Origin of the sequence: Paenibacillus sediminis (assembly GCF_017873765.1) — a bacterium.
GTDB classification, from domain to species: domain Bacteria; phylum Bacillota; class Bacilli; order Paenibacillales; family Paenibacillaceae; genus Paenibacillus_AG; species Paenibacillus_AG sediminis.
Genome location: NZ_JAGGKP010000001.1, coordinates 1,038,090 through 1,095,760, shown reverse-complemented (window position 1 = coordinate 1,095,760; position 57,671 = coordinate 1,038,090). Strand labels below are relative to the sequence as shown.

Genomic DNA, 57,671 nt, shown 5'->3' with positions numbered 1-57,671 from the left:
TCAAGGTACCCGAGCCTCAGCAAAAAGCTTCACTGCTTGCCCAGCTAAAGAAATGCGAAGCAGATTTAGAAATGTTCTCCCTTTCAACGAGTGATGAACAAGGGAAAAAGATGTACGAGCAGTGTTCTAAACAGTTGGATCAAGTCATTAAGGACATCAAGCCCATACTTACTACTTAGGAGATGATGCAGATGGCTAGCAAAAAGAAAAAAAAACTGACTCCAGTTATGCAGGAGTATCAAGAACTTGCTAAAAAAATTGAACCGAAGCGACCTATTCTGCAAAACTGTATCCGTGCATTTATTGCTGGCGGGATCATTTGTGAAATCGGAGAAATTATTCAGCAAATGTTCATGAAATGGGGCGGAATGGATCAGAAGGAAGCCGCAAGCCCAACAGTAGCTGTCCTAATTCTGCTGTCTGTCATCTTAACGAGTTTTGGTGTGTATGATAAAATCGCGCAGTGGGCAGGAGCTGGTTCAGCGGTACCGGTCACCGGTTTTGCCAACTCGATGGCCTCTGCGGCTATTGAGCATCGTAGTGAAGGACTTGTCCTAGGTGTAGGAGCGAACATGTTCAAATTAGCGGGTTCTGTCATTGTTTTCGGAACGGTGGCAGCGTTTATCATCGCTTTGCTGCGATTGATATTCGACCCAAGTTCGGCTGGAGGTGCGTCTTAATATGCTTAAGGGACATCAAAGCTGGGTGTTTGAGAATAAACCAACCATTATCTCGACAGCAACTGTAGTGGGTCCATTTGAAGGTCAAGGACCGCTTGCGAATGACTTTGACATTATTCATGGTGATCTGTACTTCGGACAAGATAGCTGGGAGAAGGCCGAAAGAACGATAATCGAAGAAGCAGCTAAGCTTGCGATTGAGCATGCGAACCTGACGAAGGAGCAGGTACAATTTCATTTCGGCGGCGATTTAATGAATCAGATCATTAGCAGCAGCTTTGCTGCTCGAACGTTATCAATCCCCTATTTTGGCCTCTTCGGTGCTTGCTCTACATCAATGGAGAGTCTGGCGCTGGCTTCATATGTCGTTAATTCTGGCGGGGCTAAATATGTTCTCTCAGGTACAGGAAGCCATAATGCGAGCACTGAAAAGCAATTTCGTTATCCCACAGAATACGGATCTCAGAAACCGCCAACAGCCCAATTCACTGTAACGGGATCAGGCGCGGTAGTATTAGCCCCAAAAGGGGAAGGCCCTGTTGTAACATCGGCAACGATCGGAAGAGTCGTGGACATGGGCATTACCGATCCATTTAACATGGGTGCGGCAATGGCTCCCGCAGCAGTAGATACGATTGAAGCTCATTTGCGTGATCTAGAAATTGAGCCAGGTCATTACGATCTGATTGTTACAGGTGATTTGTCTAAAGTGGGGTACGAAATCGCGAAAAATTTATTTGCAAAGCATAATATTCCCATTCAGCAAACCCAGTATAAAGATTGCGGAATGATGATCTATGATTACAACAAGCAGAATGTACAAGCTGGAGCAAGCGGGTGCGGCTGTTCGGCAGTCGTCACTTACGGGCACTTGCTGAAGCGGGTACAGAAGGGTGAACTGAATCGTATTCTTGTTGTGGCGACCGGCGCGTTATTGTCGCCTCTGTCTTATCAGCAAGGGGAAAGTGTACCGTGCATCGCACATGCGGTATCAATTGAGAGTAATGTATAATTATCGTCACTATAATAAAAAAATCGTCACAATAATAAAAAACCCTTTGACCACGTTGTTATACGAGGTAAAGGGTTTTATATGTTTAATAAGATTACAGCATATGAAATCGTTTCAACTGATCCCATAGAAGCTCCTTCTGTAGTATCTCCTTTTGTTTTGGGCCTATAAGGTCAAAGTGAGGAAAGGGGCGGCGACGATGAATATATTTCGGGTCTAAACCATTTTGAGCGCACCATTCTGTTAATCGTTCCAGGTTAGCGCAGCCTACCTTGGTAACTGTCTTGATCCCCGGAAATCGCGGTTCTAACCAATAGTGTGTTATAAATGCGATTTCTCCTCTGGAAACAGCCTCTTTCCACTTTGTTAGTTCTTCTCTATTGATTCCGAATGCCATGCTACAATTCATCCTTTTTTGGCTACACAAATATGTTCGTAACGAACATTATAAGAAAAGATTCCACATATGTCTATGAATTCAGAATTCCTGAATTATAATGTATGCTATAATAGCCTCGAGAAATCGAGAGGTGAATTACAGTGGCTAAGAAAAAGAAGACAATTCCAGCGCCAAACCATGCGAATCAGGATAAACCTGCAACTTTAAAAGATCTTCTAAATGCCGAAGTTCTAAATAAGCTGAAGGCACAGGCTGACCAACTTAAAGAAATCGAAGAAAAACAAAAAGAAGTTGCTAGAAAGCAAGCTGAGGAAGAGCGTAAGGCGGAACAGAAACAACGCGAAAACGATTTTGAATATCTGCTGAACAACAGCAGTCTTGATTGGGAAAAATACAAATAATTGAATATGCAGGCTGCCGTGAGGCAGTCTTTTTTGTTGTTGAATATGAAATTTTGATACCTAAAATAATGATATCGACTTACAAATACTTAAATAGTATTGCACAATCGCTTGAATAAACTTATAATCACTTAAGAAGTCATACATTTTATGATTCATTATCAACTACGAAGGCAGGTGAATTCATCGATGTATCAAGAAGAACGAATACAGGCTATTTTGGAATATTTGAAAGAGCATCAGCGTGTAAGTATTCAAGATATTTGCCGTCTATTTGAAGTATCTCGAGATACTGCTCGTCGTGATTTATTAAAAATGGATGAGCTCGGAGTGATTATACGAACGCACGGTGGTGCAGTATTACCGACTCAAACCAAGGAAGTTAAAGAGTATAAAGATCGTCTAACCAAAGAGTCAGGCGAGAAGCAGGAGATTGGACGATTTGCTGCTACACTTGTCAAAAATGGAGATTTTATTGCAATGGATGCTTCAACAACGGTTCAATATGCGGCTGAGAACATCTCTGCTCAGGATATTGTTGTTGTAACCAACTCGATTGATAATGCTGACACTCTTTCCAAGAAAGAAAAGGTAACGATTCATTTGCTCGGAGGAATATTGGATCCAAAGCACCGTTTCTTATACGGATCTGCAACATTATCGAAATTGGCTGATTACCATGTAGACAAATTGTTTCTAGGCGCATGTGGAATTACTTCGAGTGGCTTGTCTTTTCCTCATGAAGAAGATGGAGCTGTTAAGCGTGAGATGATTCGTAGAGCAGGTCAAGTCATTGTGCTTGCAGACCATACGAAATTTGAACATCAGATGTTTTACAAAATTGCTGATTTAGAAGAGGTGGACTTACTCATTACGGATAAGCGTCCAAGTGACAAAATGATGAATGAGCTGTCGGATCATGGTGTACAACTATTCATTGTATCGGAGGAGAATAACGATGATTAAACTGATTGTTAGCGATCTTGATGGAACGTTATTAAACCGTGACCACCAAATTCAAACTGAAGATCAAGAAGCAATTAAGAAAGCCCGAGCTAACGATTATCATATATGCTTTGCATCAGGAAGGATGTTCACTGAGTTAAGTCAAGTGATGCAGCATTTCGACGAACAATTTTTTGCTGTAAGCCAAAATGGAGCTACGGTACATACGAATACGAAGAAATTAATAGCCTCAAATCATATGAATACTGAAACGGCTCTGGAGTTGTTTCGAGCAACGAGAATAGATGACCTTGTTAATTTTATTTATTGTACAGATGATTCATTTTACTTTACCGAAAGAACGAAGGAAACGATCGCTTATGAAGCGCGTGTGTTCGGTACAGGAGTAGAGAAACATGATCTTGAATCCGCATTAGCGAGTAATGAATTACAACCAAGCAAGTTTTCTTTTTTTGGGGAACTGGATAAACTGCGATCTTTACAAGCAGATTTGAGTGCACAATTTAAAGGCAAACTTGAATTATATATTTCAGATAAGGATTGCCTTGACGTCATGCCGGTTCATGTCTCTAAAGGAGAAGGTTTATCAGTGTTAATTCATCATTTAGGTCTACAGAGAGACGAAGTCGCTTGTATTGGGGATTCATTTAATGACTTGTCTATGTTCGCTTTAACTCCTTATAGCTTTGCGATGAAGAACAGCCAAGAAGAGGTACAGAAGCATGCACGTCATGTCGTTCAGTCCGTGGCGGATGCTGTAGAATGGGTATTTGAGTATAACCAATCGTTAACAGGCAGTTATTAAACCGCGTACATCGCGGTTTTTTTTTATGTTCATAATTCGGCCAAAACACACAATAGTATACTTTTCGTAACTACGCCACTTTAAAGTGCGTACTTCCTTTTTTGAAAGTCTGGACCTAGTATTATGTATGTCTCAAACAACAAAGTGTGTAAGTAGATGGACTGTCGCTAAAAACTTCCCATAGAGAAAGTTAAATAATTAGGTGGCAGGATCATCATAATACGAAGACACATGCAATCATAAAATACATTTACATGAGGAGAGATAAACACATGGAACTGCAATTAGCATTAGATTTGGTAAACATTCCGCAAGCCATCGAATTATTGAAAGAGGTTGAACCGTATATCGATATCGTCGAAATTGGTACACCTGTCGTTATTAACGAAGGTCTTAGAGCGGTGAAAGAAGTGAAGCAAGCATACCCTAACCTAAAAGTACTTGCTGACCTTAAAATTATGGATGCTGCAGGCTATGAAGTCATGAAAGCTTCCGAAGCAGGAGCTGACATCATCACCATTCTTGGTGTAGCGGAAGACGAGTCCATTAAAGGGGCTGTAGCGGAAGCGAAGAAACAAAACAAAAAAATCTTGGTCGACATGATCAGTGTTAAAGATATTGAAGGACGTGCTAAAGAACTTGATGCGATGGGTGTAGATTACATTTGCGTGCATACAGGTTACGATCTTCAAGCTGTAGGTCAAAACTCATTTGAAGACCTTAAAAAAATTAAACGTGTTGTGAAAAATGCAAAAACTGCTGTAGCAGGCGGTATTAAACTCAGCACATTGCCTGAAGTGATTCAAGCTAAGCCGGATCTAGTTATCGTAGGCGGTGGTATTACTGGCGCAGAAGATATGAAAGCGACAGCTGCAGAAATGCAAAAATTGATTAAACAAGGATAATGATCACGATGCAGACGACACAATATGCAAATGAAATTGTTAAAGAACTAAATCGCTCGATTGCGGCCATCCCAGAAGCAGAAACTGACAAATTGGTGAATTCTATTCTTGAATCCAAGAAAATTTTTGTAGCTGGAGCGGGAAGATCTGGTCTTATGGCCAAAGCATTTGTCATGCGTATGATGCAAATGGGACTGGACGCTTACGTTGTTGGTGAAACCGTAACTCCTAACTTCGAAAAAGAAGACATCTTGATCATCGGATCAGGTTCAGGGGAAACAAAAAGCTTGCTTATTATGGCAGAAAAAGCTAAGAATATTCAAGGGACTGTTGCGGCTGTTACGATCTTTCCAGAATCCAGCATTGGTAAATTATCGGATATCACCGTTAAATTGCCGGGTTCTCCTAAAGATAAATCAAATAGTGATTTCACCATTCAACCAATGGGGGCATTATTTGAGCAGACACTCTTAGTATTCTTTGATGCCGTCATCTTAAAAATGATGGAAAAGAAAGGTATGAGCTCTACAACAATGTTTGGTAGACATGCCAATTTAGAGTAGATTCTCTTGTTTTAAATAGTCCTCGCGAAGGGTGAGGACTATTTATTTTATGTCGAATAAAAAAAATTTTTGTCGAATAAAAAATGCGGTTTTTCCTTGAAAATAAGGCGTTTTAATGACATTTCTGAGCAAGAATATCATTTTAAGAAATGAAACAACTTTTAAGTCAGTACTTACTATAATGCGAATTTGTATATATAATATAGTTTGGGACAAAAAATAGACCCTAGAGAGATAAGCAATAAAAGGAGGAGAGAACCTTGGAATCATTGACTTTTGTTTTATTTGGTTCAACCGGTGATTTAGCAAAGAGAAAAATATTCCCGGCACTGTACAACTTATATCTAGAACAAAAATTACCGCGGACTTTATCGATTATCGGTTTGGGACGAAATAAATTTTCTGACGACGAATTTCAACAATATGTCGAAAATTCGCTGAACACTTTCTCAAGACGCAAACCAGAAGATCATGCCAGCGTGGCGGAATTCATCAGTTATTTCCGATATTATGGTTTGGATGCAGCGGATAAAGAAGGTTATAAGGAATTGCTTAAGCTCGTTGAATCTCGTGAGAAAGAGCTGAACATTCCTCAAAACCGTTTGTTCTATTTGTCCGTTGCCCCTGAATTCTTTGATGTGATTGCTTTAAATATCAAAGAAAGCGGCCTCGGTAATACTAAGGGTTGGAAACGTCTCATTATTGAAAAACCATTCGGACATGATTTGAAATCAGCTCGTGAACTGAATGAAAAATTGAGCAAATCGTTCGAGGAAGATGAAATTTTCCGCATTGACCACTATCTAGGTAAACCAATGGTACAAAATCTTGAAACATTGGTTGCAGCTAATCCGTTCCTCAAAGCTCTTTGGAACAACCAGTACATTGCAAACATTCAAATTACAGCAAGTGAAACGGTTGGGGTAGAGGAAAGAGCCGGATACTACGATGGTACTGGTGCAATCCGCGATATGTTCCAAAACCATATGTTGCAAATGCTTCTTATGACAGCTATGCATTTGCCAACTCCAATTACACCGCAAAATATTCGCAACCAAAAAAGCAGCCTTATGAAATCGATTCGCCGTATTGCAAAAGAAGATGTGGCTAAACACGTAGTTCGTGCTCAATATACGGCTGGCAAGATGAATGGCAAACCTGTTGTAGGATACCGTGAAGAGCCAGGCGTTGATCCTTCTTCAATGACGGATACGTTCATTGCTGCCCGTCTGTGGATTGAGGACTTTTTCTGGAGAGAAGTTCCGTTCTACATTCGTACAGGCAAAAGAATGGCTGAGAAATGCACTAAAATTGTTGTTGAATTTAAAGATCCGTTGCAGGATTTGCAAGGCAGCAAGGCTGCACCTAACCTGCTAACGATTCAAATAAATCCGAACGAAAAAATTACGTTGCAATTGAACGGTAAAAATCTGCTGAAAAATGGTGAAATGGAATCCATTAATATGGACTTCTCACCTGCAAGCGACAATATTCCAGAAGCATATGAATTGCTCATCCACGATGCTATTAGAGGCGACGCTTCGTTCTTCGCGCATTGGGAAGAAGTTGAGCAAGCTTGGGAATTAGTACAACCAATTCTAGATGCATTCGAAGAAAATCTTGTACCGCTTGAAACATATCCAGCTGGTTCATATGGCCCTGAAGCATCTGACCGTCTGCTTGCTGAACAAGGCTTCAAATGGTGGCAAGATGAAGAAAAAGCTGACCAAAAAGAACTATCTGTAACTCATTAATCAGCTTTTGAAACAAATACTTAATTAATCAATCAGGATTGTAAATACAGGAGGTAATCATCGTGAAATTAGGATTAGTCGGATTAGGAAAAATGGGATTGAACTTGGGTCAAAATTTGATCGATAACAAACATGAAGTTGTAGCATTTGACCTTAACACTGCTGCAGTAAAACAAATGGAATCTTACGGCGCTCAAGGCGTGGCAAGCTTGGAACAACTCGTTAAAGCTTTGCCTACTCCAAGAATCGTTTGGATCATGGTTCCTCACGGTGTAGTTGATAACGTATTGACAGAAATTACTCCGTTCTTGTCTAAAGGAGATATCGTTATTGAAGCAGGTAACTCCCACTACAAAGAATCCATTCGTCGTTATAACGAATTGAAAGAATCTGGTGTACACTTCATGGATGCTGGTACATCCGGCGGTATGGAAGGCGCTCGTAACGGTGCATGCTACATGGTTGGTGGAGACCCTGAAGCTTGGGCAATCGTTGAACCAATTTTCCGTGACACAGCTGTAGAAAATGGATATCTGTATGCAGGTAAAGCCGGCAGCGGTCACTACCTGAAAATGGTTCACAACGGTATCGAATACGGTATGATGGCAGCAATCGGTGAAGGTTTCGAAGTACTTGAGAAAAGTGATTTCGACTTCGACTATGAAAAAGTTGCTCGCGTATGGAACAACGGTTCTGTAGTTCGTTCTTGGCTCATGGAACTTACTGAACGTGCATTCTCCAAAGATGCTAAACTTGATGCAATCAAAGGTGTTATGCAATCTTCTGGTGAAGGTAAATGGACAGTTGAAGAAGCACTCGATCTTCAAACTGCAACTCCAGTTATCGCTATGTCCTTGTTGATGCGTTACCGTTCCCTTGAGGACGATACGTTCACAGGTAAAGTCGTAGCCGCTCTTCGTAACGAATTTGGCGGACACGCTGTAGAAAAGAAATAAGTCATTCCTAAACGCTGATTAACAAAAATAAAGGGCTGTCCTTCGTTCTCTAGAAGGACAGCCCTTTTCATATCTGTCACATAAAGTTTACAAAAGAACTATATAGATACTTACGGTAAGTACATGCTTATTGTATACTATTAAGTATTATCGGAAGGAGGATGATACAAATGGCTTATGAAGTAAAACATCGAATTAACCTTAAAGAGATAAATTGCGAGAAAGAATTAACACTTGCAGTCATCGGCGGCAAATGGAAATTGATCATATTATGGCATCTAGGATTGGAAGGAACGAAGCGGTTCAGTGAACTGAAAAAATTGATTCCGCATATTACGCAAAAGATGTTGACCAATCAACTGCGTGAATTGGAAGAGGATAAATTAATCCATCGCAAAGTGTATCCAGAAGTTCCGCCGCGGGTAGAATACTCATTGACAGAACACGGTGAAAGTCTAATGCCTGTCCTGAAAATGATGTATAACTGGGGCAAAAATTACGGAGAACAAGTCGTCTGGAAAGACGAAGCACATGAATTCATGTGTGACGAAGTTACTGTTTAGATACTAGGTTACTTGAAAGTGTGTACTTGCTAAAATAAGTCCACACACTTCATAATGGCGTTATAAACAAAGTTACCTGGGAGGCCATATGAAAATAAGAGTATCTGCTGTACAATATCATCTTCATACGATAAGTTCCTTTGATGAGTTTGCTAAACAAGTGGAACATTATATAAAAACTGCTGAAGAATTTGGAGCAGAATTTGTGTTGTTTCCTGAGTTCTTCACGACACAGCTCTTGTCAATCGGGGATAGCCAAGGAAATCCTTTATCGATAAATGATCTGCCGGACTTTACTGAGCAGTACCGTAAATTGTTCTCCTCGCTTGCGAAAAAGACTACAATGCATATCATTGGCGGAACACACGTGACACGTAAAGGCGGGAAATTATACAACACAGCACATCTATTCTATCCGGATGGCAGAATTGCTGAGCAATCTAAGCTTCACATCACACCAACAGAGGTTCATGAATGGAATATGTCGGCTGGTGACGGTCTTCAAGTATTTGAAACCGAAAAAGGCACGATTGCTATGCTAACTTGCTACGATATTGAATTCCCGGAAATTGTACGGATGGCGAAAGCGAAAGGTGCAGATGTGATTTTCTGTCCGTCATGTACAGACGATCGTCATGGTTTCCACCGCGTTCGTTACACAAGCCATGCGAGAGCGGTGGAAAACCAAGTTTACGTCGTAACTACGGGTACGGTAGGCACATTACCGACTGTAGACTTTATGCGAGCTAATTTCGGTCAGGCAGCAGTGATTACGCCGAATGATATTCCATTTCCTCCACGAGGCATTCTGGTAGAAGGAGAGATCAACGATGACATGATCGTCACTGCTGATCTTGATTTAGATCTTCTGTACCAAGTTCGTGAACGTGGATCCGTTACTACATGGAGAGACCGTCGGACAGATTTGTATCCTGATTGGAAGTAAATTGATTTTGAGGCCTCTTCAGAGGGGGGTATCCATGTATTATAAACAATTTTTTGTATTTAATGAGGACCGAACGGTTCCGGTTGTCATTCGGAATTATAAGGAGAAGGATTTTGAATCATTGATTCGTGTTCAGCAGGAGAGCTTCCCTCCTCCGTTTCCGTCTGAATTATGGTGGAACACTGAACAATTAACGAACCATGTGACATTTTTCCCGGAAGGGGCGTTATGTGTTGAAGTGAACGGAGAAGTGGCCGGTTCAATGACCGGCCTGATTGTTGATTTCGATCCAGACCATGCTGACCATACGTGGGAAGAAATAACGGATAACGGTTATATCCGTAATCACAATCCTAACGGCAATACACTGTATGTCGTAGACATAAGTGTAAGGCCTTCCTATCGCAAGCTAGGCTTAGGTAAATGGCTGATGTTCTCTATGTACGATGTTGTCGTTCACTTAGGCTTAGAACGTCTGCTAGGCGGGGGAAGAATGCCAGGTTATCATCTTAAAGCTGACGAAATGACAGCAGAGCAATATATCGAAGCAGTCATCAAAGGCGAGCTTAAGGACCCTGTCATCACGTTCCTGCTTCGGTGCGGCCGCACACCTGTCAAAGTCGTAGCAAATTATTTAGAGGATGAACAATCGCGTAATTACGGAACATTGATGGAATGGAGAAATCCATTTCGATCATCTAAACATGAATAAGGAGAAGGATAAATGACGAAGATGGAATATCGCCGCATTACGAACATTGCGGACCCTTTATTTGCGAAAATGCATCGATTGATGCAGGAAATATTTCCACCCGAAGAAGTGCTGGAATTTGACCTTTGGAAAGAGCCATTAGAAGATCCAGGCATTCGTGTATTTGTTGCCGTTCACGAAGGTAACGTAGTAGGGGCGACGGAATACCGCTATTATGAAGATTTCAATGTAGCTATGACTGATTTTACGATCATTGGGAAGCCGGGTCTTGGCATTGGTCGCTTCTTGTATCTCAACAGACATCATGATCTGCTTGAACTTGCTAAGGCGAATGGTAAGGAGCTATTCGGAATGTTTGCCGAAATTTACGATCCATACCGCACCAAAGATCACGAATTCGGCGGTGTAAAACCGATGGATCCGTATGTTCGAAGAGAGGTATTATCTCATCTTGGTTATAAACGACTCGATTTCACCTATGTTCATCCTTCTTGGAATAATGATGGAGTGGCGGTAGAAGGACTTGACCTATGTTTTATGCCAACGGACGACAACGTCAGCGAGCTGCCAGCCGAATTAATCGTTAAGTTTCTTCGTCGCTATTATTCGGTTCTATCTAACAAGCCGGCAGCTTGGATTCAAATGGTAGAACAATTAGAAGCGAAAAGTACAGTAGCCTTACTTCCTATTTAATCATACGGTAATAGACAAATCCCTTGGAAGCCAAGGGATTTTTGATTTAGCATAGCAGCTTGTCTAGTTAGTGGATACATATCAATTATTTGTGCTGGCTATTGGAATAAGTTACACTGAGATTTAGGAGGGGAATTCATATGAACAATTCGATCCGCAGCCAGATAGGACCACCGCGATTTGGCATTGCCGTTCATGCGCTGGTCTGGCTAGCATAAAGTGACTGTCTCCTTTCGAGTGCAACAATTGCAGGTCAGGTGAATTCTCACGCCATTTTTGTACATATTCGAATTAAAGGCTCAGTCGCTCAAATGGCTGCACCGATTATACTTCTAATCTTGTCATTAGCGGTTGTACTTATTCAAAGCTCTGTTTCCTAACTGATTATGTTGGCAATAAATGAAAAAGGCTGAGATTTCGTCAAATGATGATCTCGGCCTTTTCATTATTTTACGAATATAGACTTAAGATGACCGTAGCCTTCCTCTTCAAGTTGAGCTACTGGAATAAAACGAAGGGCAGCGGAGTTAATGCAATAGCGTAAGCCCGTTGGTTCGGGACCGTCTTCAAACACATGACCAAGATGAGAATCAGCTTCTTTACTGCGAATTTCCATCCGTATCATGTTATAACTCGTATCTACAACACCTGTAACTTGACTTATATCAATGGGTTTTGTGAAGGATGGCCAGCCGCAGTCTGAATCGAATTTATCCAGAGAGCTAAATAGCGGCTCACCCGATACGATATCGACATAAATGCCTGATTCTTTATGATTCCAAAATTCATTGCGAAATGGGGGTTCAGTGCCGTTATTTTGCGTAACTTCATATTGTAGAGGTGTCAGACGTTTCTTCAAGTCTTCGTTTTCGTTGTTCATTTCAGTCTCCTTATGATGTAATCTATAAATAGTTACGGTTGGATTATGATGTAATCTCGGTTAGTAGCCGATCTGAAGAATTATACGTTTAGAATTCTGGCATGTCAATGTTCAGGAGGGGGGAAAAGTGATGTTGAATTTAAAGCCACCATACTACGCTGTTATTTTTTCTTCACAAAGAACTGAAGGGGATCACGGATATGAGGAGATGGCTGACGAAATGGTGAAGCTGGCATCCGAGCAAGCAGGCTTTCTAGGTGTAGAAAGCTCACGGGATGAAAATGGTTTTGGAATAACGATTTCTTATTGTATTATGGTATGTCAATTATTGTTGATCCACTTAAACATACGTTCAATAGCTAATTTATGAATGTCAGGCGGCATATGATGACCGTAACCCTCATATCGATGGAATTCAGTATTTGTGCCAAGTTTTTTGAGCTTGTTGTACATATTTAATCCGTGGCTGAAATCCACCTGGATATCTTGAGTGCCATGCATGATAAGAACAGGGGATTGAATACGCTCCGCCATATAAATGGGAGAACGAGCTTCATAAGCTTCGGGCTTCTTAGCAGGTGAACCGCCAATGACACGCTTTAGCATCCGGCGAAGATCAATCCGCTCTTCATAGGTTTTCGCTAAATCGGATACGCCGCCCCAAAAAATCGTCTTGCATACATTTCTCATCTGTACTGCTGTATGTGCGGCATTAATTGAACCGCGAGAAAACCCCATCACAGAAATTCGATCCGAATCCACAAAGGGAAGACTCTCTAAAAAGCGATATGCAGAAAATACATCTTCTTGATCTTGCCCCCCGAACTCGTCTCGTCCTTCTCCGCCTTCATTGCCGCGGTAGGAGGGAGCGAAGATGATGTGCCCGTGATTCGAAAATTGTTCGAGCCAATCGGTCTTAACACTCCCAACTCTGCCAATGCCGCCTCGACAGTAAATAAGGACAGGCCATTTGCGCTGCCGAATATCTTGCTCTTCTGGATGGATGTTACGGGATATTTGTCGGATCGGAAGATCTGATGAGCCATAAAATTGGCTAAGTGAAGATTGCAGCTCTGATATGGGAAGTCCGAAACCATAGGGCAAAGATAAATAGCCTTTAACCTTAAGTCCGTCCGATAAATATGTTATGTGATACATCATTTTATTTATTCATCTGCCTCTAGTTGTTTTGAATGGTTAGCTATAATAAACGCTCATAACCATTATGGTAACAGTTAATGAGATATTTTTAAAGTGAGTGTTGTTGCGTCTCAGAGAGTGAGAAAAGTTCTGGAGCTAATATCACAGAGTATTCCCAAAGGGCTAAGACTCATGCAGCCATTAATGAAGGACATTCTGCCGTTTCCAATATCAAAATCAATAGTAGGGATCGTCACTTTTATGCCTGAAGAGATCGGATCTTTTAAATTTTTATTAACAGAAAGCAGTTTCTTCTTCGTTGTATTGAATTAGTACAGTATATTCGTACCGTGCAAGTTGTGTTTTAAGTTATTTTAGGCTGACTAGACTAGTGCACAATCTCAAGAAGTATTTAGTTCATAATGTGAAAGGAATGTATAACGACGAAATGAATTTTTTGGCTTGAGGGAAGGTTGGGTTTACAGTGAATATACTAATCATTGCTCCTGAACAGATCCCGGTCCCGCCTACGGCTGGTGGATCAGTTGAGAATTGCATTTTTCAAATATCTACAAAGCTTGCTAAGAGACACAATATAACGATACTCAGCCGTCAGCATCATAAATATTCAACTGCTACACATACAGGTAACCTGAACATTATTCGAGTCCCTAAAGGTAAGCCTTTAGTTTATTTATCTTCAGCTCTTGATCGAGTTAAAAAAGAACATTATGACATGATCCAAATCGATAATCGTCCGAAATATGTACCTATGGTTCGCAAACGATTCCCAGATACACCCATTTCTGTATTTCTTCATTCATTAACATTCGTTACGCCCCCAATGACTTCTCAGAAAAAAGCAGAATTAGACCTTTCAAAAGCTGATCTGATCGTAGGGAACAGCCGCTCACTGGAACAGAATCTAATGACTATGTTTCCTCGTTATAAGCACAAATTAGACCATGTACATCTTGGTGTAAATATAATTCAGTTTAAACCTCCATCAATGAGACAAAAAAAACAGATTCGTCAAAAATACAATGTTCCTAACCATTTCACCGTTGTTTTTGCTGGCCGCTTGATCCCTAGAAAAGGTATACCCGTTCTGATTAAAGCAATGAAAGAAGTACGAAAATCAATACCAACAGCAAATTTGGTCATTGCAGGTGGTGCTAAGAACAGTGATTATAAAAAAAACTTAAAAAGTTTAGCATCATTATACAAAGTGCCTGTAAGGTTTCTTGGTAATATAAGAACAAAAAACATGCATGAGGTTTATTCCTTAGGTGACTGTTTTGTGTGCCCTTCCCAGAAGCATGAAGCCTTTGGGCTTGTCATTGTCGAAGCTCTCGCTTCAGGCTTACCCGTCATTGCCTCTCATATTGGCGGTATTCCGGAAATTATACGACACGGAGAGAATGGACTGCTCGTAAGGAGTTATTCAAATTTTCGTGCATTCTCTTCACAAATTGTACGAATTGCTAAAGACAAAGGACTTTCTCGAAAACTCTCACAGCAAGGAAGAGAAGATGTCGTTACCAGATTCAATTGGGGGGTAACAGCTGATCGATTAGAAGGGATTTATGGAAGACAGGTTCATAATACAGTTGAACACGAAGCGGTTAGGGGATAAGAGAATGAAGAAAATACTCATTGTTGCCGACAAATGGCTGAAAACAAAAACATTACTTAAACACAAACATATTAGAGAATATGTTCCGAAGACGAGAAGGATGAGTAAGGAAGAACTTCTCTCTATGCTGGAACAATTTGCGATGGTTTACTTAAAACCAACTATAGGTACTCAGGGGAAAGGGGTTATGAGGGTAGAACAACTGTCTGCTAGTAATAATACAAAGTTCCGATATCAGTCAGGGATACAAACCAAATCTCTAAGAAATTACAATTCTTTATATCAGACTATTAACAAGCATAAATTAAAACCCAGTTATTTAGTTCAACAAGGTATAGAATTGTTAACGTATAAGAACCGGCGATTTGATGTTAGAGTTATGGTTCAGAAGAATCCCAAAAAGGTGTGGGAGTCAACAGGTATTATAGGACGTTTAGCACACCCTAAGAAAATCGTAACGAATTATCACAGTGGTGGCACGCCGTTGCCACTCGAAACGCTATTACAGCCTTATTTAATAGCTGATCAAATAACAGAATATCTTAAAATCTTGAATCATCTAGGAGTCGAGATTGCTTTGTCGTTAGAGAAAAAATATCCAGGCATCAATTCGATCGGTGTAGATATTGGAATTGATAAGAACTTCAAACCATGGATACTGGAAGTAAATACACGACCAGATGTCTACATTTTCAAGGAACTGAAAGATAAAAGAACTTTCCGGAAAATATATCGGTATGCTAAGCAACTTGGCAGAATTACTTCATAGGTGAATCACACAACTAAAGCGCTGAATACGGGCAGCTTTATTGTTTTAGTTTTATTATTGTAATAAATACTGTGATATTGTCGTAGCTGTACTAATCATATTCGGATCAGATGACATGGCGGTCAGTATTTGAGCGCGAAGATTAGGATCCATTTTCTTTAACATACTTAGTGTTTTGGTAGAATTAAGATTCATTAATCGATCGATCAGTTTAGCTGCCTGGACTGGCGGCATTTTCGAGTATGTATTTAGAAGCTCATCAATGGACTGATTTTTCAATTTATTTTTTACAATCACATTCACTTTTTGTTGCAATTGTGCTACTTCGTTGTCTGTGACCGTAGAACGAGGCTTAAGTAACAAGGATAGATCAGCTGCTTTAGCAGGGTCCATTTTACTCCAAATATTCGAGCGTTCATCACTTGACATTTCTGTCATTGCGTAAACCACTTCATCAATCGATAGATTATCTAGTATAGAAGCGGCCTTACTTGGAGACATACTTGCGTAAGCATTGGCAATGTCCTTTGCTTCTTTAATATGCTTATTGCCTGGTGGTGCTTGGATCTGTTGTCCAGACTGGTGTTGTGATAAATCCTGAGTGTTTTGCTGTACTGTATTATTTTGGACTTGTTGATTATTTAGATTATTATTATTCTGGGCTTTAATTTTCTGATCTGTAACTTTCTGATTTAAAGGTTTTTGATTTGAAGTTTTTTTGGGAATCTGATCTCCGGCAACATGAGCTGATGGTAGAACACGATTCACAAATGGAATCTGTAGAGCACTTTTTAAAAGTGATTTGTTGTTGCTCAGCAATATGACGATGATCGTTGCGAGAACTAAAATAATAAGAATGAAATTAATAAATATTGCTATCCCTGATTTTTGTTCATTTGTTGAACTTGTGCTTTTAGGTTGAACCATGATGACCTCCACATGATCTTAATTATTTATAAAATTGCTATTTCCATATGCGAAGTGGTTGAGCATTCTTACTTTTTCCTAAGAAATTTAATCCGTATATTTCTTCAATTGTACGCAGTATCGTGAAATGATTCGTCTTTGTATTGTAGACTCCATTTTTCAAATTAGCGCCTACTATAACGGTTGGTATTTTGTTGTTGCTGCTCATATCATCTTCATCCCACGTTAAGATGAATAGACTGTTATGCCCAGTGGCCCAATGGACGTAAGAAGACATATGTTTTTTTAGCCAGTCATCAGCAGTTTTGATGCTTCCATCATGCATGTCATGGTCCAAATTAGGAATGACGAAGGAAACTGTAGGCAATTGATTATAATCTTTAGGGAAACTCGAAAGAGGCATACTAATACTTGAAGGTAAATTTGTGAAATTACTCCAAGGGTTATGCTTTCTTGCGTACTTCGTTTTTAGTGAATAGGGACCATCATAACCGACTTTAGGTAATCCTTCTGAATAACCGCCGAAAGTGAAATGATGCTTGATCAGTTCAAAGGCAAGATTGTCTGTATGCATTTTGGGTGGAACTTTATCGTTCGTTACTCCTTGATTAGATCCAGAAAATAAATCTAGATAATTAGGCTGGCTAGGATGTTCAATAGCATAGTGGTTCGTTAGATTTACTCCGCTTTTCATTAAACTGTTAATATATGGGGCGGAGGGGTTGTTTACAATTTTTTTAGACGTATGATTTTCTTCAACAACGATCACGATGTGGTTATAAAATGGTTTTGAATTTAATGTTTTTGTGGCAGCGGCTGCTTGAGACTTTGCTTCTAACCAATTTTGTTTAGCATTGTAGCTAGACAAACTGATGGCAGATATCGTTACAATGATGGTTGCTATGAAAAGTTTAATTTTTTTAGACAATGACGTTCCTCGTTTCAATGTGAGTTTTCAGTTACCAAGTTTAGATAAACAATATTAAAATTTTATGAGAAAATCCATCAAAACGATTTCTTATATATTTTTAATGTGCAAGATGTAAACTGTAACTGTATAATCTGTAAATTCGACAAAGTTAGAAGGGAAATTATGAAGAAAATCTTACTAATAGAAGATGAGAAGAATTTAGCCCGTTTTATTGAACTTGAGCTGCAGCATGAATCGTATTCTGTCACCATTGCACATGACGGACGGAGTGGACTGGAGTTAGCTTTGAATGGACAATGGGATATGATTTTGCTCGATTTAATGCTGCCAGGAATCAATGGTATAGAAGTATGTCGGCGGGTTAGAAAAGAGAAAAGAACTCCGATCATCATGCTTACGGCGAGAGACGGTGTAATGGATAAGGTAATGGGACTGGATAGCGGGGCTGACGACTATATTCCTAAACCTTTTGCCATTGAAGAATTGCTCGCTCGCATGCGTTCTCTTCTGCGACGTACCGATTCGATCGAAGAGAAGCATCGTGATGTTCTAACATTTAAGGATCTTGAATTAGATGTAGGTGCAAGAACTGTTCGTAAAAGGGATCGTACAATTGATTTGACGAAACGAGAATTTGATCTACTGCTCGTTTTAATGCAAAATATTGGACGAGTTATGACAAGGGAAATGTTGATGGACCTAGTATGGGGGTATGATACCGAAGTAGAAACGAATGTAGTCGATGTTTACATTAGTTACTTACGGAGTAAAATCGATGATCCAGGTGAAGAAAGTTATATTCAAACTTCTCGTGGACTGGGGTATGTGATTCGATGAACAGAGTAAAGTTGATCTTCTCGCATTTACCTATTAGGTGGAAGTTAGCAGTCTGGGCATCACTTCTGTTGTGCATTCTGTTTCTCTTATACAACGGTGTTCAATACCTTGTAATCAATAAATGGATGATGAACCAAGAAGAGAATGCAATCACCAAAAATATGGATGCAATTCAAGGTTATTTTAAACAAAAAGATGAAACTGCTGAAGAAATACCAAATAGCCGCAGTTTCATTGAAGATATTAACCAGACTCATCAAATGATACGCATACTGGATGATAAAGGAACACCTATCTTAACAGTGTCTGATAATTTGCCTGATACATGGGTAAGGCCACAAGTAGCTCATAGTACTCGTATGATCAGCGCGTGGCATTTAGAGGATCACTTACTCATTTTAAGAAGCCCGCTGATCTTAAATCATTTTACCGGTACCATTGAAATCGTCAATGACTTAGAAATAACAGATAGATTGAGTGATGTATTATTAGCGGTTATGTTTGCAGGCGGAGTGGGTGCCATATTATTGAGCGCTTTGGGAGGGATTTTTCTATCCAAGCAGCTGATCAGACCTATCCAATCTATAACTGACACGATGATCAAAATAAAGCAAAAAGGACTTCAAGAACGAGTTCATTTCTTAGATAACAGCGACGAATTGTCGAATTTGGCAAAAGTGTTCAATGACTTAATGGATCAATTAGAGGTGTCCTTTCAACAGCAAAAACAATTTGTTGAGGACGCTTCACATGAACTTAGAACGCCAATTTCTATTTTGGAAGGTCATATCTCTTTGCTAAATCGTTGGGGAAAGTATAAGCCCGAAATTTTAGAGGAATCGCTTAGCGTTTCGTCTCAAGAGCTGCAACGTCTAAAAGGTATCGTAAATGAGCTTCTTGAGCTTACGCGAGCAGAGGCAGAAACGCCAAATACAGCAGTACCATCGATTAACATTAGTGAAACCATACAATATAATTTAACAAATTTCGCCAAATTGTACCCGGAATTTGTTTTTAAACAAGATTTAGAACAGATCATAGAAGTTCATGTTCGGATCGTTCCTCAGCATTTGGAACAAATTCTGGTCATTTTGCTCGATAATGCCGTGAAATATTCAGTGCATGAGAAGGAGATTAAAGTGGCCGGGTTTGTAAAAGGAGATCGCGTATGGATCCAAGTGATCGATAAAGGAATTGGAATTCCGCAAGAAGCGATCCCTTACATTTTTGACCGATTTTATCGTGTCGATAAAGCGAGAAGTCGTGAACAAGGCGGTACAGGATTAGGACTTGCTATAGCGAAGCGTCTTGTTAGACGATATAACGGAGAAATTGATGTCATCAGTACAGAAAATGTAGGTACAACTGTTATGATTGGTTTCCCTATCCAATAAATAAAAAAGGAAAGGACTCTAATAATGATCCTTTCCTTACAAATTACATATTTCTAGTTTGTGTCTCTGTCCGTTTCGTCCATATTTTAGTTTCCAAGCTCTCATAGATACGAATGGCTGAAATGATTAATTTATTTACAGCGTTCGAGTGGGAACAAATTTGATGAGTGACGACAGAGCATACGATTCCAATGATTGCTCCAGCAATAACATCCGTTGGATAATGAACCCCCGTCCAAACACGTGAGAAACCAATTAACGCTGCAATGATGATCCATACAAATCGCATTCTTTTACCATAAAGTAAGAACATTGTTGCAATTGCGAAAGCCCCTATAGCATGGTCACTTGGAAATGATGCATTGGCTGCATGCTTAATCAATTGAATGACGGTGTGATCGACAAAGGGACGGTCTCTATAAAGGAAATGTCCGATAACGAAGCTAATCCCCATTCCTAATAATACAGATATGGCAGCTTCAATAGCCATCATTCGATTGAGTCTATTTCTAGTAAACCAATAGATAATCATTCCGAGTAACAATAGATATTGTGCATCCTGTGCAAAAAAACACATGAACCCATTCAAGCTACCGTGACGGATTGCCTGATCATTAATCATTTGAAATATTTGATAATCAAGATTAGTTACATTCATATTACAACTCCTCGTTATTCTCTCTTAGTAATTTGTACAAAGTTAACTGTTTCTTTTGTCTCATCGCTTTCATTACATACCGAGCAATAAGCAGAATCATTAATGCTATAACCCCGTAGGTAACTGGATGAATGAAGGATTCGACGATTTTCCAATTCTCACCGAGTTTATAGCCTAAGTAAGTTAAAGCAATATTCCACGGTAAGCATCCCAAAAAAGTATACATACAGAATTTATAAAAGTTCATTCCGGATATTCCTGCAGGTAACGAGATGAAGGTTCGAACGAATGGAAGATTACGTGAAAAGAATGCAGTCCACTCTCCGTACTTTTTAAACCACAACTCCGATTGACGAAGATGCTTGTGATTTAAAAGGATGAACTTGCCGTACTTTTCAAGAACTGATCTTGCACCTTTGGCGCCGACCCAATAAATTAACATTGAACCAACTAAGTTGCCTAGAACACCAGCACATACAACCTCCCAGAATGGAAATGATCCTTGATGGACAATAAATCCGCCAGTCAGCATGATCACTTCACTGGGTAACGGGATACATGCGCTTTCGAGCATCATAGCCATAAATATTCCTACCACGCCAAAACTTTGGACGAAATAGGCAGCAATTGATGAAATAAATTCAATCAATGAATGAAGCATAAGTACACCTCTTTGCAGCAAACTGAAATAAAATACATGATTATAATAATGCTGCAATATGGGAACTTCTTTAGAAGAGTATTAGAAAATGATAAGAAGAAGGAGGAGAGATTCATTAAGCCGTTTAACAATTTAAAACTTCAAATTTCTCGTGCTTTTATGGCAAGTCTCATATGTGCGATTGGATTCGGTCTTGTTGCACTATTCATCAGCGATCAGAAAATTAGAAATTTTGACGATACCATCATTTACTATATCCAAGGAATGGAGTCGCCTCAGTTAACTAAGGTGATGATATTTTTCACTAATATTGGAGCAGGGTTGCCTGCCTCGATTATAGCGATAGTCACTATGGTCATTTTATACGTATTTTTAGGACATCGCAGAGAACTGATTTTGTTCATTAGCGTAATGATTGGCTCAACACTCCTGAACTCTGCGTTAAAATTAGCATTTCATAGAGCTAGACCTACAATCCACCGCATTATTGAAGCGAATGGCTATAGTTTTCCAAGCGGCCATTCTATGGCTGCGTTCAGTTTATATGGAGTGATCGCTTTTTTACTGTGGAAACATGTTCCTTCTCTACTTGGGAGAGTCATCATTATTTTGGTATGCGCCTTGCTTATTTTGATCATTGGAATTAGCCGGATTTATTTAGGCGTTCACTATCCAAGCGACGTTGCAGGGGGATACTTGATGAGCGGTTGTTTGCTAGGAGCTTCTATTTGGTTTTATCAACGGTATTTAGAACGAAAACGTTAAATAAATCATTGGAAAAGGAAATGAATAACTATCGCAACTAACTTTCTTAAATTCATTTTGTGATATCGTTTACAAAACAAAAGCAGTGTTATATAATCAAATCACTCAATAACTTGTATACAAGTATGTAAGATTATTCGAGGAACCCGTTCTCTAGTTAGGGAAGGTATGAAAACGCTGTCTTGTGCCAAAATGGATCCGGAGCATTTGGTACAAATGCTAAAGCAGAATAATGGAAAATTGATTGTCTGCTTCTCCATACGTTGTCGACAAGTATACTTTAAGTTGGATAAGCAGACCATATATTAAAATAGGGGGAAATATCATGACTTCTCTTTTAGGATTAAGTCATAACGCTACATTGCTAGTGTGGACATTGATTTCAATTGTTTTGCTCATTGTATTTATCGCTAAATTTAAATGGAATCCATTTGTTGTCTTATTACTTACGTCCATATTCTTAGGATTAATTGTCGGCATGAAACCTGAAGATGTCATTGATTCTGTAACTAAGGGCTTAGGCGGTACGCTGGGAACGATAGCGATCGTCATAGGTCTTGGAACAATGCTCGGGAAAATGATGGCTGAATCGGGCGGTGCAGAACGAATCGCTGTTACTCTTGTCAATAAATTTGGCGAAAAACGGGTGCACTGGGCGATGATGATCGTCGCATTTATCGTCGGTATTCCGATCTTCTTTGAAGTTGGGGTTATTCTATTAGTACCTATTTTGTATACGGTTGCACGCAAAACGAAAATGTCGCTCTTGCAAATTGGTATTCCGCTTGTTGCTGGGCTGTCCATTGTACACGGTTTGGTACCGCCGCATCCGGCTCCAATGATTGCGATTGATGCGTACAAAGCTAACCTAGGGAAAACAATTCTTTTTGCCCTTATTGTCGGTATTCCGGCTGCGATCTTGGCTGGTCCGGTATTCGGTAAATATATCGGTAAACGCGTCGTTGTAGAACCTGATCCAGAACTTGCAAAACAATTTACAACGAAAAATGAGAAAGATCTTCCAGGCTTCGGCATTACGATATTTACGATTTTGCTGCCAGTAATTTTGATGTTAATTGGCTCTGCTGCTGACATTATTGACCCGAATGGTGCAAGTGGTTTTACAGCGTTCTGTAAGTTTATCGGTCATGAAGTCATTGCACTGTTGATCTCTGCTGTAGTATCTTTCTTTACACTTGGATTTGCACGCGGTTTTTCCAAAGAAGATATTTCTCGCTTTACGAGCGAATGTCTTGCACCTACAGCTTCAATTATTTTAATCATTGGCGGTGGCGGTGCATTCAAATCTACATTGATCAACAGCGGTGTAGGTGACGCGATTGCAAGCATTGCTACATCAGCACACGTTAATATTATTTTCTTTGCATACCTCGTTGCTGTTCTAATCCGTATCGCGACTGGTTCAGCTACAGTAGCCATGACTACAGCATCGGGTATCGTTGCCCCAGTTCTTGCCATGACACCAGGGGCGAATGTAGAATTAGTTGTACTGGCAACAGGCGCTGGTTCTATCATCTTGTCTCATGTGAATGACGCTGGATTCTGGCTTGTTAAAGGATTCTTTAATATGAGCGTATCTCAGACGCTTAAATCATGGACAGTAATGGAAACAATTCTGTCTGTTGTATCCTTTATATTCATCCTTATTTTGAACATGATAGTATAAAGGGTAGTAAGAAGTTAGAAAGAAGGTAATCGTATGGGATCTTCCCAATACATGATTGGTGTCGATATCGGCACAACAAGCACCAAGGCCGTTTTGTTTCATGAAAACGGTAAAGTAGCAGCACAGGCAGGCAGGGAGTATCCTTTGTATACTCCCACTGCCAGCGTTGCTGAGCAGGACCCTGATGAAATTTTCGAAGCGGTCATGTATTCGGTTAAACAAATTGTTGGGCAGGAGGGCGTTAGACCTGAGCAGATTTTGCTCGTTTCTTTCAGCTCAGCGATGCACAGTGTTATTGCTGTTGATGCGGATGGGAATCCGTTAACTCGCTGTATTACTTGGGCGGATAATCGCAGCGCTAAATGGGCTGAAGTATTAAAGAAAGAATATAACGGCCACGAGATTTACATGCGTACGGGAACGCCGATTCATCCAATGTCACCTCTAACGAAGCTGATGTGGCTCTCTCGTGAGGAGCAAGAACTCTTTAATAAAACAAGTAAATTTATTTCCATCAAAGAGTATATTTTTGCAAAATTGTTTGGCGAATATGTTGTTGACTACTCGTTAGCTTCCGCAACAGGAATGCTTAACCTTGAGAAGCTGGATTGGGACGAAGAAGCGCTGCGTATTGCAGGCGTTACAAGTGACCGTCTATCTAGACTTGTACCGACTACTCATGTTATGCGAAATATGGATACTGCTTATGCGAAGGAAATGGGACTAAGCGTCTCTACTCCATTTGTAGTAGGAGCAAGCGATGGAGTGCTCTCCAATCTTGGTGTAGGCGCATTCGATCCTGGAGTTGTTGCGGTAACGATTGGAACGAGCGGAGCGATCCGGACAGTAGTAGACAGACCCGTAACGGACCCGAAAGGAAGATTTTTCTGTTATGCATTAACAGAGGATAAGTGGGTCATTGGAGGACCGGTTAACAACGGCGGAGTCATATTCCGCTGGATTCGTGATGAATTTGCTGCATCTGAAGTAGAAACGGCGAAACGACTTGGAATTAGCGCATACGATGTGCTGACTAAAATTGCTGAACAAGTTCAGCCTGGTGCTGATGGACTATTGTTCCATCCATATCTTGCAGGGGAGCGCGCTCCTTTGTGGAATCCTGATGCACGCGGCTCATTCTTTGGATTGTCGCTGCATCATAAGAAGGAACATATGATACGTGCTGCATTAGAAGGCGTACTCTTTAACTTGTATTCTGTGATGCTAGCACTTGAAGAACGCATAGGCAGACCTGCTAAAATTCATGCAACAGGCGGATTTGCACGTTCTGCATTATGGCGCCAAATGATGGCTGATATTTTCGATCAAGAAGTTGTCGTACCTGAGAGCTTTGAAAGTTCTTGCCTCGGGGCAGTTGTTCTTGGTCTATATGCTATCGGCAAAATCGATTCTCTGGATGTCGTGAAAGACATGATTGGGATGACGAATCAGCATGAACCTAATGAAGAGCACGTGAAGATTTACCGTGAACTTCTTCCTATATATATTCGAATCTCACGCAAGCTTGAAGAAGAATATGATCGTATCGCTGAATTTCAGCGTAAAATGATCAAGTAAGGAATGGTACAGAAAAGGCTATCCGCTCGGGAGGGTTAACCCTTAGGCGGATAGCCTTTTTTGTGATTTTTGATTAAGCAATTTCATGATTACGCCATATTAGGTGCAGCTGTTGTTGTCGCAGCTTTAGAATGGTGCTTCTTAAAGTGATGCGTATAATATGCGAACGACAATACGATACCTATAATCATAAATACTAACAAGCTTAAGCAACTATTCCATAAGAAAGATGATGGGCTGTCAGGCATCGAAATAATCGACTTGAAGCCAAGCACGGTGTAGCTCATTGGAACCCATCCATGTACATGCTGGAAGAAAGACGATTGCATTTCGAGCGGGAAGGATCCACCGCATGACGTAAGTTGCAATATCAGTAGTCCCATAGATACGAATCTTCCGATTTTATCAAGCGCTGTATTCAGGAAGAGAAGAATTGCTGTAAAGGCCCAGCTCGCCAGAATGCTAAACAGAATGAAATATCCGATGTTTTGAACATGTATTTTCATAAGAATGATTAAAGCATCCAATATTAAAGCTTGCAAAGTGCCAATGATTAACAATACTCCGAGCTTCCCGATAAACCAGTTTCGTGCAGATTGCCCAGGTCTGATTTCTAACAATGGGAAGGAGGAACAGAATAAGAACATGCCTACATATAACCCTAGAGATAGGAAATATGGAGCGAATGCAGGTCCGTACTGTGCAATATGGTTAAACGGAACTTTTTGCAATTCTACCGGGTCGGAGATTAGTTCTGCAGCTGCGTCAGCATTGCTGTGCTTCTCATTTACTTTTTGATCTGCGGTGTTGATACCCTCCGCTAATTCTGATGAACCATTTTGCAATTTACTTAATCCATTCGTAAGCTTCAGTGAGCCTTGCTCCAACTTCTCACTACCGTTCAATAGGGAAGAGGAAGCTTGTTTGATCTTATCTGTACCGGCTGCAAATTGATCAATTCCGTCAGCAAGACGTTGACCTCCAGCAGCGAGCTGATCAGCACCTTGTTTAGCCCCATGAATACCTTCGCTCAAGTCTGAAGCGCCAGCGGCAAGTCGCGCTTGACCGTCTGCGAACTTCTGCGTGCTTTCAAGCAGTTTAGCTTGTCCAGCAGTAATTTGAGCAAGTCCTTTTTCTAACATGGCTTGTCTGCCGCCCATGCCTTCAACTTGTTCTTGCAGATGTTTTTTAACTTCATCTATTTTTACATTTGAACCATTTTGCTTGATGGCTTCAGTATATTTCGAAGATAATAGGTTCAGTTGGTCCAGCATTTTTTGCTTATCCTCTGCGGATAGAGCGTTGTTATTCTCAATTGAACTTTTAAGGTCTTGCTGCGCTTTGTCTAGTGCTGCACTTGAGTCATTTGCATTTTGGTTTGAAGAAGTTAGACTGTCTAGTTCTTGGGTCACTTGAGCAAGACCACCTTGATTGGCTTTGCCGATTAAAGCAACTTTGGATTCAAGTTCAGAAGTTCCGTTTACTAGTTGCTGAACGCCATTTTTCAGATCAACAGATTTATCTGCTGAATACTTCATACCACTAGCTAATTTGTCGGCTCCATCTGCCAATTTCCCCATACCTTGATCTAGCCCACTTAACCCGGAAGCTAAAGATTTTGCGCCGTCATCGATAGGCTTGGTTCCATCAGACAGTTTCATAATGCCTTGATTGAACTTCAGTGTTCCTTTAGCAAATTGTTCAATGCCGTTCTCAAGACTTGTTGAACCTTGTTTGGCACTTGTAACGCCATCACTCAATTGGTTACCGCCATTTGCTAATTTATCAAGCCCTTCACCAAGCTTCTGCTCCGCTTCCAAAATGGCTGTTGTATAACTTTTCGTAATTTTATGCTCGAGCTCGCTTTTTACCTTTTCCATAGCAGAGTTTGAGATCGAGGCGCCTGTAAAGTTATAACCTTCATTCGGTACAATCTCAAGCTGCGCCTTCTTCTGATCATTCTCAAAAGCGCTCATTGCATTTTTTGAGAAATCTTTAGGGACGCGGATCAACATGTAATACTTGTTGTTCTTCATCCCTTCAATGGCTGCATTTTCATCGGCCGGTAGCACTTTGAGTTCATCACTGTTTTTTAGATCATCCGTCAATTGTTGCCCGATGTTAACCTTCTCGTCATTGATTGTCGTTCCAACATCATGGTTGACGATGACGAGGGGGAGGTCTTTCACATGTGCATACGGATCCCAGTAAGAAGAAATAAAGGGTCCAGCGTAGATGCATGGGATTAATAAAATAATACAAGTTACGACGAAAAGAATTCGATGTTTAAGAATCATATTTAATTCTTTTCGTAAGGAAGCAAACATACTCACCCTGACATTCTCCTTTTTCTTAATACAATAATAGTCAAGGTTAAAGTTTAAATTTATTAAATTTATATGTCAATATTTATATACAAAAAATTATATATTCATAGATAAGATGACAGAGAAAGGTTGGAACAAAATAAGTCAAAAGACATATGAGAATGGCAAATATTTGCTGTACCGGTCTTTTGATGAATGATAATATTTTCAGTAGCAATCAGAATCAATAAAAATGAAAGGCGATGCATGATGATAGGTACAACTACACAATACCATCCATTACTTGAAGGCTTTATGAGAGTTGCTCCTTTCCTTAATGAATTATATTCGGAGGATATGACCATTGGCGTCTCTGACACAGAGAAATTATTACTGAGTATTCCGGGTAAGACATTTACTCTTGGACTTGAATCAGGCTACATTCTTCAAGAGGGAGATGGCATGTATGAAGCTGTAAAATATAACAAAGCACAGAAAACGTACGTTCCTAAAGAAGTGTTTGGTTATCCCATTATTGCGATGGCAATACCTCTTCACAATGAAGATGGCGAAATTATAGGAGCAGTAGGGGTTGGAGTGAGTTTGGAGCAGTATAATACCTTACTAGGTATTGCTTCCAGCCTATCTGCGGCGGTTCAACAAGTCACGACAACCATTGAGGAAGTGGCGGGGTCTACAACGATATTATCTGAAAATATGAATCAAATTAATGAACAATCTAATTTTGTTCTTGAAAGTGTGACGGAAATTGAGAAAATAGCTAAAACCGTAAGTCGGATTTCTATGCAAAGCAATATATTAGGCTTAAACGCTTCAATCGAAGCAGCTCGTGCAGGGGAACACGGTAAAGGGTTTGCGGTGGTAGCTTCAGAAATACAGAAAATGGCTAGGAATTCAAAGGATTATGCTGATGAAATAACGAATTCAGCTGGCAAGATTAATGAATTAATAACCAAGCTAAGTTCTTCCATTTTAAATATTAGTAATGAAACAGTAAATCAATCTGCTGCCACTCAGGAGCTATCGGCAACGATGCAAGAGCTTAGCACAAACGCAAGACTGCTAGCTGAAGTTGCTAGGAAAGCGATAGGAGAAACAAATTAATACTTAGTTAGTAAACCGCGTATATCGCGGTTTTTTTTCATTCTTAGAAACAATTGGCGAATAAGTAGGCTCATGTGCTTGTTTAAGCCGGGTACCATGTCTATTACGCTCGAAGTATTATTGGCCATGTGCCAATAGTGAATACTTTCTGGTTGAGGAGCGGATCGCCGGTAGCATTCGCAATGCTGGAATCTGGCAATGCTATAGGCAACATTGTACTGGAACATTTCTAAGCGGAAAATAACTGATCTCGAATAAATCTCTGTCCGCCTATTCTGGCGTAAATGTACGGTGACCTTGTGCTGATCTGCTCGTCAGCAGATACGCTCGTAATAGCTGCTCCTGATGCAAATTTGGATATATATAGAAAATCGGGGTGGATCACTTGATCGGTCAAATAGGCAGAAGTAGTACTAAATGGTAACCGAAATCGGTTCAATGTAAATAGGATTCCTTCCTTCGATCTGATTCCGATTCCATGGCCATAGTACAAATTGTCTGCTACTTTCACGGCATTTTCCCCTCGCCACTGCGGCGTTTCAGGGTTAAATTCAGGGTTTTTAAAATATAAAACATCTCCGGGATATGCATGTTCACTTCCCTGTTCCTGAATGAGGCGGAGATCGCTGTCATAGTGCCAATCGTATAATAACAAATTCGCGAAAATTCGATTGAACTCGGTTTCCTGAATAGAATCAAGAACTCCTCTATAGAGCACAATGACGACAGCCGTCGCACATTCAAAGCCATACATTCTGCCGTTCACGAATATATCCCTTATTCCTGCTGCAGGAGTGATCCCCTCCTTAAGGCGAAAGCCTCCTTCAGCCGTCAAATTCCAAAATTGCTCATTACAGCGTGCATTTTTGAAAGTAGTAAATCTTACTCCACTCTCGTTTAATCCTTTTGCTGCTTCAACGATATTGCTCCGGAGCTTCATCTCAAAATTCAAATGCTCTACAGAATTGTAACTGTATGTGATCGGGCTATTCCGTTTCTGTTCGTAAATAGACTGCGCGAGCTGAGACCAAGTAGAAGTATCGACAGTTCTTTCTACGCCACCGATTAATATCATCTTTCCATTCCCTCCCATGAAAAATGTGTAGACGTAATTACCACATTGTATGTTTATCATAGGCATCCGGTGTGGAATATGTTCAATAAATCTAAAGCTTGCCAAATGAAATCATGTATTATATAGTCTATATGTTTAAAAGTTTAAACATATAGAGGTGATCGTTATCGAAAACCGTGAATGCTCGAATAAAGAGCTCATACTTCAAAAATTCAAATTAAGTACACCCATATTTCAGGCTTTAGGCGACGTAAATCGTCAACAAATCATCGCGCTGCTCTTAGAACAAACCAGTCTGAATGTAAATCAAATTACAGAACGAATGGACATTTCGAGACCAGCTATTTCTCATCATTTGAAAATATTAAGACAAGCAAATCTAATAGAATTCAAAAAAAACGGCACAGAGAAATACTATTGCTTAAGTACGAATATTAGAGATTCGTTACAGCTCATTAAGGATTTAATCGTTACGGTTGAAGAAAGTAATTAATGGATCAAGGGGTGAAAGGTATGAAGGCAATCGTTTTTGGAGCGAGCGGATTTATAGGCGGGCACGTAGTTGAACAATTACATTTAGCTGGACACGAAGTAACGGCAGCCCTGCGAAGCACGAGCAATGTAACTTTTCTAGAGAGTTTAGGAGTCAACGTCATTAGAATCGATTACTCAAACCGAACTGCTATTGAAAATGTAATTAGAGGACATGAGGTCGTGTATAACTGCACGGCGGATGCGAAGCTAAACACGCAAATTAGCCTTGATGCTGAAGTCGAGATTAAACTGACAAGAACACTCGTTGAAGCTGCTACCGAACAGGGGGCGAGCAAATTTATACAGCTAAGCACTGTTGTCATTTACGATTTTCGTCGTGATGAACCTATTGATGAGTCTTATATTTCCGAGCCCGAATTTCTCATTCAACGGCTAGGGATAGAAAGGGAAAGAATCGTCCAAGAGGTTGGAAAAAGGGCGGGGATACGTACTACTATTTTACGTCCTGCAAGTACGATAGGGGCCCGAGACATTTCATCCTTTTTTGCCAGAATGTTAGCAGCGCATAAGCTTGACCGATATCCGATGATTGGGGGCGGTTCGACTAAAGTATCACTCGTTGATACACGTGATATTGGCCGGGCAATGGTTTGGTTAGGGACTCATCAACAACAGGAAGATGATCATGGCATTTACTTATTGAAAGGATTCGACACGACTTGGTTTGAACTAAAGAAAGAAATTGACCGTGCAACAGGCAGAATAGCCGCAACAATCAATGTGCCTGCTGATTTAACCGATGAGCAAATGACTTCATATAATGTATCTCCATTCGCGCTAAAAACTTTTACGACAAACCGAATTTGGGATGACTCCAAAATTAGAAAACTAGGCTTTAACACTAAATATTCGCTCACCGATTCAGTGGAAACCGCACTTTGCGGATTACAATAATGTATGCTACGATACGGAAGCACTGTATGATAAATGGAGGAATGGAAGAATGGAACTTATTAAGCCGGAAGTAGTTCAACGTGTCCTCGATTTAATGAAGGAACAGGATTTATATATTCATCTTGAAATGACGAATGGCGCATACGCTGCTCATTTGGATAAATCTAAGATCGCAGCAGCGACTTTTATACGAAATGGAGTCATCCGTTACTCCCACGGATCGATCGCAGGCAAAGGGCCTTACCGAGTCGGCTTGAAATTAGAGCATGGTTGGGTATATTCAGAAGGTCTCACTCACTATGATGAGACAGAGACAGAGCGATTGATCTTAGCTGGCCATGACAACGACGGCAAGCTATTAGTATCTTTGCAATTAAGCCGCGAGCCATTTTAAACAAGAGAGAAGGTGACCATTCAAATGGAACGACATATACTTGTTGTGCTTCCGCATCCGGATGATGAATCATTTGGCATTTCAGGTACGCTTGCTAAGCATATTCAGAGCGGAACGCCAGTAACATACGCATGTTTGACGTTAGGACAAATGGGACGCAATATGGGTAACCCGATTTTTGCAAACCGCGAGACGCTTCCTTATATACGGAAGAGAGAGCTGGAAGAGTCATGCCGAATTATTGGCATACAAGATTTACGTCTTATGGGGCTTCATGATAAGACCATTGAATTTGAAGATAAGGACAAAATGACGAAGCTCATTGGTGACCTTATTACCGAACTAAATCCATCGCTAATCATTACGTTCTACCCTGGCTACAGCGTTCATCCCGATCACGATGCAACAGGAGCTGCTGTCATTCGTACGGTTCAGAAGCTGCCTAAGGATAAACGACCAACAGTACACTGCATAGCCTTCTCACAAGGGTGTGAACAAGAGATCGGAGCACCGGATGTATTTAATGACGTAAGAGAATTTGTAGATAAGAAAATGGGATCCATACAAGCGCACCGTTCACAGTGGCAATTAAAAACGATACTGGGGGGCAAATCTCCTCAGAGTAAAGAAGTTCAAGAAAGATTCGGCAAAGAACGTTTTTGGACGTATCGATTTGATTAGACAAATTCCTTAGAGCCCAATTCTTACATATTATGATATCAGGCGCTGCTTACAGAGTATGGCGTTTAATATGATCTATATTATTTTGGAGGAAATATGGGCTGCTATATTCGCGTTGAACAGAATGTTAATGTGTACGTGGAGGATTTAGATCCAGGGAACGGTAAACCGATTGTTTTCATTCACGGCTGGCCGGTTAATCATAAAATATTCGAGTACCAGTTCAATCGACTTCCTATAATGGGTTATCGATGCATTGGCATTGATTTGCGAGGGTTCGGTAAATCGGATCGTCCATGGACGGGATATTCATACAACCGGCTGGCAGATGATATTCGTGTTATCATTGATACTCTTGGACTTCAGAATATTACTTTACTCGGTCACTCCATGGGTGGTGCCATTTCCATAAGGTATATGGCAAGACATGCGGGGTATCAAGTCTCGAAACTAGCTTTAGTAGGAGCTGCGGCACCCGTCTACACAAGACGCCCTGATTTTCCGTATGGACGAACGAAAGAGGAAGCAAATAAATTGATTGAAGGTACCTACAATGATCGCCCAAAAATGTTAGAGGACCTTGGAGACTTGTACTTTGAGCGTTATATTACGGGAAGTTTTAAAAAATGGTTCCAAGGGCTTGGAATGGAAGCGTCTGGACATTCATCAGCTATGGCTATGATGTCGCTACGAGATGAAGATTTACGTCCAGATTTGCCGAAGATTCATGTACCTACAGCCATCTTCCACGGTGTGCAAGACAAAAGATGCCCATTCGTATTAGCCGAATTAATGCATGCCGGAATCACGGGGTCTGAACTTATACCGTTTCAATATAGCGGTCATGGAATATTCTATTGTGAGAAAGATAAGTTTAATCGTGAACTTGTTCGTTTCATAGGATAACTCTTGTTTTAATTATTCTATATAGAACTGTAAGGAGAATTCCTTGCAGTTTTTTTTGCGTTACATCCAAAGTTGGAAGTTACAGGAAGCTTAAGATAAGGTACAAAAAGAAATATACGACAAAATTAAAGTAGAGTAGCAGAGGAATCGGGTTTATGCCGACATAGACCCATTTTTTTCATTTTGAAGCGGCCAAAATCGAGCCCGTCGTGTTCTTCTTCATCTTTCAAAAATATATTATTCATGGATTAAATCTAGGCGGGGTTAAAGGATAATAGAAGGGAGAAGGAGACCGTTCGGACAAACGCGCGGGTCTCCTTTTTTGTATCATTTGACACTAAAAAGATTATAAAACATCAGATTCTAGACTATCCATAGACTCAAGCAAATGCTCCAGTAGAGATTCAATATCGTCAATATGACTCTCGTCTATTTTAGTTCGAAACGTCAGCAAGATGCGATAAATTCCTTCATCAAATTGAGCGGCACTCTCATCCGTCTCTAAACCAATCGTTCGTTCGTGCTTGATATACACGGAATCGCTCCAAATCGTAGTAAGTCGTTCATGAAAGGTATGGAAGTGGGTCGACTGTTTATCAGGCAACTGAAACATAAATTGCAGCCTAACACCCGGTGCTTCGTCTGCAATTCTAATCCCTCCTAGTTCACCTGCAAAGTCAGCCAATCCGCTAGTTATTCTTACTTCTACACGGCAGTTGCCTCCCGGTCTATGAATTCTCATGAGGAACATTCGCTCGAAGCTCGCTAGATCTATTTGGTCTTTACGATCGATGACGAGTACTTCTCCTTCACGATCCAAATCATATATACTGCCTTCAAAAACAACCTTCAGGTTGTCAAAAATCGTTGGGTCGAACATGACACAGCCTCCAATATGAACTCGAAACAAATCATTAATATATTTTACTATACTAAGAATCAATTTAAAAATATACCATAAAACACATAATTCCGAGTTGACAAGTAAGAATAACTAGGAATAAAATGATGACAAGTTTACTAACTCGTTTACATCACATTAGAAAGCAGGTAATCATTTATGACATTCAGCTATATATCTCACTTGGATTGTCCATCATGCGGAAATAGATACGATTCAAATCAAGTACAGCAATTGTGTTCCTGTGGTTCTCCACTGCTTGTAAGATATAAATTAGATGAGTTAAAAGAAAACGTCAGCAGAGAATCTATAAATGGACGAAATGCGGATTTGTGGCGCTATCACGAGCTTCTTCCGGTCAATGATCCTAATAATGTCGTAAGTTTAGGGGAAGGGATGACACCTCTTCTTGAGTTGCCTAGACTTGGTGAGGAATATGGGATTTCTCACTTATATATGAAAGACGAGAGTTTAGTACCGAGCGGAAGTTTTAAAGCAAGAGGAGCCGCCGTTGGTATTTCGAAAGCTAAAGAGCTAGGTGTGCGTGCATTCGCGATGCCGACCAACGGTAATGCTGGAGCTGCCTGGGCACTATATGCTGCGAGAGCAGGCATTGAGGCAACGATTGTCATGCCAATAGATGCCCCTTCCATTACACGCAGTGAAGTGGCCTTGTCGGGAGCGGAATTGTATTTAGTTAATGGTTTAATTAGTGACGCAGGGAAAATAGTAGCGCAAAAAGTGAAAGATGACGGTGTCTACGATGCTTCGACATTGAAAGAACCGTACCGGATTGAAGGGAAGAAAACGATGGGCATCGAGATCGCAGAGCAGCTTGGTTGGGAAATGCCAGATGTTATTCTCTATCCAACCGGGGGCGGTGTTGGCCTAATTGGAATTCATAAAGCGCTTCTCGAGCTTAAGGAAATCGGATGGGTTACAGGTAAGCTTCCTCGGCTTGTGGCGGTACAAGCTGAAAATTGCGCGCCAATTGTTAAGGCTTGGGAGGAGAAGAAGGAGCGTTCTGAATTTTGGGACAATTCAACGACGATTGCTTTCGGTATTAATGTTCCCAAAGCACTTGGTGACTTTTTAGTACTTCGGGCTATCTACGAGACGGAAGGAGCTGCAGTAGCTGTCTCCGATGAGGAGCTTCTCACAGAACAGCGTAATGCGGCACGTACGGAAGGGGTATTTATTTGTCCTGAAGGTGCTGCAGCTTTCGCCGCAGTTCGTCGCCTCAAACAAACTGGATGGATTAAGGTAAATGAGAAAGTGGTTGTCCTTAACACAGGAGCTGGAATTAAATATCCCGAGACTGCACAGGTAGAGGTTCCTGTGTTAGAGATTGGTGACCGCCTTTCAACTAGCAAGTGATATTCAATAATTGGTTAAATGGGAGAGTAATTTCATGCAACTCGATACGGATTTTATGACCCGGCATATCCCGGATTTTGTCCACGCTGCTGGGCTGAGCTTGAGTATTGGGGGGATTGCCATCCTCCTGTCTTTATCCGTGGCATGTATCTATTCGGCGATCTTGTTTTTTCAAGTGCCGATTCTCAAGGGATTTGTGAGGGCACATGTGGAAGTGGCGCGTAATACACCGCTGCTTATTCAACTCTTTTTCTTATATTATGGGTTACCTTCAATAGGAATCAAACTTTCTTCGATGACAGTCGTGTTCATTGCAATGACGTTTCTTGGGGGAGGATATTTTACTGAGGTGTTTCGCTCAGGGCTGGACGCGGTGACCAAGACTCAAGCAGAGTCAGGACTCGCTCTAGGTTTATCGAGAATGCAATTATTTCGGTATGTGATTATGCCGCAAGCTTTTCGAATCTCTATTCCGGCTCTGTTCGCCAACTTTATTTTTCTATTGAAAGAAACGACGATCGTATCTGCGGTAGCAGTTCCGGAGCTGCTTTATACCACAACGAGCTACATTTCGTTATATTACAAAACGTATGAAATGCTGCTCATGATGACGATTTGTTATTTGATCATCTTCTTACCTCTTTCTTTTCTGCTAAGCTGCATCGAAAGGAGGTACCAATATGGAACGCACGGGCATTGATTTGTTAATACACAGTCTTCCGGAGCTTGGTAAGGGCGTTGTACAGACGGTACTGATTTCGCTTTACACCATTATTTTCAGCTTAGCGGGCGGCATTATGTTTGGAGCTTTGCGTACATCACGTCTATGGTGGCTTCGTTTCTTGACCCGCAGCTATTTGGAATTATTTCGGAGTATACCGATTTTAGTATGGTTGTTCTTCTTCTTTTTCGGTCTGCCTATCTTTTTTGGAATTAACGTGCCTGCCTTTACGTCTGCAGTGTTAGTGCTGTCTCTATGGGGAATCTCTGAAATTGGCGAGGTCGTTCGAGGGGCTCTTCAATCATTACCGAAGGGACAGACGGAAGCCGGGAAATCGATAGGTCTCAACACTTTTCAATTATTCAGATATGTACTGTTGCCGCAAGCGGTTCGGCGAATGATTCCGCCAACGATCAGCGTGTTCACACGAATTATTATGACTAGTTCATTAACTGTACTGGTTGGGGTTACGGAAATGATTAAGTCAGGACAACAGGTCATTGAGCGCAACTATACATATGGTCATGCCGCCATTATTATTTACGGAGCGTTATTCGTCTTCTATTTCCTAATTTGCTATCCATTGTCGGCTTATTCTCGGCGTCTGGAAAGAAGATGGACTCAGTAAGAGAGTCAAAAACCGTCGTTTGTTATAGAGAGGAGCGCAGTACGATGACGGAAGCTTTAGTTAAACTTCAGAACCTGAAGAAGGCTTTTGATAAACATACGGTATTAAACGGAATTAATTTAGAGGTAGCCAAGGGTGAAGTAGTAGTCATACTCGGACCTAGCGGCTGCGGCAAAAGTACCTTGTTGCGATGTATTAATGGACTCGAAATCGTGCAAGGGGGCAACATCATTTTTCAAGGAAAGGATATCACATCGGACAAAAAATCATGGCAGCAGGTACGCCAGAGCATCGGAATGGTGTTCCAAAGCTATCACTTGTTTCCACATATGACGGTAATGGAAAACATTCTGCTCGGTCCGCTCAAAGTACAGAAACGCTCTAAAGCAGAAGCGACGGCAGATGCTGAAAGATTGCTTGACAGAGTGGGGCTGCTTTCGAAGAAGGATGCTTACCCGCGTCAGTTATCTGGCGGGCAACAACAGCGGATCGCGATCGTTCGAGCACTCTGTATGTATCCGGAGGTGATGCTATTTGACGAGGTGACTGCAGCGCTTGACCCTGAAATGGTCAAAGAGGTACTGGATGTCATGCTTGATCTGGCAAAACAGGGGATGACGATGCTTATCGTGACTCACGAGATGAATTTTGCTCGTGCGGTAGCTGATCGAATTATTTTTATGGATCAAGGAGAAATTCGTGAAATGGCGAGTCCAGACGAATTTTTTACGAATCCGCAAAGTGAAAGAGCTCAGCAGTTTTTGAATCAATTTTTTGAAGTAGAGACCGGAAAAGGGAGAGATGGGAAATGAAGAAGAAGAAGTTGGGAACTTTGATTTTATCCGCACTGCTGTTAATCGGAGTATTGGCTGGTTGCGGAAATAGCGCAGATGGAGGGAATAAATCGGCTGCTGGCAGCTTAGATGCCATTAAGAAACGCGGTAAATTGATTGTTGGCGTATTCTCGGATAAGCCGCCGTTTGGGTTCACAGATGAGAAGGGGAATTACATCGGGTTTGATAATGACCTCGCGAAGAGATTTGCGAAAGATCTGCTTGGAGACGAGTCGAAAGTAGAATTCGTTCCTGTTGAACCAGCCAGCCGCATTCCATACTTACAAAGTGATAAGGTCGATTTGATTTTGGCGAATATGACTGTAACCGATGCGCGTAAAGAACAAGTAGATTTTACAAATCCAACGATGAAAGTGGCTACGCAAGTACTCGTATCTGATAAAAGCGGGATTAAAACACTGGACGATTTAAAGGGTAAGAAAATCATCGTAACGAAAGGAACGACTGCAGATATTTACCTTACCGAGCATCGTAAAGACGTAGAATTGATAAAATACGATAAAAATACAGAATCGCTTCAAGCTCTTAAAGATGGACGCGGCGACGGTTATGCGCAAGATAATTTCATTCTAATTAGCTGGGCGAAAGATAATCCGGGATTTCATCTGATTGATGAGAAGTTAGAGAAGGAAGCACCGATTGCGCCAGCAGTGAAGAAAGGCAACACTGAGCTTAGAGATTGGGTCAATAAAGAGCTTCAAACACTAGGTAAAGAGCATTATTTAATTGAACTTTACAATAAATATGTGAAGGATGCGCTTGGCGCAGATACCGATCCATACGAAGTGATCACAGAAGATGGGAAAATTTAATAATCTGTTATCTTTCATTCATTAATAGAAGGCAGCTGGGAACAGAATATGTTCTTAGCTGTATTTTGTTGGAATTCAGGCGATGTTTCTTTTAAATGGAGAGAAAATAAGGATTTCGATTGGCTGCAAAGTCTTGGCAAGGTGTTCATCGTATTCGATCAGCTAGATTCGGGAATATTCTGTACGATTTACAATGGGAGCTTGGGCGAAGGCTCGGAAGCAATGATAAACTAAAAAATCCATAACTAATCCCGGAGAGTGGAGGTTAGTAATGGATTATTGTTCTGATATGTATTTGAGATGGTTCATTTCCAAGATCTTTATAATGTTGCCTTCGGTTTCTTGAAGTTGAAATAGACAACAGCACCGATGGCAACAATAACACACAGAATAAGTACATATAGACCGTATCGATGAATGTATTCTCTTCCCAAGTACCATTTTTCTCCTAGAACATGTCCAAGTGAAATAAAGGTAATACCCCATACCAAGGCTCCGGAATAAGCGTACAACATGAATTTACGGAAATCTAAACTTGATATCCCTGCCATATAAGCAGTTAGATGTCTTACCCCTGGAATGAAATAACCGACGAATAATAAAATATTTCCATATTTCTCGAACAGATTATGAGTGCGTTCAATTTTTTCATGGGTGATGCGAATTTTCGGACCGAATCTTTTAAGAAAAGGGAGTCCTAATTTAGCGCCAATGATGTAGCTAATCGTTATTCCCGTCATTGCTCCTAATATTGCACTTATGTATGCGAGTGGATACGAAACTCTTCCTAGATAAACATTGTAACCAACATATGTCATCAGCAGTTCGTCTGGTACTGGTAAGCCTACAATGCCTAGAGCTAAAGCAGTAAAAATGCCAATATATCCGTATTTTGTAATTAGCTCGCTTAAAAAATGTTCCATTCCATATTCCTCGATTCAAAGGTCTAATAATCCTTATTATTATCATGTTACGAATAAAATTGCAAACTAACAATGCTGATGTTTTATATCGTTAACGATGGTGAACCGTAATTGCATTTATTACACTGCCGCTTATAGTCGACAAATATACAGCGATAAATCATGTGAGCACATCCAATCTACTAATGATAGAAATCTTTTTATATTTAACTGCAATCCCATTTCTGATTCTACTCGTAAAGGCTAGGAAGCTCAGCAAGAACATTTTAGATAATAACCCGTTTTGTGAAAGCAGCATTAAATCATTACATATTATCAGCATTTGTGCTTTCACCGATTTTCTGCTTTACGCATCCGGTACTTCAGAGTAAATGTAGATGTTCTTCTTGCTAAACGTAAAATGGGTGCGTCGGAGTTCGTTTTGTATGCTTGGGCTGTTTGCTTTATTTGTTCGATCATTGCATTAGCTTTTATCCAATTATTTATCAAGAAGATTAAATTTGAACGAACATAAGAGTTGAATACATTATTATAGATATAATCAAATAATCTAATTTTGGAGGCTTAAGCAGATGGATAATCAAATGTTCAGACACTTTCTGGCTGCACTGTCCTATCGAACGACGAAGGCCATTAAAGGCGCCCCGGACCACTATCCTAGCATGAATATTGGCAAAGAGGTACGTCAGCCCGTAGAAATACTTAACCATATGACGTTTCTAATGGCCTACGTCATTAGTTGTTACAAAGAATATTCTTTAGACGAGTTTAGAAATCTTCACAGTTGGAATTCAGAAGTCGAACGTTTCTATGACACATTGGAACAGCTGGATCAGGTGCTAGAGGAAGGAACTCTTCCGATGAAAAGAACAGTCCAGCAACTGCTGCATGGGCCATTAGCGGATGCGATGACACATGTGGGTCAGCTTACTTTGCTCCGCAGACTAGCGGATTCACCTGTTGAGTATGAGAACTATATGAATGCTGAAATTCATGCCGGTCAGATACGACCAAATCAAAAATAAATACATAACCCAGTTTCCCATACATGGAGAACTGGGCTATTTTTATTTGTAACTTTTTCTTATACTTCCTCGTTTAGGAAGATAGGAGGTGCTTACACCATGAAAATAAATAAGAAAACACTGAGCATAGCGGCAGTAATCATATTGGCGATTTCCATAACTGCGTGTTCCAAAGACGAGAAGCCCGAGGTAAAAACGACTCCAAGCAATAATGTCATTGAGGACAATAACACTGCCAAAGATAATGGGCAAAACAATGAGCAGGACAATCAGCAACAACAACCTGAAGAAACGAAAAGTGAAATAAAACAAGGTAGCGGCATATATGTAGGACAAATCGACAGTCATTCCATTGAGATCCAAACATCAGAAGGATCGACGGCATTTCAACTGGAAGGGGAGACCGTAGATTTAAGTAACATTAAAGAGAAGGACAACGTTCAATTCGAATACTACGAGAAAACAACGACCTCAGGCGTAAATACGGTTAAGCAGCTGTTTATTACAAAAATTGAAAAACAAGCCGCTGATCAACAATCAATGAGTCTGCCTAAAACAATGGATATTAAGCTGACAATCGAAGGAAATGAAGAGACAAGAGAAGCTAAACTTGCTGAAAGTAACGACTATTACCTTTACGTGTTACCCGGCTTCACATTTAAAGAAGATAAGCTGATGATGAATTACGACAACAATTATTATGCGGAACTAGAACTTCTTCCAAAAGATTACGATCTTGATACACTTAAAAAGGATGCTGAAAGTACTTTAAAGAAAGTCGGAGAAGTACATGAACTTAAAGGTGTGGAAATAATGCAATCCATGCGTGATGCTAAATTGTTCCTGCTGGCGAGTTCAACGAAGTTGACCAAAGAAGTGATCATTAAAGAGTTCAACGGTCGAGCGTTTCGAATTACTGTAAACATGCCAGTAGGAGAAGCTAGTGAAGGATTTGGTCCATCGGCGTTTGCTTCATTAAACACTATTGGAATGAAGTAAGCTTATACGCACTCTATCGCCCAAGAACCTTAGTTCAAATTGTGAGCTAAGGTTGTTGGGGTTGAAATCTTTCATGATATGGATATTTCTGCCCATTAGTGAAAGCGCTTGTGAAAGTTTGTCATTTCCTTTTTCAACAAATAGGTGTATTATCATTAGGTGAATTTGAATCAACAAGGAGAGAAGCATCATGGGAAAACTTTCTCGGACGCAAACGATACTTATGATTGCGTTTTTAGTTATAGTCTGGGGAGTAAACTGGCCCTTATCTAAAATTGCGCTGCAGTACACGCCGCCAGTATTATTTTCAGGAATGAGAACTTTTTTGGGCGGTTTGCTTTTGCTAATTGTGGCTGTACCTAGATTTCAAAAACTGAATCTAAGAGAAACATGGTACATTTATTTACTGTCATCTTTATTTAACGTCGTTTTGTATTACGGTCTTCAAACGATCGGTCTTAGATACTTGCCTGCAGGTCTGTTCTCAGCTATTGTGTTCCTGCAACCGGTACTCGTTGGTCTCTTTTCGTGGATGTGGTTAGAAGAAAAGATGTACGGATTGAAAATCGTGGGACTTATTCTCGGTTTTGCTGGAGTTGGAATTATAAGCAGCAGCGGTGTGTCAGGTCATATTTCTATTCCAGGCATATTGCTTGCTCTCGGTTCCGCACTCAGCTGGGCTTTAGGAACAGTTTATGTTAAGAAAACGAGTGGAATGGTAGACTCGATTTGGCTGGTCACTATTCAGCTAATCGTTGGCGGACTGTTCATGACAATCATCGGTTCCGGTGTGGAGAGCTGGTCTGAAATTAGCTGGAACGCATCATATATTATTTGTTTGCTGTTTATTTCGATATTTGTAATTGCAATCGGCTGGATTGTGTTCTATAAATTGATTGATTCAGGGGAAGCCAGCAAGATTGCTTCTTACACATTTTTAATTCCGCTTGTAGCGATTTTAATCGGGACGATCTTCATGAACGAACCGTTTACGATGACTTTGTTAGTCGGGCTCATATTAATTCTAGTCAGCATCTATTTCGTTAATAGAACGCCAAGAAAACGTGCTTAAATGATAAAGATACAAAGAAGTCCAATTTTTAATTGGGGCTTCTTTTTTTTTGGGCACAAGCAATAATTTGAAAATTTTTCTTGCTAACCTATTCAAATTTGAATAGAATAATGAGTAGTCATAGATATTATTCAAATTTGAGTAACATCTACATAAGAAGGAGAGGGCTAATAACCTATGCATGATAAACAAACAAACATTAAGCTGGTCGTAGCAGGGCTGTTGTTAGGTATTTTAATGGCGGCGATGGATAATACCATAGTTGCTACAGCGATGTACACCATTGTTGAGAAGCTAGGAGGAAGCAAACAGTTCGTCTGGGTAACTTCCGCTTATATGGTTGCAGTGATGGCAGGTACGCCTATTTTCGGTAAACTATCCGATATGTACGGCCGTAAACGTTTCTTTATTTTTGGATTAATTGTGTTTCTTGCAGGTTCTGCGCTGTGCGGCATGGCTAACAGCATCGTAGAGTTAAGTATTTTCCGTGCGATACAAGGAATCGGCGGCGGTGCGCTGATGCCAATTGCTTTTACAATCGTCTATGATGTTTTTCCAGCTGAGCAACGCGGTAAAATGACGGGATTATTCGGTGCCGTATTCGGTACATCTAGTATATTAGGACCACTGCTTGGAGCATACATTACAGATTATATCGGCTGGGAATGGGTGTTCTATGTCAACGTACCTATTGGTATCCTGTCGTTTATTTTCATTACTTTCTACTATAAAGAATCGATGGAGCACAGTAAGCAAAAAATTGACTGGACTGGCGCGATTACACTTGTTGGAGCTGTTGTCAGTCTAATGTTCGCTCTAGAGCTTGGCGGCGAGAAATACGCTTGGGATTCGGCTGTAATTCTTGGATTATTTGCGGCTTTTGCCTTGCTATTCATTGTGTTCTTGTTTGCTGAGACGAAGGCAGCTGAACCGATTTTGTCCTTTAAGATGTTCAAAGATCGGTTATTTGCTTCAAGCAACGCAGTTGCTCTGCTCTACGGCGCTGGTTTTATTGTCGCGACGGTGTACATTCCGATCTTCGTACAAGGGGTTTTCGGGGATTCGGCATCGAACTCAGGTCTTATCCTCATGCCGATGATGCTTGGCAGTGTAGTAGGCAGCCAGCTAGGCGGGTTTTTAACAACAAAAACGTCGTTCCGCAACATTATGACGTTCTCAGCGATTTGTTTCGTTATTGGATTGTTTACCCTTGGAACATTATCACCAGATACAGCTCGAGTACTCGTTACAATATATATGATTTTGACTGGATTCGGAGTTGGATTCTCATTCTCCGTACTCAGCATGGCATCCATTAACAATTTCGATATGCGCCAAAGGGGAGCAGCTACTTCAACCAACTCTTTCCTTCGTTCTTTCGGAATGACTCTTGGTATTACGATTTTCGGTATTATTCAGCGCAATAGTTTTACGAATAAAGCAACTGAATTATTCGGCGGTTCGGCAGCAGCGGTGCAAGGAGCTTCTGATCGAAACTCGTTCATCTCACAAGCAGACCGTGCCAAAATACCTGCAGAGGTGCTTCATAAAATAACAACTGCATTGTCCTCATCGATCGCACATACATTTTTGTGGGCACTCGTGCCAGCTGGTTTAGCTTTGCTCTTCGTATTTGCAATGCCTGGCGATCGCGTGAAAATGCGGAAGAACGCTTCTGCTGCATCTGGGAGATCTTAAATTATGTCCATGAAATTGTGCATTCTGGGACTGTTGCTAGAAGGCGACATGCATCCTTATGAGATGACAATTATGATGAAGGATCGTGCGATGGATTCGCATACGAAGCTTCAAATGGGCTCACTGTATTATGCAGTTGACCAACTGGCCAAAGGAGAGTATATCGAGGCGGTAAAAGTTGTGCGTAGCGGCAATCGTCCCGATAAAACGATCTATCATATAACAGAAAAAGGAAGACAGTTGTTTGAGCAGCTGCTGCTTCAGAAATTTAAAGAAATTGAGCCGGTATACCACCCCATGTATATCGGTCTAGCTTTTGCACGTCATGGAGATCAAGAGAAAATTGCAAAAATATTAGAAAATCGCATCCGTGAGGTGGAGCACCGTGTCAATTTGGCATATGAAGTATATGAAGAGCATATTAAAACAGTACCGCGAAGTGCTCTACATATTATGATTGGCATGTACGAACATGCAAAAGCAGAGCTTATTTGGCTTAAAAGGCTGTATGCCGACGTTCGTGAAGGTAAAATGGGTCAAGTGGGACTTCCTCTCGACTTGGAAGAAGAGAAAGACAAAGAAACCAAAAATTTTCCAACTAAATTTCCAAAATAGAGAGCTTCTTCTAAGGAAGAATTCAGACTCGCGCACATCGCGGGTCTTTATTTTATATATTTGCTAACGAATATACAGTGTGATATATTAAAATTTGTAAATTCCAACTAGAAAGGTGTGCATTTAATGAGTATGTTGAATTCTGTCCTCGAAAAACTCACTGATGAGGTCCAAGCTAACCGGAAATCAGAAAATCCTGTTTCTCCATTGTTCCTGAATCGATGGTCACCTCGTGCTTACTCAAGTCAAAAAGTATCCGATTCAGATTTGAATACGATTCTTGAATCCGCTCATTGGGCACCCTCTTCTTTTAACGATCAGCCGTGGCGTTTTATTGTTGCCAAAACAGAAGAACAGTTACAAGTTTTTCACAGTTTTCTTGGTGATTTTAATAAAATGTGGGCTACCAAAGCTCCTGTGCTCGTTTTGGTTGCTTCTGACAAACTAAGAGAGAATGGCGATCCTAACGGGGCGCATGCATTTGATGCAGGAACAGCTTGGGGCTTCATGGCTTTACAGGCCAAAATGCTAGGATTGTCCACACATGCAATCGGTGGTTTTGACCGAGATAAAGCGCGTGAGCTGCTGAACATTCCAGATCATATTGAACTTCATGCTGTCATCTCGATTGGCTATCAAGGTGATAAGAGCGATCTTCCTGCTGGACTTCAAGAACGCGAAATCCCAAGCGGCCGCAAACCGCTGAATAAAGTTGTTTTTGAAGGAAAATTTAATTCATAATAAGGTTATACATAAAGCTGCCTGAGATCATATCTCATGGCAGCTTTTTCAATGATATGTCCTACAAGAAAGAATGGAGTTCCAAACGTACAAGCGTGCAATGAAATAAGCGCATATGATTCTGTAAACGCAAATTTATGGTTGGAGGGATCAAGATGGTAAAAAAGCGCGTACCGGAGCCCGTTGAATCAGAATGGATTGGCCAGTGGGTCTGTGTGGTACTTCATGACGGAAGCTATTACGTAGGGAAAGTAGCTGACATTAATAATGGAGAGGTAGTCCTTCACGGCGTGAGAGGCGATGGAGCAATGCAGGAAGGAAAGGAACCAGAACGAGCTCAGGTCAGTGGGTTTCTAGGATCTTTATTCGGCTTCGGAGGAAATAGCAGTGGATCATTCAATTCGTTTCCTAATGGTTCGTCTGCGTATAATGGGGGTTCTGGATCGGGCGGCATGAATTGGGGTAGAATTTTCCCAGCTATCCGAATCGGATTTAACGTGATGCAGACGATGATGCCGCTTCTAGGGAAATTTATTATATAGCAACTATTTTTTTTTGCCCAATAAAAACAGCATACGATAAATAATCGGAAAATTGAGTAATAAATGCTTCATTTTTTTCAAAGAAGTGAGGTAGTGAGGGATCAAGAAGAACATCAAAGTCGATGATTTGAAGCGGGTCTATCGTTCTGTTTTGATTTTTAGTTTCAAATAGACTACGAGAACCTTGCGGAGGATTCCATACCTTTAGATCTACAAATCCAGCAGAAGTAATAAATTGTTTCCATTCGCCGTAAGTTGGCAAATAGGTATTACCATACAGCTCACTCATTTTAGCGATTAGCTCGGGGTGACGCTTCTCCTGATACAATTCCCGATCATATAACCATCCTCCATGAGACAATACTCGATAATATTGTTTTAGAGCCGCCTCTGCATCATTAAATATGGTTACAGATTCAACAAATACGACATCAAATTGGTTATCTTCAAATGATAACGAAGTGGCGTCTTCTACTTTGAAATTGACATGGACACCAAGCATTTCGGATCGTTTTTTTGCCTTTTCGAGCATCGTTTTATTACGATCAACAGCTGTAACATTATAGCCCAGCTGGGCTAGATGGCAGGCAGTTTTCCCTGTTCCGCAGCCGATTTCTAGTATATGTGCTTCTATCGGAATGTCATAATCCTGAAGCAGTAACAGGGTGCTTTCGAATCCGCCCGGGTGTGCCGCACCTTCTCCGATGGCAGCAACAATGTCATCATACTTCAACTTTCAATGCACCTCCAATTATTAAATGTATCATTAAAAATTGTGCACATGGGTAATCTTCCGTAAAATTCAAAACCCAGGTACATGTATATATGACGAACCGCTATCTAAACGAATAATATAAATAGATTACTTTAGAAGGGAGGAATTGGAGTGGAGTTCATCAATCCGATTTCAGCAGATGGCTGTAGACCATATATCGGGCGTCCAGTATGTGCAGTATTATATGACGGTACACAAGTGGTTGGCACAGTTAGGGATGCAACTAATGATGGATTATTCTTTGATAATCCATATGCAGGGGCAACAGTCTTATCTTTACAGCCGGCTAAAGCAAAAAAACAAATGATCGAACAAATGAACAAGGCCAAAACTTCTGCCTTTGGTTATGGTTATCCATATGGATATGGATATGGATATGGGTCATTGGCTTGGGCGTCAATTGCTTTGTTATTCCTCATTCCGTTTCTATTTATATAACTCAACTCAAGGGGCTTTATGTCAATGAGGTTCTAAGAGCTGATTCTAGAGTCGGCAAGCATGATTGGATGCTTGCTGGCTCTATCTTTTGTTCATGAATCATGCTGTGTAACTTAAATGTAACCGCTTTAATGTTAACTGAAAGTACGTATAAGGAAGAGCATGATGGAGGGATATGTATGGATAACACGGTGAATTGGTTTGAGAAACGATGTCGGTTGAATCCGAGTCACATTGCTGTCGTAGATGGACAAACCGGAGAGAGATGGACCTATCGTGACATGGATAGACGCTTTCTAAGCATTGCTGCATATTTGCAAAGTCAAGGCGTCGAGAAAGGAGATAGAGTAGCCTTATTATCTCCCAATGACGTCTGTTATTTTGATATGCTATTCGCTTGCGCCAAGTTAGGTGCGATCTTCGTTCCGCTAAATTGGCGGCTTGCAGCACCCGAGCTGGATTATATCATACATAACTGCGATCCTAAAGTTATTGCTGTTCATCCAGACTTGGACGAAATAAACGGAAATGTGCTCACGAAAGTTCAAGAGAGTCATTTCAAACTTATGAAAGCAGCAGGCAAGGAGTACGATGACATCATTAGGATGACTGCAGCTCCAACCTCGAATCCTGCACTGAAAATGGACGATCCACTCTCGATCATCTATACGGGCGGCACCACAGGTAAACCGAAGGGGGTTGTGTTATCTCATGCCTCTATGTTCTGGAATGCCATAAATACGGTTGTTAGTTGGAATTTAACATCAAGAGACATCACGCCTACATATATGCCTATGTTCCATACAGGCGGATTAAATGCGTTGTCTTTGCCTATTCTTCAAATCGGCGGGACGGTTATCGTCTGTAAGTCATTTCGTCCTGAGACGTTCGTCGAGATCGTCCGCCGTGAACGTTGCACGCTCGTGCTTCTTGTTCCGACGATGTATCACATGCTTACACAATCCGAAGTGTTTGCTGAAGCTTCTTTTCCAACCATGCACACATTCCTGTCTGGCGGTGCACCATGTCCGCATACAATTTATGAAGCTTTTGCCTCGAAAGGACTTGCATTTAAAGAAGGATATGGGATGACGGAAGCAGGACCTAACAATTTCTTCATTGATCCTTCGGAAGCGGCTAAACATGTAGGCTCAGTCGGTATGCCGATGATGCTGAATGATATTAAGATTGTTAATAATCACGGGGAGACAGCGGTCGTTGGTGAAGTAGGGGAAATTTTATTGAAGGGTGGCCACTTATTTCACTCCTATTGGAATCTGCCTAAAGAGACAGAAGAAGCCTTCTCGGACAGATGGTTTCATACAGGAGATTTGGGAAGAAGGGATGACGAAGGATTCTTTTACATTATGGGTCGTAAAAAAGATATGATTATTACCGGCGGAGAAAACGTATATCCACTTGAAGTCGAGCACTTGCTTCAGCAGCATCCATATATAGAAGAGGCGGCGGTAGTGGGCATTCCAGACGAAAAATGGGGAGAGCAGGTAATAGCTGTACTCGTACTTAAAAGCGGAGCTCATCTCGATGAAGAAACCCTAAAGCAATATTGCGCTGCATCGATTGGAAAATATAAAATACCAAAGCGTTTCGTCTTCGCAGAAGAACTGCCAAAAACAGCTGTTGGCAAAATCGATAAAATTCGCATCATTCATGATCATAGTTATGGTAAAATATAGGAAATAAATCATCACGGGAGCGTTGCCGATGAAGAACAACAAATTCATCTTGAAGACGAAATTAACGCCGCCGCAATTGAAAACGCAAATATTACACAAAGCTGAGTTGACGAAGAAATTGAAACGAATGAAACAGTATAAAATGACGCTCGTTCATTCGGGTCCGGGATATGGTAAAAGTACCGCTCTTGCTTCTTATTTGCATTCTGAACCGGGTGATTTTAGTTGGTATTCTGCCGGCACGCATGACGATGATTTAATTCCATTTGTTCATTATCTGATTTGCTCACTTCGCTCAATCCAACCGACATTTGGTGCGGAATTGCTTGACATAATCTCCGATGAGGAGCCTTACACTCGAAGCAATGACATTTTGAATCTCTGTGAGACTTTTATCAACGAGCTTTTGCTGCTGCCCGAAGGCAGCCTGCTTGTTATCGATGATTATCATTTAGTAGGATCGTCAGATGCTATTAACACCTTTATGAACTACTTGATTCAGCATTTGCCAGGTGGATTCCATTTGGTAGTAGTCAGCCGTACAGGTCCGGGTTGGGATTATTTAACCACATTAAAAGTACGGGGAGATCTTCTTGAACTGGATGAAAAAGATTTATCCTTTTCGGCAGAAGAAATAGAAGTTCTATTTACGGATTACTATGAATACGAACTCAAGCCGGAAGAAGCGATTCAAATATACAATGTTACAGAAGGCTGGGTGATTGCGGTTCAGCTCATTTGGCAACGATTAATGCTTGATGGAAGTGACGTAGCAACCGTTCTGTCGAATTATTCAGATACAATGGGCGATTTATTTCGATTTTTAGCTATGGAAGTGCTGATGAAACAGACATCGAGTATACAGCATTTTCTAGAGCGAACGAGTGTTTTAGAGGATTTGAATGCTGATGTATGCAACTATTTGCTGTCAACTCAAGATTCTCAGGACATAATTGATGTGATTACCACGCATAATCTGTTCATCGTGAACCTAGGTGAGGGCTACTATCGATACCATGGACTGTTTCGGGATTTTCTGTTAAGTCAGTTAGCTCGCAAAAATGAATTATTTGTTGAACTGAACCGAAAGGCTGCAGAGTATTATGTTATGAAAAATGCTGAACTGCAAGCATTATCCCACCTCGAAACAATTGAGGAGTGGGAGCGGTATTCTGAATTGCTGCAAAATTTCGGAAAAATGATGCTGGAAAAGGGTCAGCTCGAAGGATTGCTTGAGAAAATTAATCGCTTGCCAAAAGAGTATAAAGACCGCAGTTATTTACTGTGGATTTATGAAGGAGACATCTATCGCTATCGTTCAGCTTATGACCTGGCTCTCGAATGTTATGTGAGAGGTGAGAAACTAGCAAATGCTGCAAGAGACTCACTAAGTCACAGCTTCGGGCTTGAGGGTCAGGCGAGAATTTATCTAGACACGATACAGCCTGGTAAAGCAGAAGCGTTATTGACGCAAGCGATCGACTTGCTCGAGAGCCTGGACGATTGTGAACAAGAGCATTTGATTAGACAATACAGCCTAATGGCAGAAAATTTAATTAATTTGGGGCGTGCTGTTGATGCTGAGGTGTGGTATGAGCGATGCCGCAGTCTGCAGCACGACTTTCAAGAAGAGTTACTTGAAGCCAGACTTCATCTTCGAACTGGAAGACTTAAGCAATCGAAAAAAATAATTGAACTTATTAAAAGCACTGAATCGTTACAGGGTGAACATATGTTACCTCGTTCTCATCGGGAAGCCGATATACTTCTCTCCCTAATCGAGGCAATGCTTGGTGAGCCTGAGGAAGCAAAACGTCTAGCACAGCAAGGTATGCTGCAAGGCATTCAGCTGAAGGCTCCTTTTGTAGAAGCATGCGGGTGGATGAGGCTCGGACATGCGGCGCAGCTGCTTCCGAAGTATGATTTTTCGGTAGCGCTTACTTGCTATCAGACAGCACTGGACATTATGGAGCGGCTTAACGTATCGAGAGGAAGAGCTGAGCCTTTAATGGGACTCGGACTTCTCTATGCCCGGGAGGGTCTGCATGATACGGCGAATCAGTATAGTGCAGAAGCATTAGCTGAAACGGAGAAGGTGAAGGATGAATGGCTGTCCACTTTAATTCGTTTAGGAATAGGCATTTCTTTTTACTATGAAGAAGAGTATGGCAAAGCAGGCGTGTTCTTTGCTGAATGTTACGAGCGGTTTATGCAGTGCGGAGACAGCTACGGACTTACGGTAACACTTCTCTGGCAAGCATTGCTTGCCTATCATGAAGAAAGGCGAGACGATTTCCTGGTCTACATGGAACGCTTCTTAAAGCAGGCACAGACTGGACAGTACGATTTCCTGATACAAAAAAGAACGCTGTTCGGACCTCGTAATATTGAGCAGTTGGCGCCGCTTCTTATCGAGGCTCAAAAACAGGATATTCAATCTCATTATGTGAACGTCCTGCTCACCAAGCTCGGTTTGGAGCAGCTAACCTATCACCCTGGTTATACACTTCGTATTGAAACACTAGGTGATTTTAAAGTGTGGCTCGGAAATAAGCCTATCGTTGAGAAAAATTGGCAGCGCGGTAAAGCGAAGGAGCTGTTCCAATTGCTCGTCAACAAAAGAGATCAGCTTGTTCCGAAAGAAGAGATTATCACTCTACTATTCGGAGAACTTCTTGAAAAAGCCGCTAACCGGGATTTTAAGGTCGCCTTAAACGCTTTAAATACAACGCTAGAGCCGCAGCGGCGAGCCAGGTCAACGCCGTTCTTTATTCAAAGACATGGTAGCGCTTATGGACTAAATCTTGCTTCCGGTCTAGAACTCGATGTGATCGAATTTGAAAGCTGGATTCGCAGCGGTCTTGAGGAGAAGGATACTCAGAAAGCGATTCATTCTCTTGAGAGAGGACTTGCCCTTTATAAAGGGGATTATATGCCGGATCGGCGGTATGAGGACTGGAGCATAGAAGAGCGAGAGCGTCTTCAGGTGTTGTATCTACGCGGTGCCGAGCGGCTAGTTCATTATTATTGGGAGCAGAAGCGGTGCGAAGAAGCGGTTCATTACTGTGAACAAATACTCGAGAAGGATGCGTGCTGGGAAGAAGCATATCGTCTTTTGATGCTATGTCATTGTGCGCTGGGTAACCGTAATTTGGCTATTAAGTGGTACCAGAAATGCGTACGTGTACTGGAACGTGAGCTGGGCGTCAAGCCAATGACAACGACGACACAACTCTACGAATCTCTGCTCGCTTCAGATGTAACTCATTTGTAACCATCCTCTCTTATGATAAAGCCATCTTGTCGTTAAGGAGGATATATCAATGTCTTATAAAAAATGGATTCGCAGCGGAAGCGTGGCGCTTCTCTCTGCAGCATTTCTGTTTGTAACAGCTTGCGGAGGCGGTAACAGCTCAAATAACAATACAAGTACTGATACAACCAGCACAAGTACTGCGACAAACGCCACAAATGAAAGCGCTTCAACCGAGAAGGATCCGATCAAGATTGGCGTACTTGCTTCGATGACAGGAGCCCTTGAAAGTTATGGCAAACAAACAACTAGAGGCTTTGAACTAGGACTCGATTATGCAACACAAGGAACTAGAGAAGTCGATGGACGTCCAATTCAATTTATTGTCGAAGATACTGAGACGAAATCGGATGTTGCAGTGCAGAAAGCGACTAAGCTCTTGGAAAATGACAAGGTTGATTTCTTAGTCGGATCTTCTAGCTCAGCAGATACACTGGCCGTCTTGCCGCTGGCTGAGGAATATAAGAAGCCGATCATTGTTGAGCCGGCTGTTGCTGACAGCATAACAGGTGAGAGCTGGAACAAGTACGTATTCCGTACGGCGCGCAACTCCTCGCAGGATGCGGTGGCAGGTGCAGCATCCATTGCTAAGCAAGGCACGAAGATTGCAACCTTTGCTCCTGACAGTGCATTTGGACGCGACGGCATCAAAGCGTTCAAAGCGACTGCTGAGAAGCTGGGTGCAACGATTGTAGATGAAGAATATGCGGATGCAACAGCTACAGACTTCACAGCTAACATTCAAAAGATTATTCAAGCGAAGCCTGATTATTTATTCGTTGTATGGGCAGGCGCGAACTCACCTTGGAAACAAATACATGATATGAAGGTGCAGGATCAAGGCATCAAAATATCGACGGGTGCTCCTGATATTGCGGCACTGAAAACGATGAACGATCTTGTAGGCATGGAAGGCTTTACGGTGTATTACTACGAGCTGCCGCAGAACGATGTGAACAAATGGTTGGTTGAAGAGCATAAAAAACGGTTTAACGGTGAAGTTCCTGATTTGTTCACTCCTGGCGGCATGTCCGCAGCCATTGCTATTGTTGAAGCGATTAAGAAGACGAATGGAGATACGGATGCAGATAAGCTGATTGCAGCGATGGAAGGAATGACTTTCGATACACCGAAAGGTCAGATGAAGTTCCGTCCTGAAGATCATCAAGCTCTGCAAACGTTATATGCAATCAAGCTTGAGAAGAAGGATGGCTATGATTATCCGGTTCCTGTGCTCGTGCGTGAAATGTCGATGGATGAAACTGCGCCTCCTATAATGAACAAAAAATAATTCAATAAGGTGATCTCATGGAGTCTATCCTGAAAACCCGCGAATTGACAATTGATTTCGGCGGTCAAGCGGCCGTAAGCGGTGTAAGCCTAGAGGTGCCGAAGCACCAATTTCAATCCATTATTGGACCGAACGGTGCAGGCAAGACAACACTCTTCAATCTGCTAAGCGGACAATTGCAGCCGACCCATGGAACGATCCTATTCAAGGAGACAGATATTACACATCTGTCTCCTCCTCTTCGAACGAGGATGGGAATGGGGAGGTCGTTTCAAATTACGAACGTGTTCCCCAATTTAACAGTGCTTGAAAATGTGCGATTGGCCGTTCAATCCAGCGCTGGAGTCAGATTTAATTTTTTCTCAGCACTGTCAAGATTTAAACAGTTTGAAGAGGAAGCTGTTCATTATCTTAAGTCCGTTATGTTGGACGGAAAGAGAGATTCGCTAGCGAAACATTTAGCTCACGGTGAGAAACGTAAATTAGAAATCGCTATGTTGCTTGCTCTGAAGCCGGAGCTGCTGCTCCTTGACGAGCCGACAGCTGGGATATCCATTGAAGAGGTTCCTGCGATTCTTGACGTACTGCGTGGCATTAAAGAACAGGGGGATAAGACCATCCTTCTGATTGAACACAAGATGGACATGGTGCTTGACCTTTCAGACAGTGTCACCGTCCTCTTCAACGGAAAGCTGCTGGCAAGCGGTTCGCCTCAGGACATTATGAACAATGAACTCGTTCAGTCAGCATATTTGGGAGGGCTATACGATGACGCTTCTTAAGGTAGAGGAAATAGAAACGTATATCGAGCAGTATCACATTTTGCAAGGCATTTCATTTGAGGTGCTAAAAGGGGAAATCACTGTTCTATTCGGACGCAACGGAGCAGGTAAGACAACAACGCTGCGCTCGGTTATGGGGCTAAGTCCGATTTCTAAAGGACAAATCACTTTTCGAGGGGAAAACATCGGTTCTTTGCCTACATATGAAATTGCACGTAGGGGCATTGGATACGTACCTGAGGATCAGGGAATTTTCAAAGATCTGACCGTCGAGGAGAATATGCGTATTTCCATCTTGAAGCGAGATGAGTCTGCCTTGGAGAAGCTGGAATGGATATTAAATTTATTTCCTGATTTGAAGACGCTGTGGCATCGGAAGAGCGGTTTATTAAGCGGCGGTCAAAAGCAAATGCTGGCACTTGCTAGAGCATATGTAGGTGACAATGAACTGTTACTCGTGGATGAACCAAGTAAAGGACTCGCTCCAATCATGGTTGAGAAAGTGATGCAAGCCATCGAGCAAATGAAGGAAAAAACGACCGTCGTATTGGTTGAGCAAAATTTTTTCATGGCAAGTACAATTGGAGATCGATTTTATATTGTGGATGAAGGAAGGATTGTACATCATGGCTTGATGCAGGAGCTTAAAGAAGACGAAGACGCCCGTAAAAAATATTTGGGGATTGCGTAAAGGCGGTTGGAAGGATGAACTTAGATGTCATCGTCAATTTATTAGTGAATGGACTGGCCACAGGAATGCTGATCTTTTTGTTGGCATCCGGTCTTTCGTTGATTTTTGGCCTTATGGATGTACTCAATTTCAGTCATGGCGGATTATTCGCATGGGGCGCATATATGGGTGTATGGGTCTATGTAAGTACAGGCAGCTTCTTGCTGGCTGTCGTTGGAGCCGTACTTGGAGGAGTTGCAATAGGCTTTATTTTAGAGCGTTGGATCATTCGCCCGATTTATGGCAATCACTTGCAGCAAATTTTGGTGACGCTTGGAGTGATGCTCGTACTCTCTGAGCTGCTAAAGGTCTTTTGGGGACCAAATCCATTAAACGCTGCAGTACCTCCTTACTTAGATGGAAGTTGGCAACTGGGAGGGATCATTCTAATTAAATATCGGTTGTTTATTATTATTGTCGGCATTTTATTGCTCGTAGGAATACAATTGCTGCTAACCCGAACGAAGCTTGGGCTTGTCGTGCGTGCAGGCGTACTGAATAAGGAGATGGTGCAGGCGCTCGGTTATAACATCAAGAGAATTTTCTCGATTGTCTTTATGCTGGGTGCTGGCATGGCAGCATTAGGCGGTGTGCTTTTAGCACCGTACTCAGGTGTTATCTTCTCTGAAATGGGAATGCAGTTTGCGATATTGGCGTTTATCGTGGTCGTCATTGGCGGTATGGGTTCAGTGCAGGGTTCTGCAGTTGCTTCTGTACTCGTTGGATTGTCTGGAGCGTTCATGGCGTACTACGTACCTGATTTATCTTTGGCGGTCAACATGCTGCTCATGGTACTCGTACTTCTAATCAAACCTTCGGGACTATATGGATTGAAGAGGTGAAGGCGTCAATGCGAATGATATCGCGGTACACAATAGGCCTTCTGCCTATTGTGATCATCATGCTGCTCGCTGCGTATCCGTTTATGAATGATTCACGCAGTACATTGATCTTACTGTCTAAAATATTTATTTTCGCCGTATTTGCGATGAGTTACGATCTATTGCTTGGTTATACAGGAATTGTATCATTTGGTCACGCCATGTTTTTTGGAATTGGAGCCTATGCGATCGGTATTGTCATGTACAAAATTGGTGATTCGATGGGGATGCTGCTGCTAGCTCTGCTCATTGGTGTAGTGTTGGCAGCCATAGTTAGTTATATAGTAGGAATATTGACACTTCGATTACAGAGTCATTTTTATGCAATGTTGACACTCGCTTTTGCAGGACTATTTACGGTACTTGCTGAGAAATGGCGCTCCATCACGAAAGGGAATGATGGATTCCCGTTTCCCATTCCAGATTTTTTCCGAGACCGAACAACGTTCTATTACTTTGCGCTCGTCTTTATGATTCTATTTTTCTTGCTTCTTAGAAGGTTTACGAAGTCTCCGCTAGGCAGAGTATTGCAGGCGATTCGTGAGAACGAACAACGAACTGCATCACTGGGTTATCAGGTCGTCCATTACAAAGTGATCGTCAGCGTAGTTGCAGGAGTCGTCGCAGCTTTATGTGGTGGAATGTACGGTATGACACTGCGGTTTGTGAACACTTCTGTGTTCTCTATGAATACGACACTGGACGCACTGCTAATGACAATTATTGGCGGGATTGGCACACTGTACGGCGGAGTGATTGGTGCTGCACTTATTGAGCTGGCACACGAATTGTTAACGAGTCTGGCTAAAGTGCATCCGATTTTTGAAAGATGGATTATTTTCTTCGGTTTATTATACATTCTCGTCGTAATGGTGTTCCCGCTAGGCATTGCAGGGACGTTCAAGCTATGGTTGAAGCGAAAGAAAACATCTATTCCGTTAGGGAAGCGAGATGATGTTCCATGGTAGAGCCGCAGACGGTCTCCTCTTTTGTACTGAGGTTCAGTGCAGTGGAAAGTGGTGCATTTGAGCAGCAGTGGCGCATTCGGGTTACACATGTTCAGGGCGAGGATGAAATCGTAGTCCATACGCTTCCTGATGCGATGAAGTTTATTGAACATATTTTGCAAAGAAGGTAGAGCGTATGTCTATTCTACAAGCATCTAGTTTACAGGAATCTATCGGTATATTAAGTACGGGAATCTATTTGCCAGACATGCATATGAGTAGTAGTGATATTAGTAAAGTGTCTGGTATTCCCCAAGACGTTATTGAACACAAAATGGGAATTACCCGTAAGCCTGTACCCGGACCAGATGATCATACGTGCGAGATGGGCATCCGTGCAGCCAGAGAGGCTCTTCGGAAGGCAAACTTTGACCCGCTGGATATCGATCTCGTTATTTATATAGGCGAGGAACACAAGGAATACCCCGTATGGACGGCGGCACTTAAGCTCCAAGAAGAGATCGGTGCCAAGAACGCATGGGGGTTCGATGTTGCTCTTCGCTGTGGGACGACGATCATGGCGCTCAAGGTTGCGAAAAGCATGATGCTTTCTGATCCGCAGATTCGAACGGTGCTGCTTGCAGGCGGCTACCGCAACGTAGATTTGATCGATTACGACAATCCGCGTACTCGGTTTATGTTCAATCTCGCGGCAGGCGGCGGAGCAATCTTGCTCCAAAAAGGGTATAGAGAG

Annotated in this window: 61 protein-coding genes and 2 pseudogenes (2 of these 63 cut by a window edge); 51 read left to right on the top strand and 12 right to left on the bottom strand. The window is 41.4% G+C overall.

All coding sequences use genetic code 11. The features are described 5' to 3' along the window. The 3 genes in view from J2Z20_RS05290 to spoVAD are tightly spaced (at most 12 nt apart) and all read left to right on the top strand, a layout consistent with a single transcriptional unit that may run on beyond the window. Window positions 1-179, top strand: partial view of a DUF421 domain-containing protein gene (locus J2Z20_RS05290; RefSeq protein WP_209847322.1) — the 3' end only. Its footprint begins 682 nt before the window's first position; the window shows 179 of its 861 coding nt (coding positions 683-861); the start codon falls outside the window, past its left edge; its stop codon occupies window positions 177-179. Between the two features lie 12 nt (window positions 180-191). Further along, on the top strand, window positions 192-680 hold the full coding sequence (gene spoVAC / locus J2Z20_RS05285; RefSeq protein ID WP_209846105.1) for a stage V sporulation protein AC: 489 nt from the start codon (window positions 192-194) through the stop codon (window positions 678-680). A 1-nt stretch (window position 681) separates the two neighbouring features. Beyond that, a complete protein-coding gene (gene spoVAD / locus J2Z20_RS05280; protein WP_209846104.1) occupies window positions 682-1,692 on the top strand; it encodes a stage V sporulation protein AD in 1,011 nt (336 codons plus the stop codon). A gap of 94 nt (window positions 1,693-1,786) precedes the next feature. On the opposite strand, the gene J2Z20_RS05275 is transcribed toward spoVAD, so the two are convergent. Beyond that, window positions 1,787-2,089, bottom strand: a complete 303-nt coding sequence (locus J2Z20_RS05275; protein WP_209846103.1) for a hypothetical protein — start codon at window positions 2,087-2,089, stop codon at window positions 1,787-1,789. A gap of 143 nt (window positions 2,090-2,232) precedes the next feature. On the opposite strand from J2Z20_RS05275, the gene J2Z20_RS05270 reads away from it, so the two are divergent. The 11 genes from J2Z20_RS05270 (at window position 2,233) to J2Z20_RS05220 (ending at window position 11,356) form a co-directional block, all read left to right on the top strand. Next, window positions 2,233-2,493, top strand: a complete 261-nt coding sequence (locus tag J2Z20_RS05270) for a YqkE family protein (RefSeq protein WP_209846102.1) — start codon at window positions 2,233-2,235, stop codon at window positions 2,491-2,493. A gap of 189 nt (window positions 2,494-2,682) precedes the next feature. Next, entirely contained in the window at window positions 2,683-3,459 is a 777-nt protein-coding gene (locus tag J2Z20_RS05265; RefSeq protein WP_209846101.1) for a DeoR/GlpR family DNA-binding transcription regulator, read from the top strand. Next, a complete protein-coding gene (locus tag J2Z20_RS05260; RefSeq protein WP_209846099.1) occupies window positions 3,452-4,264 on the top strand; it encodes a Cof-type HAD-IIB family hydrolase in 813 nt (270 codons plus the stop codon). Before J2Z20_RS05265 ends, J2Z20_RS05260 begins: the two co-directional genes overlap by 8 nt. A 272-nt stretch (window positions 4,265-4,536) precedes the next feature. Then, entirely contained in the window at window positions 4,537-5,169 is a 633-nt protein-coding gene (gene hxlA / locus J2Z20_RS05255) for a 3-hexulose-6-phosphate synthase (protein WP_209846097.1), read from the top strand. Window positions 5,170-5,177: 8 nt separating this feature from the next. Then, complete coding sequence (gene hxlB, locus J2Z20_RS05250; protein WP_209846093.1) at window positions 5,178-5,732, top strand: 6-phospho-3-hexuloisomerase; 555 nt, start codon at window positions 5,178-5,180, stop codon at window positions 5,730-5,732. A 260-nt stretch (window positions 5,733-5,992) separates the two neighbouring features. Further along, window positions 5,993-7,486, top strand: a complete 1,494-nt coding sequence (gene zwf / locus J2Z20_RS05245; RefSeq protein WP_209846089.1) for a glucose-6-phosphate dehydrogenase — start codon at window positions 5,993-5,995, stop codon at window positions 7,484-7,486. 62 nt (window positions 7,487-7,548) lie between these two features. Further along, window positions 7,549-8,442, top strand: coding sequence for a phosphogluconate dehydrogenase (NAD(+)-dependent, decarboxylating) (gene gnd, locus J2Z20_RS05240; protein WP_209846086.1), 894 nt, complete (start codon window positions 7,549-7,551; stop codon window positions 8,440-8,442). A 170-nt stretch (window positions 8,443-8,612) separates the two neighbouring features. Beyond that, window positions 8,613-9,005 carry a winged helix-turn-helix transcriptional regulator gene (locus J2Z20_RS05235; protein WP_209846083.1) on the top strand — a complete coding sequence of 131 codons (393 nt, stop codon included), beginning with the start codon at window positions 8,613-8,615 and terminating at the stop codon, window positions 9,003-9,005. 88 nt (window positions 9,006-9,093) lie between these two features. Beyond that, window positions 9,094-9,951 carry a carbon-nitrogen hydrolase family protein gene (locus J2Z20_RS05230; RefSeq protein ID WP_209846080.1) on the top strand — a complete coding sequence of 286 codons (858 nt, stop codon included), beginning with the start codon at window positions 9,094-9,096 and terminating at the stop codon, window positions 9,949-9,951. 34 nt (window positions 9,952-9,985) lie between these two features. Beyond that, entirely contained in the window at window positions 9,986-10,663 is a 678-nt protein-coding gene (locus tag J2Z20_RS05225; protein WP_209846077.1) for a GNAT family N-acetyltransferase, read from the top strand. 21 nt (window positions 10,664-10,684) lie between these two features. Further along, window positions 10,685-11,356: a GNAT family N-acetyltransferase gene (locus J2Z20_RS05220; RefSeq protein ID WP_209847320.1), complete on the top strand. Its 672-nt coding sequence runs from the start codon at window positions 10,685-10,687 to the stop codon at window positions 11,354-11,356. Window positions 11,357-11,801: 445 nt separating this feature from the next. On the opposite strand, the pseudogene msrB reads toward J2Z20_RS05220, so the two are convergent. Continuing rightward, window positions 11,802-12,227: pseudogene (gene msrB, locus J2Z20_RS05215) on the bottom strand (peptide-methionine (R)-S-oxide reductase MsrB); the annotation flags it as partial. Window positions 12,228-12,366: 139 nt separating this feature from the next. Between msrB and J2Z20_RS17915 the strand changes: the two are divergent. Continuing rightward, window positions 12,367-12,543, top strand: a pseudogene (locus J2Z20_RS17915) (antibiotic biosynthesis monooxygenase family protein); the annotation flags it as partial. Between the two features lie 14 nt (window positions 12,544-12,557). Here the strand turns inward: J2Z20_RS17915 and J2Z20_RS05210 are convergent. After that, window positions 12,558-13,397 carry an alpha/beta hydrolase family protein gene (locus tag J2Z20_RS05210; protein WP_209846073.1) on the bottom strand — a complete coding sequence of 280 codons (840 nt, stop codon included), beginning with the start codon at window positions 13,395-13,397 and terminating at the stop codon, window positions 12,558-12,560. Window positions 13,398-13,860: 463 nt separating this feature from the next. Here J2Z20_RS05210 and J2Z20_RS18220 point away from each other — a divergent pair, with 463 nt between their 5' ends. Together J2Z20_RS18220 and J2Z20_RS05200 are read left to right on the top strand one after the other, a co-directional pair. After that, window positions 13,861-15,012 (top strand): glycosyltransferase family 4 protein, encoded by a 1,152-nt coding sequence (locus J2Z20_RS18220; RefSeq protein WP_209846070.1) that lies wholly within the window; start codon window positions 13,861-13,863, stop codon window positions 15,010-15,012. A gap of 4 nt (window positions 15,013-15,016) precedes the next feature. After that, on the top strand, window positions 15,017-15,781 hold the full coding sequence (locus J2Z20_RS05200) for a YheC/YheD family protein (protein WP_209846067.1): 765 nt from the start codon (window positions 15,017-15,019) through the stop codon (window positions 15,779-15,781). A gap of 54 nt (window positions 15,782-15,835) precedes the next feature. Here the strand turns inward: J2Z20_RS05200 and J2Z20_RS05195 are convergent, their stop codons facing one another. Next, complete coding sequence (locus tag J2Z20_RS05195) at window positions 15,836-16,708, bottom strand: magnesium transporter MgtE N-terminal domain-containing protein (protein ID WP_209846064.1); 873 nt, start codon at window positions 16,706-16,708, stop codon at window positions 15,836-15,838. A 37-nt stretch (window positions 16,709-16,745) separates the two neighbouring features. After that, window positions 16,746-17,636 carry an alkaline phosphatase family protein gene (locus J2Z20_RS05190; protein ID WP_245251865.1) on the bottom strand — a complete coding sequence of 297 codons (891 nt, stop codon included), beginning with the start codon at window positions 17,634-17,636 and terminating at the stop codon, window positions 16,746-16,748. Window positions 17,637-17,801: 165 nt separating this feature from the next. On the opposite strand from J2Z20_RS05190, the gene J2Z20_RS05185 reads away from it, so the two are divergent. Both J2Z20_RS05185 and J2Z20_RS05180 read left to right on the top strand, forming a co-directional pair. Further along, window positions 17,802-18,476, top strand: a complete 675-nt coding sequence (locus J2Z20_RS05185; RefSeq protein ID WP_209846061.1) for a response regulator transcription factor — start codon at window positions 17,802-17,804, stop codon at window positions 18,474-18,476. Further along, complete coding sequence (locus tag J2Z20_RS05180) at window positions 18,473-19,870, top strand: sensor histidine kinase (RefSeq protein WP_209846049.1); 1,398 nt, start codon at window positions 18,473-18,475, stop codon at window positions 19,868-19,870. Before J2Z20_RS05185 ends, J2Z20_RS05180 begins: the two co-directional genes overlap by 4 nt. A gap of 43 nt (window positions 19,871-19,913) precedes the next feature. On the opposite strand, the gene J2Z20_RS05175 is transcribed toward J2Z20_RS05180, so the two are convergent. Both J2Z20_RS05175 and J2Z20_RS05170 read right to left on the bottom strand, forming a co-directional pair. Then, complete coding sequence (locus J2Z20_RS05175) at window positions 19,914-20,528, bottom strand: undecaprenyl-diphosphatase (RefSeq protein WP_209846046.1); 615 nt, start codon at window positions 20,526-20,528, stop codon at window positions 19,914-19,916. A gap of 1 nt (window position 20,529) precedes the next feature. Then, window positions 20,530-21,189 carry a DedA family protein gene (locus J2Z20_RS05170; protein WP_209846042.1) on the bottom strand — a complete coding sequence of 220 codons (660 nt, stop codon included), beginning with the start codon at window positions 21,187-21,189 and terminating at the stop codon, window positions 20,530-20,532. A 159-nt stretch (window positions 21,190-21,348) separates the two neighbouring features. Here J2Z20_RS05170 and J2Z20_RS05165 point away from each other — a divergent pair, with 159 nt between their 5' ends. From J2Z20_RS05165 to gntK, 3 genes are all read left to right on the top strand, one after another. Then, on the top strand, window positions 21,349-21,954 hold the full coding sequence (locus J2Z20_RS05165) for a phosphatase PAP2 family protein (RefSeq protein WP_245252022.1): 606 nt from the start codon (window positions 21,349-21,351) through the stop codon (window positions 21,952-21,954). A 325-nt stretch (window positions 21,955-22,279) separates the two neighbouring features. Beyond that, the gene (locus J2Z20_RS05160; protein ID WP_209846038.1) at window positions 22,280-23,641 is read left to right on the top strand and encodes a GntP family permease; all 1,362 of its coding nucleotides are present in this window, start codon (window positions 22,280-22,282) and stop codon (window positions 23,639-23,641) included. A gap of 33 nt (window positions 23,642-23,674) precedes the next feature. Next, on the top strand, window positions 23,675-25,219 hold the full coding sequence (gntK, locus tag J2Z20_RS05155) for a gluconokinase (protein WP_209846035.1): 1,545 nt from the start codon (window positions 23,675-23,677) through the stop codon (window positions 25,217-25,219). 89 nt (window positions 25,220-25,308) lie between these two features. On the opposite strand, the gene J2Z20_RS05150 is transcribed toward gntK, so the two are convergent. Next, window positions 25,309-27,546: a YhgE/Pip domain-containing protein gene (locus J2Z20_RS05150; protein ID WP_245252021.1), complete on the bottom strand. Its 2,238-nt coding sequence runs from the start codon at window positions 27,544-27,546 to the stop codon at window positions 25,309-25,311. 246 nt (window positions 27,547-27,792) lie between these two features. On the opposite strand from J2Z20_RS05150, the gene J2Z20_RS05145 reads away from it, so the two are divergent. After that, window positions 27,793-28,650: a methyl-accepting chemotaxis protein gene (locus tag J2Z20_RS05145; protein ID WP_245251864.1), complete on the top strand. Its 858-nt coding sequence runs from the start codon at window positions 27,793-27,795 to the stop codon at window positions 28,648-28,650. Window positions 28,651-28,879: 229 nt separating this feature from the next. Here J2Z20_RS05145 and J2Z20_RS05140 read toward each other — a convergent pair whose 3' ends face one another. Further along, window positions 28,880-29,725 (bottom strand): protein-glutamine gamma-glutamyltransferase, encoded by an 846-nt coding sequence (locus J2Z20_RS05140; RefSeq protein WP_209846029.1) that lies wholly within the window; start codon window positions 29,723-29,725, stop codon window positions 28,880-28,882. Between the two features lie 166 nt (window positions 29,726-29,891). On the opposite strand from J2Z20_RS05140, the gene J2Z20_RS05135 reads away from it, so the two are divergent. From J2Z20_RS05135 to J2Z20_RS05115, 5 genes are all read left to right on the top strand, one after another. Continuing rightward, window positions 29,892-30,218, top strand: coding sequence for an ArsR/SmtB family transcription factor (locus tag J2Z20_RS05135; RefSeq protein WP_209847310.1), 327 nt, complete (start codon window positions 29,892-29,894; stop codon window positions 30,216-30,218). A 20-nt stretch (window positions 30,219-30,238) separates the two neighbouring features. Then, window positions 30,239-31,174 carry an NAD-dependent epimerase/dehydratase family protein gene (locus J2Z20_RS05130; RefSeq protein ID WP_209846024.1) on the top strand — a complete coding sequence of 312 codons (936 nt, stop codon included), beginning with the start codon at window positions 30,239-30,241 and terminating at the stop codon, window positions 31,172-31,174. 49 nt (window positions 31,175-31,223) lie between these two features. Further along, window positions 31,224-31,568, top strand: a complete 345-nt coding sequence (locus J2Z20_RS05125; RefSeq protein WP_209846021.1) for a YojF family protein — start codon at window positions 31,224-31,226, stop codon at window positions 31,566-31,568. Between the two features lie 24 nt (window positions 31,569-31,592). After that, on the top strand, window positions 31,593-32,249 hold the full coding sequence (gene bshB2, locus J2Z20_RS05120) for a bacillithiol biosynthesis deacetylase BshB2 (RefSeq protein WP_209846018.1): 657 nt from the start codon (window positions 31,593-31,595) through the stop codon (window positions 32,247-32,249). 96 nt (window positions 32,250-32,345) lie between these two features. Then, a complete protein-coding gene (locus J2Z20_RS05115; RefSeq protein WP_209845999.1) occupies window positions 32,346-33,155 on the top strand; it encodes an alpha/beta fold hydrolase in 810 nt (269 codons plus the stop codon). A gap of 346 nt (window positions 33,156-33,501) precedes the next feature. Here J2Z20_RS05115 and J2Z20_RS05110 read toward each other — a convergent pair whose 3' ends face one another. Continuing rightward, entirely contained in the window at window positions 33,502-34,035 is a 534-nt protein-coding gene (locus tag J2Z20_RS05110) for a hypothetical protein (RefSeq protein ID WP_209845996.1), read from the bottom strand. A 180-nt stretch (window positions 34,036-34,215) separates the two neighbouring features. Here J2Z20_RS05110 and J2Z20_RS05105 point away from each other — a divergent pair, with 180 nt between their 5' ends. The 5 genes from J2Z20_RS05105 to J2Z20_RS05085 are packed head-to-tail and all read left to right on the top strand — an operon-like array spanning window position 34,216 to window position 38,448. After that, complete coding sequence (locus J2Z20_RS05105) at window positions 34,216-35,433, top strand: threonine synthase (protein ID WP_209845993.1); 1,218 nt, start codon at window positions 34,216-34,218, stop codon at window positions 35,431-35,433. A 34-nt stretch (window positions 35,434-35,467) separates the two neighbouring features. Beyond that, a complete protein-coding gene (locus tag J2Z20_RS05100) occupies window positions 35,468-36,133 on the top strand; it encodes an amino acid ABC transporter permease (RefSeq protein WP_209845990.1) in 666 nt (221 codons plus the stop codon). Beyond that, on the top strand, window positions 36,114-36,782 hold the full coding sequence (locus tag J2Z20_RS05095) for an amino acid ABC transporter permease (RefSeq protein WP_209845987.1): 669 nt from the start codon (window positions 36,114-36,116) through the stop codon (window positions 36,780-36,782). Before J2Z20_RS05100 ends, J2Z20_RS05095 begins: the two co-directional genes overlap by 20 nt. A 44-nt stretch (window positions 36,783-36,826) precedes the next feature. Continuing rightward, complete coding sequence (locus tag J2Z20_RS05090; RefSeq protein WP_209845984.1) at window positions 36,827-37,594, top strand: amino acid ABC transporter ATP-binding protein; 768 nt, start codon at window positions 36,827-36,829, stop codon at window positions 37,592-37,594. Beyond that, window positions 37,591-38,448, top strand: coding sequence for a transporter substrate-binding domain-containing protein (locus J2Z20_RS05085; protein ID WP_209845981.1), 858 nt, complete (start codon window positions 37,591-37,593; stop codon window positions 38,446-38,448). The genes J2Z20_RS05090 and J2Z20_RS05085 overlap by 4 nt, the downstream gene beginning before the upstream one ends. 320 nt (window positions 38,449-38,768) lie before the next feature. Here the strand turns inward: J2Z20_RS05085 and J2Z20_RS05080 are convergent, their stop codons facing one another. Then, window positions 38,769-39,371 (bottom strand): DedA family protein, encoded by a 603-nt coding sequence (locus J2Z20_RS05080; protein ID WP_209845978.1) that lies wholly within the window; start codon window positions 39,369-39,371, stop codon window positions 38,769-38,771. Between the two features lie 185 nt (window positions 39,372-39,556). On the opposite strand from J2Z20_RS05080, the gene J2Z20_RS18330 reads away from it, so the two are divergent. The 8 genes from J2Z20_RS18330 (at window position 39,557) to J2Z20_RS05040 (ending at window position 46,063) form a co-directional block, all read left to right on the top strand. Beyond that, entirely contained in the window at window positions 39,557-39,742 is a 186-nt protein-coding gene (locus tag J2Z20_RS18330; RefSeq protein WP_415640001.1) for a DUF2975 domain-containing protein, read from the top strand. A 201-nt stretch (window positions 39,743-39,943) separates the two neighbouring features. Beyond that, a complete protein-coding gene (locus tag J2Z20_RS05070; protein WP_209845974.1) occupies window positions 39,944-40,396 on the top strand; it encodes a hypothetical protein in 453 nt (150 codons plus the stop codon). Between the two features lie 99 nt (window positions 40,397-40,495). Further along, window positions 40,496-41,395, top strand: a complete 900-nt coding sequence (locus J2Z20_RS05065) for a hypothetical protein (RefSeq protein WP_209845969.1) — start codon at window positions 40,496-40,498, stop codon at window positions 41,393-41,395. Between the two features lie 190 nt (window positions 41,396-41,585). Further along, window positions 41,586-42,467 (top strand): DMT family transporter, encoded by an 882-nt coding sequence (locus J2Z20_RS05060; protein ID WP_209845966.1) that lies wholly within the window; start codon window positions 41,586-41,588, stop codon window positions 42,465-42,467. Between the two features lie 177 nt (window positions 42,468-42,644). Then, window positions 42,645-44,165, top strand: coding sequence for an MDR family MFS transporter (locus tag J2Z20_RS05055; RefSeq protein ID WP_209845963.1), 1,521 nt, complete (start codon window positions 42,645-42,647; stop codon window positions 44,163-44,165). Between the two features lie 3 nt (window positions 44,166-44,168). Further along, window positions 44,169-44,780 carry a PadR family transcriptional regulator gene (locus J2Z20_RS05050; protein ID WP_209845959.1) on the top strand — a complete coding sequence of 204 codons (612 nt, stop codon included), beginning with the start codon at window positions 44,169-44,171 and terminating at the stop codon, window positions 44,778-44,780. Between the two features lie 126 nt (window positions 44,781-44,906). Continuing rightward, window positions 44,907-45,521 carry a nitroreductase family protein gene (locus tag J2Z20_RS05045; RefSeq protein ID WP_209845956.1) on the top strand — a complete coding sequence of 205 codons (615 nt, stop codon included), beginning with the start codon at window positions 44,907-44,909 and terminating at the stop codon, window positions 45,519-45,521. Window positions 45,522-45,676: 155 nt separating this feature from the next. Continuing rightward, window positions 45,677-46,063: a hypothetical protein gene (locus J2Z20_RS05040; RefSeq protein WP_209845953.1), complete on the top strand. Its 387-nt coding sequence runs from the start codon at window positions 45,677-45,679 to the stop codon at window positions 46,061-46,063. Here J2Z20_RS05040 and J2Z20_RS05035 read toward each other — a convergent pair. After that, a complete protein-coding gene (locus J2Z20_RS05035; protein ID WP_209845948.1) occupies window positions 46,056-46,796 on the bottom strand; it encodes a class I SAM-dependent methyltransferase in 741 nt (246 codons plus the stop codon). The two genes, J2Z20_RS05040 and J2Z20_RS05035, sit on opposite strands and share 8 nt — an antisense overlap. Before the next feature lie 153 nt (window positions 46,797-46,949). Between J2Z20_RS05035 and J2Z20_RS05030 the strand changes: the two genes are divergently transcribed. The 10 genes from J2Z20_RS05030 to J2Z20_RS04985 form a co-directional block, all read left to right on the top strand. Beyond that, complete coding sequence (locus J2Z20_RS05030) at window positions 46,950-47,276, top strand: hypothetical protein (protein ID WP_209845945.1); 327 nt, start codon at window positions 46,950-46,952, stop codon at window positions 47,274-47,276. 179 nt (window positions 47,277-47,455) lie between these two features. After that, entirely contained in the window at window positions 47,456-48,973 is a 1,518-nt protein-coding gene (locus J2Z20_RS05025; protein WP_209845943.1) for an acyl-CoA synthetase, read from the top strand. A 28-nt stretch (window positions 48,974-49,001) separates the two neighbouring features. After that, the gene (locus J2Z20_RS05020; RefSeq protein WP_209845940.1) at window positions 49,002-52,247 is read left to right on the top strand and encodes an AfsR/SARP family transcriptional regulator; all 3,246 of its coding nucleotides are present in this window, start codon (window positions 49,002-49,004) and stop codon (window positions 52,245-52,247) included. Window positions 52,248-52,296: 49 nt separating this feature from the next. Beyond that, window positions 52,297-53,577: a substrate-binding domain-containing protein gene (locus J2Z20_RS05015; RefSeq protein ID WP_209845937.1), complete on the top strand. Its 1,281-nt coding sequence runs from the start codon at window positions 52,297-52,299 to the stop codon at window positions 53,575-53,577. A gap of 17 nt (window positions 53,578-53,594) precedes the next feature. Beyond that, window positions 53,595-54,359 (top strand): ABC transporter ATP-binding protein, encoded by a 765-nt coding sequence (locus J2Z20_RS05010; RefSeq protein ID WP_209845935.1) that lies wholly within the window; start codon window positions 53,595-53,597, stop codon window positions 54,357-54,359. Then, window positions 54,346-55,050, top strand: coding sequence for an ABC transporter ATP-binding protein (locus J2Z20_RS05005; protein ID WP_209845934.1), 705 nt, complete (start codon window positions 54,346-54,348; stop codon window positions 55,048-55,050). The genes J2Z20_RS05010 and J2Z20_RS05005 overlap by 14 nt, the downstream gene beginning before the upstream one ends. Before the next feature lie 14 nt (window positions 55,051-55,064). Next, on the top strand, window positions 55,065-55,931 hold the full coding sequence (locus J2Z20_RS05000) for a branched-chain amino acid ABC transporter permease (protein WP_209845933.1): 867 nt from the start codon (window positions 55,065-55,067) through the stop codon (window positions 55,929-55,931). 8 nt (window positions 55,932-55,939) lie between these two features. Further along, window positions 55,940-56,938 carry a branched-chain amino acid ABC transporter permease gene (locus tag J2Z20_RS04995; RefSeq protein ID WP_209845932.1) on the top strand — a complete coding sequence of 333 codons (999 nt, stop codon included), beginning with the start codon at window positions 55,940-55,942 and terminating at the stop codon, window positions 56,936-56,938. After that, entirely contained in the window at window positions 56,932-57,108 is a 177-nt protein-coding gene (locus tag J2Z20_RS04990; RefSeq protein WP_209845931.1) for a hypothetical protein, read from the top strand. The genes J2Z20_RS04995 and J2Z20_RS04990 overlap by 7 nt, the downstream gene beginning before the upstream one ends. A gap of 5 nt (window positions 57,109-57,113) precedes the next feature. Next, a protein-coding gene (locus J2Z20_RS04985; protein ID WP_209845930.1) for a 3-oxoacyl-ACP synthase crosses the window boundary here: on the top strand, window positions 57,114-57,671 show its 5' portion. Its footprint extends 477 nt past the window's final position; the window shows 558 of its 1,035 coding nt (coding positions 1-558); it begins with the start codon at window positions 57,114-57,116; the stop codon falls past the right edge of the window.

Coding starts and splice junctions, on each gene's coding strand:
- J2Z20_RS05000 (WP_209845933.1), top strand. CDS start 55,065: ATGAACTTAGATGTCATCGTCAATTTATTAGTGAATGGACTGGCCACA.
- hxlB (WP_209846093.1), top strand. CDS start 5,178: ATGCAGACGACACAATATGCAAATGAAATTGTTAAAGAACTAAATCGC.
- J2Z20_RS05145 (WP_245251864.1), top strand. CDS start 27,793: ATGATGATAGGTACAACTACACAATACCATCCATTACTTGAAGGCTTT.
- spoVAD (WP_209846104.1), top strand. CDS start 682: ATGCTTAAGGGACATCAAAGCTGGGTGTTTGAGAATAAACCAACCATT.
- J2Z20_RS05160 (WP_209846038.1), top strand. CDS start 22,280: ATGACTTCTCTTTTAGGATTAAGTCATAACGCTACATTGCTAGTGTGG.
- spoVAC (WP_209846105.1), top strand. CDS start 192: ATGGCTAGCAAAAAGAAAAAAAAACTGACTCCAGTTATGCAGGAGTAT.
- J2Z20_RS05110 (WP_209845996.1), bottom strand. CDS start 34,035: ATGTTCGACCCAACGATTTTTGACAACCTGAAGGTTGTTTTTGAAGGC.
- J2Z20_RS18330 (WP_415640001.1), top strand. CDS start 39,557: ATGATAGAAATCTTTTTATATTTAACTGCAATCCCATTTCTGATTCTA.
- bshB2 (WP_209846018.1), top strand. CDS start 31,593: ATGGAACGACATATACTTGTTGTGCTTCCGCATCCGGATGATGAATCA.
- J2Z20_RS05130 (WP_209846024.1), top strand. CDS start 30,239: ATGAAGGCAATCGTTTTTGGAGCGAGCGGATTTATAGGCGGGCACGTA.
- J2Z20_RS05200 (WP_209846067.1), top strand. CDS start 15,017: ATGAAGAAAATACTCATTGTTGCCGACAAATGGCTGAAAACAAAAACA.
- J2Z20_RS05235 (WP_209846083.1), top strand. CDS start 8,613: ATGGCTTATGAAGTAAAACATCGAATTAACCTTAAAGAGATAAATTGC.
- J2Z20_RS05100 (WP_209845990.1), top strand. CDS start 35,468: ATGCAACTCGATACGGATTTTATGACCCGGCATATCCCGGATTTTGTC.
- J2Z20_RS05220 (WP_209847320.1), top strand. CDS start 10,685: ATGGAATATCGCCGCATTACGAACATTGCGGACCCTTTATTTGCGAAA.
- J2Z20_RS05165 (WP_245252022.1), top strand. CDS start 21,349: ATGGCAAGTCTCATATGTGCGATTGGATTCGGTCTTGTTGCACTATTC.
- J2Z20_RS05095 (WP_209845987.1), top strand. CDS start 36,114: ATGGAACGCACGGGCATTGATTTGTTAATACACAGTCTTCCGGAGCTT.
- J2Z20_RS05050 (WP_209845959.1), top strand. CDS start 44,169: ATGTCCATGAAATTGTGCATTCTGGGACTGTTGCTAGAAGGCGACATG.
- J2Z20_RS05080 (WP_209845978.1), bottom strand. CDS start 39,371: ATGGAACATTTTTTAAGCGAGCTAATTACAAAATACGGATATATTGGC.
- J2Z20_RS05055 (WP_209845963.1), top strand. CDS start 42,645: ATGCATGATAAACAAACAAACATTAAGCTGGTCGTAGCAGGGCTGTTG.
- J2Z20_RS05275 (WP_209846103.1), bottom strand. CDS start 2,089: ATGGCATTCGGAATCAATAGAGAAGAACTAACAAAGTGGAAAGAGGCT.
- J2Z20_RS05010 (WP_209845935.1), top strand. CDS start 53,595: ATGGAGTCTATCCTGAAAACCCGCGAATTGACAATTGATTTCGGCGGT.
- J2Z20_RS05150 (WP_245252021.1), bottom strand. CDS start 27,546: ATGTTTGCTTCCTTACGAAAAGAATTAAATATGATTCTTAAACATCGA.
- J2Z20_RS05085 (WP_209845981.1), top strand. CDS start 37,591: ATGAAGAAGAAGAAGTTGGGAACTTTGATTTTATCCGCACTGCTGTTA.
- J2Z20_RS05210 (WP_209846073.1), bottom strand. CDS start 13,397: ATGATGTATCACATAACATATTTATCGGACGGACTTAAGGTTAAAGGC.
- J2Z20_RS05025 (WP_209845943.1), top strand. CDS start 47,456: ATGGATAACACGGTGAATTGGTTTGAGAAACGATGTCGGTTGAATCCG.
- J2Z20_RS05040 (WP_209845953.1), top strand. CDS start 45,677: ATGGTAAAAAAGCGCGTACCGGAGCCCGTTGAATCAGAATGGATTGGC.
- J2Z20_RS05115 (WP_209845999.1), top strand. CDS start 32,346: ATGGGCTGCTATATTCGCGTTGAACAGAATGTTAATGTGTACGTGGAG.
- J2Z20_RS05045 (WP_209845956.1), top strand. CDS start 44,907: ATGAGTATGTTGAATTCTGTCCTCGAAAAACTCACTGATGAGGTCCAA.
- J2Z20_RS04990 (WP_209845931.1), top strand. CDS start 56,932: ATGGTAGAGCCGCAGACGGTCTCCTCTTTTGTACTGAGGTTCAGTGCA.
- J2Z20_RS05125 (WP_209846021.1), top strand. CDS start 31,224: ATGGAACTTATTAAGCCGGAAGTAGTTCAACGTGTCCTCGATTTAATG.
- gntK (WP_209846035.1), top strand. CDS start 23,675: ATGGGATCTTCCCAATACATGATTGGTGTCGATATCGGCACAACAAGC.
- J2Z20_RS05140 (WP_209846029.1), bottom strand. CDS start 29,725: ATGATATTAATCGGTGGCGTAGAAAGAACTGTCGATACTTCTACTTGG.
- J2Z20_RS05175 (WP_209846046.1), bottom strand. CDS start 20,528: ATGAATGTAACTAATCTTGATTATCAAATATTTCAAATGATTAATGAT.
- J2Z20_RS05090 (WP_209845984.1), top strand. CDS start 36,827: ATGACGGAAGCTTTAGTTAAACTTCAGAACCTGAAGAAGGCTTTTGAT.
- J2Z20_RS05060 (WP_209845966.1), top strand. CDS start 41,586: ATGGGAAAACTTTCTCGGACGCAAACGATACTTATGATTGCGTTTTTA.
- J2Z20_RS05180 (WP_209846049.1), top strand. CDS start 18,473: ATGAACAGAGTAAAGTTGATCTTCTCGCATTTACCTATTAGGTGGAAG.
- J2Z20_RS05170 (WP_209846042.1), bottom strand. CDS start 21,189: ATGCTTCATTCATTGATTGAATTTATTTCATCAATTGCTGCCTATTTC.
- J2Z20_RS05065 (WP_209845969.1), top strand. CDS start 40,496: ATGAAAATAAATAAGAAAACACTGAGCATAGCGGCAGTAATCATATTG.
- J2Z20_RS05265 (WP_209846101.1), top strand. CDS start 2,683: ATGTATCAAGAAGAACGAATACAGGCTATTTTGGAATATTTGAAAGAG.
- hxlA (WP_209846097.1), top strand. CDS start 4,537: ATGGAACTGCAATTAGCATTAGATTTGGTAAACATTCCGCAAGCCATC.
- J2Z20_RS05225 (WP_209846077.1), top strand. CDS start 9,986: ATGTATTATAAACAATTTTTTGTATTTAATGAGGACCGAACGGTTCCG.
- J2Z20_RS05105 (WP_209845993.1), top strand. CDS start 34,216: ATGACATTCAGCTATATATCTCACTTGGATTGTCCATCATGCGGAAAT.
- J2Z20_RS05070 (WP_209845974.1), top strand. CDS start 39,944: ATGGATAATCAAATGTTCAGACACTTTCTGGCTGCACTGTCCTATCGA.
- J2Z20_RS05195 (WP_209846064.1), bottom strand. CDS start 16,708: ATGGTTCAACCTAAAAGCACAAGTTCAACAAATGAACAAAAATCAGGG.
- J2Z20_RS05260 (WP_209846099.1), top strand. CDS start 3,452: ATGATTAAACTGATTGTTAGCGATCTTGATGGAACGTTATTAAACCGT.
- J2Z20_RS04995 (WP_209845932.1), top strand. CDS start 55,940: ATGCGAATGATATCGCGGTACACAATAGGCCTTCTGCCTATTGTGATC.
- J2Z20_RS05185 (WP_209846061.1), top strand. CDS start 17,802: ATGAAGAAAATCTTACTAATAGAAGATGAGAAGAATTTAGCCCGTTTT.
- J2Z20_RS05015 (WP_209845937.1), top strand. CDS start 52,297: ATGTCTTATAAAAAATGGATTCGCAGCGGAAGCGTGGCGCTTCTCTCT.
- J2Z20_RS05020 (WP_209845940.1), top strand. CDS start 49,002: ATGAAGAACAACAAATTCATCTTGAAGACGAAATTAACGCCGCCGCAA.
- J2Z20_RS05230 (WP_209846080.1), top strand. CDS start 9,094: ATGAAAATAAGAGTATCTGCTGTACAATATCATCTTCATACGATAAGT.
- J2Z20_RS05005 (WP_209845934.1), top strand. CDS start 54,346: ATGACGCTTCTTAAGGTAGAGGAAATAGAAACGTATATCGAGCAGTAT.